General features: G+C 67.0%; 54 protein-coding genes (2 of these 54 running past the window's edge). 26 read left to right on the top strand and 28 right to left on the bottom strand.

Going from position 1 to position 56138, the window contains the following annotated elements:
• The 6 genes from OMP44_RS13160 to pilG form a co-directional block, all read right to left on the bottom strand.
• Positions 1–2032, bottom strand: the beginning of a protein-coding gene (locus tag OMP44_RS13160; protein WP_280308753.1) for a hybrid sensor histidine kinase/response regulator. 5114 nt of this gene lie to the left of the window's left edge; 2032 of the gene's 7146 nt are visible here — the first part of the coding sequence; it begins with the start codon at positions 2030–2032; its stop codon lies off the left edge, out of view.
• An 11-nt stretch (positions 2033–2043) separates the two neighbouring features.
• Positions 2044–2892 (bottom strand): CheR family methyltransferase, encoded by an 849-nt coding sequence (locus OMP44_RS13155; protein ID WP_273860886.1) that lies wholly within the window; start codon positions 2890–2892, stop codon positions 2044–2046.
• Positions 2893–2953: 61 nt separating this feature from the next.
• Positions 2954–4984, bottom strand: coding sequence for a methyl-accepting chemotaxis protein (locus OMP44_RS13150; protein WP_280308746.1), 2031 nt, complete (start codon positions 4982–4984; stop codon positions 2954–2956).
• A 161-nt stretch (positions 4985–5145) separates the two neighbouring features.
• Complete coding sequence (locus OMP44_RS13145) at positions 5146–5682, bottom strand: chemotaxis protein CheW (RefSeq protein WP_273860888.1); 537 nt, start codon at positions 5680–5682, stop codon at positions 5146–5148.
• Between the two features lie 49 nt (positions 5683–5731).
• The gene (gene pilH / locus OMP44_RS13140; RefSeq protein WP_007161680.1) at positions 5732–6097 is read right to left on the bottom strand and encodes a twitching motility response regulator PilH; all 366 of its coding nucleotides are present in this window, start codon (positions 6095–6097) and stop codon (positions 5732–5734) included.
• Between the two features lie 40 nt (positions 6098–6137).
• Complete coding sequence (gene pilG / locus OMP44_RS13135) at positions 6138–6545, bottom strand: twitching motility response regulator PilG (RefSeq protein WP_007161679.1); 408 nt, start codon at positions 6543–6545, stop codon at positions 6138–6140.
• A gap of 220 nt (positions 6546–6765) precedes the next feature.
• Here pilG and gshB point away from each other — a divergent pair, with 220 nt between their 5' ends.
• The 7 genes from gshB to OMP44_RS13100 all read left to right on the top strand — a co-directional run bounded on the left by gshB (position 6766) and on the right by OMP44_RS13100 (position 12572).
• On the top strand, positions 6766–7716 hold the full coding sequence (gshB, locus tag OMP44_RS13130; protein ID WP_133861447.1) for a glutathione synthase: 951 nt from the start codon (positions 6766–6768) through the stop codon (positions 7714–7716).
• A 103-nt stretch (positions 7717–7819) separates the two neighbouring features.
• Entirely contained in the window at positions 7820–8698 is an 879-nt protein-coding gene (locus tag OMP44_RS13125; protein WP_187980360.1) for an energy transducer TonB, read from the top strand.
• A 55-nt stretch (positions 8699–8753) separates the two neighbouring features.
• Positions 8754–9323 carry a YqgE/AlgH family protein gene (locus OMP44_RS13120; protein WP_280308728.1) on the top strand — a complete coding sequence of 190 codons (570 nt, stop codon included), beginning with the start codon at positions 8754–8756 and terminating at the stop codon, positions 9321–9323.
• A complete protein-coding gene (ruvX, locus tag OMP44_RS13115; protein ID WP_280308726.1) occupies positions 9320–9772 on the top strand; it encodes a Holliday junction resolvase RuvX in 453 nt (150 codons plus the stop codon). Before OMP44_RS13120 ends, ruvX begins: the two co-directional genes overlap by 4 nt.
• A 2-nt stretch (positions 9773–9774) precedes the next feature.
• Positions 9775–10284 (top strand): bifunctional pyr operon transcriptional regulator/uracil phosphoribosyltransferase PyrR, encoded by a 510-nt coding sequence (pyrR, locus tag OMP44_RS13110; RefSeq protein ID WP_133861451.1) that lies wholly within the window; start codon positions 9775–9777, stop codon positions 10282–10284.
• A gap of 15 nt (positions 10285–10299) precedes the next feature.
• Positions 10300–11298: an aspartate carbamoyltransferase catalytic subunit gene (locus OMP44_RS13105; RefSeq protein WP_133861452.1), complete on the top strand. Its 999-nt coding sequence runs from the start codon at positions 10300–10302 to the stop codon at positions 11296–11298.
• Positions 11295–12572: a dihydroorotase gene (locus tag OMP44_RS13100; RefSeq protein ID WP_280308724.1), complete on the top strand. Its 1278-nt coding sequence runs from the start codon at positions 11295–11297 to the stop codon at positions 12570–12572. The genes OMP44_RS13105 and OMP44_RS13100 overlap by 4 nt, the downstream gene beginning before the upstream one ends.
• Positions 12573–12622: 50 nt before the next feature.
• Here the strand turns inward: OMP44_RS13100 and OMP44_RS13095 are convergent, their stop codons facing one another.
• On the bottom strand, positions 12623–13027 hold the full coding sequence (locus OMP44_RS13095) for an NINE protein (protein WP_133861454.1): 405 nt from the start codon (positions 13025–13027) through the stop codon (positions 12623–12625).
• A gap of 434 nt (positions 13028–13461) precedes the next feature.
• On the opposite strand from OMP44_RS13095, the gene OMP44_RS13090 reads away from it, so the two are divergent.
• The 3 genes from OMP44_RS13090 to OMP44_RS13080 all read left to right on the top strand — a co-directional run bounded on the left by OMP44_RS13090 (position 13462) and on the right by OMP44_RS13080 (position 16806).
• Entirely contained in the window at positions 13462–14019 is a 558-nt protein-coding gene (locus OMP44_RS13090; RefSeq protein ID WP_133861455.1) for a C40 family peptidase, read from the top strand.
• A 132-nt stretch (positions 14020–14151) separates the two neighbouring features.
• Positions 14152–15363, top strand: coding sequence for a putative DNA modification/repair radical SAM protein (locus OMP44_RS13085; RefSeq protein ID WP_017640984.1), 1212 nt, complete (start codon positions 14152–14154; stop codon positions 15361–15363).
• A complete protein-coding gene (locus OMP44_RS13080) occupies positions 15364–16806 on the top strand; it encodes a UdgX family uracil-DNA binding protein (RefSeq protein WP_280308719.1) in 1443 nt (480 codons plus the stop codon).
• Here OMP44_RS13080 and OMP44_RS13075 read toward each other — a convergent pair.
• Together OMP44_RS13075 and pilT are read right to left on the bottom strand one after the other, a co-directional pair.
• A complete protein-coding gene (locus tag OMP44_RS13075; RefSeq protein WP_133861457.1) occupies positions 16803–17945 on the bottom strand; it encodes a PilT/PilU family type 4a pilus ATPase in 1143 nt (380 codons plus the stop codon). The two genes, OMP44_RS13080 and OMP44_RS13075, sit on opposite strands and share 4 nt — an antisense overlap.
• Entirely contained in the window at positions 17945–18979 is a 1035-nt protein-coding gene (pilT, locus tag OMP44_RS13070; RefSeq protein WP_007161666.1) for a type IV pilus twitching motility protein PilT, read from the bottom strand. Before pilT ends, OMP44_RS13075 begins: the two co-directional genes overlap by 1 nt.
• 126 nt (positions 18980–19105) lie before the next feature.
• Between pilT and OMP44_RS13065 the strand changes: the two genes are divergently transcribed.
• The 9 genes from OMP44_RS13065 to OMP44_RS13025 all read left to right on the top strand — a co-directional run bounded on the left by OMP44_RS13065 (position 19106) and on the right by OMP44_RS13025 (position 27349).
• A complete protein-coding gene (locus OMP44_RS13065; protein WP_187980364.1) occupies positions 19106–19801 on the top strand; it encodes a YggS family pyridoxal phosphate-dependent enzyme in 696 nt (231 codons plus the stop codon).
• 9 nt (positions 19802–19810) lie between these two features.
• On the top strand, positions 19811–20629 hold the full coding sequence (proC, locus tag OMP44_RS13060; RefSeq protein WP_280308714.1) for a pyrroline-5-carboxylate reductase: 819 nt from the start codon (positions 19811–19813) through the stop codon (positions 20627–20629).
• Between the two features lie 9 nt (positions 20630–20638).
• Complete coding sequence (locus tag OMP44_RS13055) at positions 20639–21232, top strand: YggT family protein (protein WP_017640989.1); 594 nt, start codon at positions 20639–20641, stop codon at positions 21230–21232.
• A 118-nt stretch (positions 21233–21350) separates the two neighbouring features.
• The gene (locus tag OMP44_RS13050; RefSeq protein ID WP_133861460.1) at positions 21351–23309 is read left to right on the top strand and encodes a dynamin family protein; all 1959 of its coding nucleotides are present in this window, start codon (positions 21351–21353) and stop codon (positions 23307–23309) included.
• A gap of 108 nt (positions 23310–23417) precedes the next feature.
• Positions 23418–24557 carry a homoserine O-succinyltransferase MetX gene (metX, locus tag OMP44_RS13045; RefSeq protein ID WP_133861461.1) on the top strand — a complete coding sequence of 380 codons (1140 nt, stop codon included), beginning with the start codon at positions 23418–23420 and terminating at the stop codon, positions 24555–24557.
• 5 nt (positions 24558–24562) lie between these two features.
• Positions 24563–25183, top strand: coding sequence for a methionine biosynthesis protein MetW (gene metW / locus OMP44_RS13040; protein WP_133861462.1), 621 nt, complete (start codon positions 24563–24565; stop codon positions 25181–25183).
• A gap of 83 nt (positions 25184–25266) precedes the next feature.
• Positions 25267–25860: an RdgB/HAM1 family non-canonical purine NTP pyrophosphatase gene (gene rdgB, locus OMP44_RS13035; protein ID WP_133861463.1), complete on the top strand. Its 594-nt coding sequence runs from the start codon at positions 25267–25269 to the stop codon at positions 25858–25860.
• Positions 25857–27008 carry a radical SAM family heme chaperone HemW gene (gene hemW / locus OMP44_RS13030; protein WP_280308709.1) on the top strand — a complete coding sequence of 384 codons (1152 nt, stop codon included), beginning with the start codon at positions 25857–25859 and terminating at the stop codon, positions 27006–27008. Before rdgB ends, hemW begins: the two co-directional genes overlap by 4 nt.
• Before the next feature lie 14 nt (positions 27009–27022).
• Positions 27023–27349, top strand: coding sequence for a DUF3392 family protein (locus OMP44_RS13025; RefSeq protein ID WP_133861465.1), 327 nt, complete (start codon positions 27023–27025; stop codon positions 27347–27349).
• Here OMP44_RS13025 and OMP44_RS13020 read toward each other — a convergent pair.
• The 5 genes from OMP44_RS13020 to OMP44_RS13000 all read right to left on the bottom strand — a co-directional run bounded on the left by OMP44_RS13020 (position 27346) and on the right by OMP44_RS13000 (position 31501).
• Positions 27346–29079: a putative bifunctional diguanylate cyclase/phosphodiesterase gene (locus tag OMP44_RS13020; RefSeq protein ID WP_280308705.1), complete on the bottom strand. Its 1734-nt coding sequence runs from the start codon at positions 29077–29079 to the stop codon at positions 27346–27348. The two genes, OMP44_RS13025 and OMP44_RS13020, sit on opposite strands and share 4 nt — an antisense overlap.
• Before the next feature lie 169 nt (positions 29080–29248).
• Complete coding sequence (gene trmB / locus OMP44_RS13015) at positions 29249–29959, bottom strand: tRNA (guanosine(46)-N7)-methyltransferase TrmB (protein WP_133861467.1); 711 nt, start codon at positions 29957–29959, stop codon at positions 29249–29251.
• A 68-nt stretch (positions 29960–30027) separates the two neighbouring features.
• Positions 30028–30810, bottom strand: coding sequence for a thiazole synthase (locus tag OMP44_RS13010; protein ID WP_280308703.1), 783 nt, complete (start codon positions 30808–30810; stop codon positions 30028–30030).
• Positions 30811–30829: 19 nt separating this feature from the next.
• Entirely contained in the window at positions 30830–31030 is a 201-nt protein-coding gene (thiS, locus tag OMP44_RS13005; protein WP_017640999.1) for a sulfur carrier protein ThiS, read from the bottom strand.
• 93 nt (positions 31031–31123) lie between these two features.
• Positions 31124–31501, bottom strand: a complete 378-nt coding sequence (locus OMP44_RS13000) for a DUF423 domain-containing protein (protein ID WP_133861469.1) — start codon at positions 31499–31501, stop codon at positions 31124–31126.
• Between the two features lie 68 nt (positions 31502–31569).
• On the opposite strand from OMP44_RS13000, the gene mtgA reads away from it, so the two are divergent.
• Positions 31570–32271: a monofunctional biosynthetic peptidoglycan transglycosylase gene (gene mtgA, locus OMP44_RS12995; RefSeq protein ID WP_133861470.1), complete on the top strand. Its 702-nt coding sequence runs from the start codon at positions 31570–31572 to the stop codon at positions 32269–32271.
• A 228-nt stretch (positions 32272–32499) separates the two neighbouring features.
• On the opposite strand, the gene rpoH is transcribed toward mtgA, so the two are convergent.
• The 4 genes from rpoH to ftsY form a co-directional block, all read right to left on the bottom strand.
• The gene (rpoH, locus tag OMP44_RS12990; protein ID WP_064309252.1) at positions 32500–33354 is read right to left on the bottom strand and encodes an RNA polymerase sigma factor RpoH; all 855 of its coding nucleotides are present in this window, start codon (positions 33352–33354) and stop codon (positions 32500–32502) included.
• A 161-nt stretch (positions 33355–33515) separates the two neighbouring features.
• Complete coding sequence (ftsX, locus tag OMP44_RS12985; protein ID WP_158893568.1) at positions 33516–34526, bottom strand: permease-like cell division protein FtsX; 1011 nt, start codon at positions 34524–34526, stop codon at positions 33516–33518.
• Positions 34523–35197: a cell division ATP-binding protein FtsE gene (gene ftsE / locus OMP44_RS12980; protein ID WP_133861472.1), complete on the bottom strand. Its 675-nt coding sequence runs from the start codon at positions 35195–35197 to the stop codon at positions 34523–34525. Before ftsE ends, ftsX begins: the two co-directional genes overlap by 4 nt.
• Positions 35194–36648: a signal recognition particle-docking protein FtsY gene (ftsY, locus tag OMP44_RS12975; protein WP_273861865.1), complete on the bottom strand. Its 1455-nt coding sequence runs from the start codon at positions 36646–36648 to the stop codon at positions 35194–35196. The genes ftsE and ftsY overlap by 4 nt, the downstream gene beginning before the upstream one ends.
• A 202-nt stretch (positions 36649–36850) precedes the next feature.
• On the opposite strand from ftsY, the gene OMP44_RS12970 reads away from it, so the two are divergent.
• The 6 genes from OMP44_RS12970 to OMP44_RS12945 all read left to right on the top strand — a co-directional run bounded on the left by OMP44_RS12970 (position 36851) and on the right by OMP44_RS12945 (position 42156).
• Entirely contained in the window at positions 36851–38212 is a 1362-nt protein-coding gene (locus OMP44_RS12970) for a M16 family metallopeptidase (protein WP_280308693.1), read from the top strand.
• A complete protein-coding gene (locus OMP44_RS12965) occupies positions 38209–39648 on the top strand; it encodes a M16 family metallopeptidase (protein WP_280308690.1) in 1440 nt (479 codons plus the stop codon). The genes OMP44_RS12970 and OMP44_RS12965 overlap by 4 nt, the downstream gene beginning before the upstream one ends.
• Position 39649: 1 nt before the next feature.
• Positions 39650–40219, top strand: a complete 570-nt coding sequence (gene rsmD / locus OMP44_RS12960; RefSeq protein ID WP_273861868.1) for a 16S rRNA (guanine(966)-N(2))-methyltransferase RsmD — start codon at positions 39650–39652, stop codon at positions 40217–40219.
• The gene (locus OMP44_RS12955) at positions 40216–41220 is read left to right on the top strand and encodes a hydrolase (RefSeq protein WP_280308687.1); all 1005 of its coding nucleotides are present in this window, start codon (positions 40216–40218) and stop codon (positions 41218–41220) included. The genes rsmD and OMP44_RS12955 overlap by 4 nt, the downstream gene beginning before the upstream one ends.
• A gap of 99 nt (positions 41221–41319) precedes the next feature.
• Positions 41320–41805 carry a pantetheine-phosphate adenylyltransferase gene (gene coaD / locus OMP44_RS12950; RefSeq protein WP_133861478.1) on the top strand — a complete coding sequence of 162 codons (486 nt, stop codon included), beginning with the start codon at positions 41320–41322 and terminating at the stop codon, positions 41803–41805.
• 99 nt (positions 41806–41904) lie between these two features.
• Positions 41905–42156 (top strand): YfhL family 4Fe-4S dicluster ferredoxin, encoded by a 252-nt coding sequence (locus OMP44_RS12945; RefSeq protein WP_007161640.1) that lies wholly within the window; start codon positions 41905–41907, stop codon positions 42154–42156.
• Positions 42157–42179: 23 nt separating this feature from the next.
• Here OMP44_RS12945 and OMP44_RS12940 read toward each other — a convergent pair whose 3' ends face one another.
• The 10 genes from OMP44_RS12940 to gltB form a co-directional block, all read right to left on the bottom strand.
• Positions 42180–42536 carry a multidrug transporter gene (locus tag OMP44_RS12940; protein ID WP_133861480.1) on the bottom strand — a complete coding sequence of 119 codons (357 nt, stop codon included), beginning with the start codon at positions 42534–42536 and terminating at the stop codon, positions 42180–42182.
• 85 nt (positions 42537–42621) lie between these two features.
• Entirely contained in the window at positions 42622–43434 is an 813-nt protein-coding gene (gene lgt / locus OMP44_RS12935) for a prolipoprotein diacylglyceryl transferase (protein WP_280308684.1), read from the bottom strand.
• Between the two features lie 19 nt (positions 43435–43453).
• On the bottom strand, positions 43454–44236 hold the full coding sequence (locus OMP44_RS12930; protein WP_280309019.1) for a sulfite exporter TauE/SafE family protein: 783 nt from the start codon (positions 44234–44236) through the stop codon (positions 43454–43456).
• Positions 44237–44312: 76 nt separating this feature from the next.
• The gene (gene ptsP, locus OMP44_RS12925) at positions 44313–46592 is read right to left on the bottom strand and encodes a phosphoenolpyruvate--protein phosphotransferase (protein WP_133861481.1); all 2280 of its coding nucleotides are present in this window, start codon (positions 46590–46592) and stop codon (positions 44313–44315) included.
• A gap of 111 nt (positions 46593–46703) precedes the next feature.
• Positions 46704–47177, bottom strand: coding sequence for an RNA pyrophosphohydrolase (locus OMP44_RS12920; protein WP_007161635.1), 474 nt, complete (start codon positions 47175–47177; stop codon positions 46704–46706).
• A gap of 191 nt (positions 47178–47368) precedes the next feature.
• Positions 47369–48892 carry an MFS transporter gene (locus OMP44_RS12915; RefSeq protein WP_187980373.1) on the bottom strand — a complete coding sequence of 508 codons (1524 nt, stop codon included), beginning with the start codon at positions 48890–48892 and terminating at the stop codon, positions 47369–47371.
• 110 nt (positions 48893–49002) lie between these two features.
• Complete coding sequence (locus tag OMP44_RS12910; RefSeq protein ID WP_187980374.1) at positions 49003–50016, bottom strand: Ldh family oxidoreductase; 1014 nt, start codon at positions 50014–50016, stop codon at positions 49003–49005.
• A 92-nt stretch (positions 50017–50108) separates the two neighbouring features.
• Positions 50109–51176, bottom strand: coding sequence for a uroporphyrinogen decarboxylase (gene hemE / locus OMP44_RS12905; RefSeq protein WP_273861871.1), 1068 nt, complete (start codon positions 51174–51176; stop codon positions 50109–50111).
• A gap of 421 nt (positions 51177–51597) precedes the next feature.
• The gene (locus OMP44_RS12900; RefSeq protein WP_133861485.1) at positions 51598–53016 is read right to left on the bottom strand and encodes an FAD-dependent oxidoreductase; all 1419 of its coding nucleotides are present in this window, start codon (positions 53014–53016) and stop codon (positions 51598–51600) included.
• A 90-nt stretch (positions 53017–53106) separates the two neighbouring features.
• Positions 53107–56138: the 3' portion of a glutamate synthase large subunit gene (gltB, locus tag OMP44_RS12895; protein WP_273861872.1), read on the bottom strand. The gene runs 1417 nt beyond the window's last position; the window shows 3032 of its 4449 coding nt (coding positions 1418–4449); its start codon lies off the right edge, out of view; the stop codon is at positions 53107–53109.

Raw genomic sequence — 56138 nt, 5'->3', positions numbered from 1 at the left:
TCGCCAGCGACAGGCTGTCCGCCTCGCTGTCGGCCAGCAGCGCCTCGGGTTCGTCATGCGCGGGCGCGGTCTCGCCGAGCGGCTCGTCATCCGCCCCCTCGGCCGCCGCGTCTGCCTCCAGAAGATCGGCGGTCAGCGACGCTTCCGCTGCGGTTGGCTCGAGTTCGGCAGGGGAGGCTTCGCCAGCCGCTGCAGGCTCCTCGACCGGCAGGGCGGTGAGTTCCAGCGCCTCTTCGTCCACTGGTTCCGCAACCAGGGGCTGGTCTTCCGGCAGATCCAGATCCAGAGCCGGCGTCGCGACCTCGCCGGAGGCCAGGGGCGCTGCCGCCGCCTCGCCGTCGCCAGCCGCCCTGGGCGGATAGCCGAGGGCGATGAGACTCTCGTCGGCGATGTCGAGGATCATGTCGTGGGGCGTGGAGGGATCTTCCGCCAGGCGCTCCAGGTAGTACTCGACGCTGGTGATGGCGTCGGCCAGGGTGTCCAGGCTCTGCCAGTCCGGCACGGCCTGCTTGCCCAGCAGCTGCTGGCAGATGTAGTCGTTGGCCGCCTGCACCTGGCCCGCGGCCCGTTCCAGCGGGATCATCGCCAGGCCGCCACGGACCTGGGTCAGCAACAGGGGCACCGACTCCAGGTGGACATGGTTCCACTGGGAGGCGATGAACTCGATGATGGCATCCTTGGATTGCTCCAGGCCATTGCGCGCCTCGCGCACCACCACCCGATGCAGCTGATCGATGTCGGTGGTGGGCAGCCGGCTCTCTTCGGCATCGCCCACCTCGTTGCCGCTGACCATGCCGGCCAGGGTGGCTTCGACATAGAGCAGCGCCCCGGCGATATCCATCAGGGCGGCGTCGCTGGCCTCGCGCACGCCCTCGGCCAGTTCGGCGACGGCTTCGTGCTGTTCGAGCACCACCTTGCGCGGCTGACCGAAGCCCAGCACCGCCAGGGTATCGGCGATCTGCTTGAGCGGGGCCAGCAGACCGCGCAGGCTGGCGGGCTGCTGGCGATCGCTGCGCACGAAGAGGTCCAGGCTGTCCTTGATCTGCACCAGCTCTTCGCACAGCGCGGTCACCACCGAGCGCATGGCTTCGCGATCCGGACCGACGATGCGTGAGCGTTCGAAACCCACCAGCTCGGCATCCGGCAGGGCCTCGTCGAGGCGATAGTGCGCCTTGAGTGCGGCGATGCGCGGACTCTGCACCGGCGCCTTGGCCAGGTAGAACAGCAGATTCTTCAGCAGATCGGCCGGCGCCGGCTGGTTGAGGGTGGTCACCCCATCGCTGATGAGTCGCTTGAGTTCGCGATCCAGTTGCCGCAACAGGCCGCGGATCGAACTGCTGTTGTCCAGCTCGCCGGCCTGCAGCAATTCGGTGAGGCCTGCCGCCACCGGCCAGAGTGCGCCAAAGGGCGAACCGGCGCAGAGCTGGTCCAGGCGCTCGAACACCCGCAGCAGGTAATCCAGGTGCAGCTGGACATCGCGGTCGCGGAACAGCCCGACCTGGGCGCCCTGCAGCGCCTGGCGCAACTTGCGCAAGCGCGGCAGCCAGTCCGGCGCGGCGCGGTCGGCCAGTTCGGCGTCGCTCAGCGACAGCGGCGTGGCGGAGAGATCCGGAGAGAACAGGCTGGTCTCGGAGAGCAGCTTCTCGCCGCGCGCCGAACGCAGGTCGTTGAGGAGTGGCAGGATGGCCAGAGGCAGATCGCGGCGGGCTTCAAGAACCCGATCCAGATAGGGCGGTACCTGCAGGATGGCCTGCATCAGCACTTCCAGCGCCTCGTCGGAGCTGTTCACCCGCTCTTCATGGAGGGCCTGCAGCAACAGCTCCATCTCTTCGGCGAGCAGCGCGGCGCCGTAGAACTCCACCATCTGCAAGGTGCCGTAGACCTGATGCACATAGGTCCGACAAAAACCCAGGCGGCTACGGTCGTGCGGGTTGTCGACGAACGCCTCGAGCGCCTTGCGGGCCTGCTGCAAGGTTTCGGCGATCTCTCCCTTGACCCACTCGAGGGCTACGTAGTCGTGTCGATCGATCATCTCGGCTCCTGTCATGCCGGGTGGTCCAGCTGGCGGGTGAACGCCAGGACTTCGGGATGATCGACGGGTATCAGTTGCGGGTGGCTCCAATTGCTCACCTCACCGACACCCAGGACCAAGAGCCCACCCGGTGCAAGCCGCTGGACCAGCTGGTTGAGCAGGTCTCGACGCAGCCAGCGGCGGAAATAAATCAGCAAGTTCTGACAAAAAATGACGTTGAGCCCCTGCAAGGGGGCCTGGCCCAGTTCCAGCACATTGAGCCGGGCAAAGCACAGTCGCTCCATCAAGCCGGCGGCGACCTCGAAGTTGCCATCGCTGCGCGGACGAAAATACCGCTCGCGCAGGGCGGGCGGCACCCCGGCCAGGCGCTGCAGGCTGTAGGTGCCCTGCCGCGCCTGGCGCAGGGCTTCGCTGCTGATGTCGGTACCGGTCAGGGCGAACGTCAGCGGGCGCGTCTGCCGCGTGAGCACTTCGGCGGTGCTGATGGCCATCGAAAAGGCTTCCTCGCCACTGGCACACCCCAGGCTCCAGAGGGTCAGGCTATCGCCCTCGGCGGTCTTGGCGAACTCGTTCACATAGGTTTCCAGCAGCGCGAAGGACGGCGGATGGCGAAAGAAGCGGGTGGCCTGGATGGTCAGGCGGTCGAGCAGCCGAACCCATTCGATGCGCCCGCCGATGCCGGCGCAGACGACCTGGTAGTAGCTGTCGTAGTCCGCGATCGTCAGTTCGCGCATGCGCGCGGCCAGCTGGATCTGCAGAAAGCTGCGCTGGCGATCGTCCAGCACCATGCCGGCGCGGGTTTCCAGCAACTGTCGCCAACGCTCGAAGTCCGCATCCGGCAGCTCGGGAGCACGGCGCAACGCCCAACTCGACTCCCCCACCCCGTCTCCCCCTCGCCACACCACGATGTGGCCGCTGTGTTCAGCCCAGCGGCTGCTCGTTCGGCAGATTGAAGCCCGAAACCGAACGCCGCATCTCGCTGGCCAGCTTGGCCAGCTCGCCGATGCTGCGCGCGGTGGCGGTGGTACCGGTCGAGGTCTGCGAGGTGATCTCCTGAATCACGTTCATGGTGCTGGAGATGTGGCTGGCGGACGAGGACTGCTGGCGCGCGGCGTTGGAGATGTTCTGAATCAGCCCGGCCAGGCTCTGGGAAACCTTCTCGATCTCTTCCAGGGCCACACCGGCGTCCTGGGCCAGGGCGGCCCCGCGTACCACTTCCGAGGTGGTCTGCTCCATGGAGATGACCGCTTCGTTGGTGTCGGTCTGGATCGCCTTGACCAGGGCCTCGATCTGCTTGGTGGCGCCCGAGGAACGCTCGGCGAGGCGCTGGACCTCGTCGGCGACCACGGCGAAGCCGCGGCCGGCGTCACCGGCCATGGAGGCCTGGATGGCGGCGTTCAGGGCCAGGATGTTGGTCTGGTCGGCGATGTCGTTGATCAGGCCGACGATGTCGCCGATCTCCTGGGACGATTCGCCCAGGCGCTTGATCCGCTTGGCGGTGTCCTGGATCTGCTCGCGAATGCTGTCCATGCCGATGATGGTGTTGTGCACGACCTGGTTGCCCTTGTTGGCAATGGCCACGGAGCGCTCCGCCACCGCGGTGGATTCGGAGGCGTTGGTGGATACCTGGTCGATGGACACGGCCATCTCGTTGATCGCCGCGGAAGCCCCGGCGATTTCCTGGGCCTGGTGTTCCGAGGCCTCGGCCAGCACCGTGGCGGTGTCCTGGGACTCCTGGGCGGCGGCGGCCACCTGGACAGCGGTCTGGTTGATGGTTTCCACCAGTTCGCGCAGCTGGTCGATGGAGTAGTTGATGGAGTCGGCGATGGCGCCGGTGAAGTCTTCGGTCACCGTGGCCTGCACGGTCAGGTCACCGTCGGCCAGGTCGGCGATCTCGTCCAGCAGGCGCAGAATGGCGGTCTGGTTGCGCTGGTTCTTCTCGTCGGTCTCGGCCAGGCGGCGGCGGGTGTCGCGGACCAGGATATAGCCGATGCAGAGGATGGCGCCGAGGGCGATGAACACCAGCAGGTAGCTGCCCACGGTGTTGATCTTGCGGCTCTGGGCCAGGGAGGCATAACTGCCACTGAGGTCGGAGGCGGAACCGAGCAGCGCCTGGGAGCCGCGATAGATCAGGCCCACGGCGGAACGGATCTGCAGCAGCTCGGGTGAGGTGGCGAGAATCTCGTCGACGTTGCCGGAGACGAATTCGAACAGCTTGTTGGCTTCGTTGAGGCGGCCGACCGCCTCGGGGTCGGTGATCTTGGTGATGCCCATGGAGGCATTGCCTTCACGCATGGCCTTGAGCACCCGGCCGAACAGGCTGGCGTCGCGACCAAAGCTGTCGGCAGCCTGCACAGCGGCTTCGTCGCCGGTGAGGATCTTGTTGATGGCGCCGAGGATTCGCTCGGCGAGCAGTGCCTGACGCTGGGCCACCACCACCTGACTGGCGGGCGCGCCGCGCTCGATCAGGATGTCGACGATCTCTTCGTTCTCGACCTGCAATTGGGGAATGGTATCGGCCAGGGCGCCGGACAGCTGGTGCAGGGACAGCACGGTCTGCTCGCTGCCGAGCATGCTGTCGACCTGCTTGCGCTGGTTCTCCCACTGGGACTCCAGGGTATCCAGACGCGGACCGAGGATCGCCGGCGAAGGCGGCAGGCCGGTCTGCGGATCACCGCTGCGCAGGATGTTCAGGCGGCGCTCGAACTCGGCACGCGCCTGACGCAGGTCCTTGAAGGCCTCGGCCTTGCCGGTGGCGGCCTCACTGGCGCTCTTGGCCAGCTGCTGCGAGAGGATGCGCAGCTCGGTGGCCTGGCCCTGGTACTGGTTGTCGTAGTTGGTCTGGGTGCCCAGGTACGCGAAGTTGGCGAACAGCAGCACGATCGCGACGATCAGCACCACGAACATGCCCGCGACCCACGCGTTGAGTTTCCCGGTATTGAGTTTGTTCATCAGCGGCCCCCGCCTGGACCTTGGTTCCTTTAGTTCTATCCTTGTCGGACGCCAGACCGGTTCGCTTGAAGCCGGTGTTCGGCGCCCTACCCCCACCCGTCGGCGACGGCTCCTGCCATCCCGACCCCGATCCGCCTTGCAGCGTCCGGACGTCTGGCGACCTAGGCCGCGACGTCCATGAATTCGGGATGCTCGACCAAGGCGCGCGGGCTGCAGACCAGCCAGGGCACGTCGCGTTGGAAGACACCTTCCAGAAAGAAGTGCAGGCCCGACGGCACGCTGTCGGCGTGCTCGCGATAGGCCTCGATGTCGAAATGCTGCATACCCAGGACTTCGTCAACCGCCAATCCGACGAAGAGGTCGCCATGGTCGACGATCAGGATCCGCCGCTGTTTGCGCAGGGCCTGGATCTTCACGCCGAGGAACTGCCCCAGGTCGGCGATCGGCAGCAGGCGACCGCGCACATTGGCTACGCCCTTGAGCCATGGCTTGACGCCGGGCAGAGCGGTGAAACGCGGCTCCGGCAGAATCTCGCTGACCTCGCCCATGGGAATCACGAAGCGCAATTCACCGAGACGAAAGCCGATGCCACTCCAGCTGCGCTGGTTTTCCTGTTGCGCCGGCAGACCGGCTGCCCGCTCGCGGCAGCGCAGATCGATCAGGCGCAAGAGCTCGTAGGGCGTGGAGGCGTCGCTCATAGGATTCCCTGCCCAGTGGGGCGCTGCCGCGAGAAACGGACGAAAGACCTCAGCCTTGCAGGACACCCGCCAGGGTGCGCAACAGGGTGTCTTCGTCGATGGGCTTGGTGAGGTAGTCCTTGGCGCCCTGGCGCTTGCCCCAGACCTTGTCGGTTTCCTGGTCCTTGGTGGTGACGATGACCACCGGGATATGGCTGGTCTCGGCATCCTTGGTCAGCTGCCGGGTCGCCTGGAAGCCGTTGAGGCCGGGCATGACGATATCCATCAGGACCGCGTCGGGCTTCTCCTGGCGGGCCAGGGCGACGCCGTCGGCGCCGTTCTCGGCCTTGAGCACCTGATGACCATGCTTTTCCAGCATGGCGGTGAGCTTGTACATCTCGGTGGGAGAGTCGTCGACGATCAGAATTCGAGCCATGAAAATTTCCTACTAGATAGAATCGCCCGCCTCAGGACACTCAGGACGCTTGTTCGAGCGGAGTGAAACTGGGGACGTGGGTCTTGATCGCACCGATCAGCTCTTCTTTGCTGAAGGGTTTGGTGAGGTACTGGTCAGAGCCGACGATGCGGCCCTTGGCCTTGTCGAAGAGTCCGTCACGGGAAGAGAGCATGATGACGGGCGTCGCGCGGAAGGCGCTGTTGTTCTTGATCAGCGCGCAGGTCTGATAGCCATCCAGTCGCGGCATCATGATGTCCACGAAGATGATGTGGGGATGACTATCGGCGATCTTGGCGAGCGCATCGAATCCATCGATGGCAGTGATGACTTCGCAGCCAACTTTCTTGAGCAGGGTCTCGGCGGTCCGACGAATCGTCTTCGAGTCGTCGATCACCATGACCTTCAGCCCTTCCGAATACTGTTCCATGTTCAAGCTACCAGCTCATCGTCGATGCAACGTGAATGATGTCGATCCGGGCACTTTGGCGGCGCCTCTTTGTAGCACACAATACCGTGACGTACCACGCAGATCCCCTGGTGGCGGACCACCGGCCCGCCCACCACGACGATCGCGCAAGCATTGGCACTGAAGGGGATCGAAGGGCTATTCTGACGCCTTGCCCACGTAGAACCGAGGTCTAGCGTCAATGAGTATCCGTCTGGGGATCGTCATGGATCCCATCGAACGCATCTCCTATAAGAAGGACAGCTCCATGGCCATGCTGTGGGCGGCCAAGGCGCGCGGCTGGACCCTGCACTATTTCGAGATGCAGGACCTGTACCAGGTCGATGGCGAGGCCCGCGGTCGCGGTCGGCAGCTGGACGTGTTCCAGGATCCGGAGCGCTGGTTCGCCTTTGGCGAAGACGTCGACCTGCCGCTGCGCGAGCTGGACGTGATCCTGATGCGCAAGGATCCGCCCTTCGACAACGAATTCGTCTATGCCACCTACCTGCTGGAGCAGGCCGAGCGTGGCGGCACGCTGGTGGTCAACCGTCCCGCCAGCCTGCGCGACTGCAACGAGAAGTTCTTCGCCACCCTGTTCCCCGAGCTGGCGCCGCCAACCCTGGTCAGCCGCCGCGCCGACATCATCCGCGAATTCGCCCGCACCCACGGCGACGTCATTCTCAAGCCGCTGGACGGCATGGGTGGCAGCTCGGTGTTCCGTCACCGCGAAGGCGACCCGAATCTTTCGGTGATCCTCGAGACCCTGACCGCCCACGGTACCCAGCAGATCATCGCCCAGCGCTATCTGCCCGGTATCAAGGACGGTGACAAGCGCATCCTGATGATCGACGGCGAACCCGTGGACTATTGCCTGGCGCGCATTCCGGCCCAGGGCGAGACCCGCGGCAACCTGGCCGCCGGTGGCCGCGGCGTCGCCCAGCCGCTGTCGGCACGGGACCGCGAGATCGCCGCGACGGTGGGTCCGGAATTGCGCAAGCGCGGCCTGCTCTTCGTCGGTCTGGACGTGATCGGCGAGCACCTGACCGAGATCAACGTCACCAGCCCGACCTGCATCCGCGAGATCGATGCGGCCTACGACACCCGCATCGCCGAACGCCTGATGGACGTGATCGCGCAGCAACGCGCGGGCTGAGGCGCGCGTCCATGCCGCCCGCGGCGGCATGGACAACCGCGGATACAATCCGCAGACTGGCGCCAGCCCTGCCGCGCGTCCTCTGCCCTTGCCGACCCAGTCAATGCCCAGCACCGCCTCCTCCCCCGCCGCCCAGGTTCGTCCCGCCGACCGCCTGGGCTTCACGCTGCTCATCGCGACCCTGCTGCACGTCGTGCTGATTCTCGGCGTCGGCTTTTCGCTGCCCGAGCCTACCCAGATCAGTCGCACCCTGGAGGTGACGCTGGCCAGCTTCAAGAGCGACGAGGCGCCCAAGCAGGCCGACTTCCTGGCCCAGGAAAATCAGCAGGGCAGCGGTACGCTGGACAAGGCGGCGGCGCCGAGCACCCCGGTGCAGGCGCCTTTCCACGACAGCGAGATCCGCCAGGCCGCGCCTCCGGCTCGCCCGCCGGCGGCGGATCGCGCCCAGGCGCCCAAGGCCGCGGTGACCACCCGCGCCGCGCGGCCGACCAAGGCCGAACCCAGTCGCGAGACGCCGGAGCGGGAGCAGCGCGATGCGCCCAGCCCCGAGTCCGACAGCCAGGCCGCCGAACTCGCCAGCCTGGAAGCCCAGCTCGCCGAGGAACGCCAGCAATACGCCAAGCGGCCGAAGATCTGGCGGATCAATGCCGCCTCGACGCAAAAGGACAAGGGCGCCCGTTACAAGGAAGAATGGCGGCGCAAGATCGAACGCATCGGCAATCTCAACTACCCCGAGCAGGCCAAGCGCGACCGCCTCTACGGCAGCCTGCGTCTGCTGGTGGCCATCAACAAGGACGGCTCGCTCTACGAGGTCCAGGTGCTGGAGTCCTCGGGACGCCAGGTGCTGGACCAGGCGGCGCTGCGCATCGTCCGGCTGGCGGCACCCTTCGCTCCCTTCAGCGGCGATCTGGCCGACATCGACCGGCTGGAGATCATCCGCACCTGGCGCTTCGAGCGTGGCGACCGCCTGTCCAGTCAATAGTCCGGGACGCCGTTGGACTTGAAGCCGGACCGCGCAACCGGGAAACTTGCCGGTCATGAAGCCGACCTCCAGCACCACCCTACAGCACCAGCTCCTGATCGCCATGCCGCAGATGGACGATCCCCATTTCGCCGAGACGGTGATCTACCTCGTCGACCACGGCCCGGATGGCGCCATGGGCCTGGTGATCAACCGCCCCAATGGCCTGCACCTGGACGACCTGCTCGAACAGCTGCGCCCTGAGATACCGGTCACCCAGGAAGATGCCCAGGTCGCGCTCTATGCCGGTGGCCCGGTGCAGGCCGATCGGGGCTTCGTCCTGCATGACGCCGGCCCGGTGTTCCAGAACACCCTGGAACTCGAAGAACTGAGCCTGACCACCTCGCCGGACGTGCTCTTCGCCCTCTCCGACGGTACCGGCCCGAGCCGCCACCTGATCACCCTCGGCTACAGCGGCTGGGGCCCCGGCCAGCTGGAAGAGGAACTGGCGGCCAATCTCTGGCTCACCACCCCGGCCACCAGCGCCCTGCTGTTCGAGACGCCGAGCGAGCAGCGCCTCGGCGCGGCCGCCGCCCTGCTGGGGGTCGACCTGCGGCTGCTCTCGCGTCAGGCGGGTCACGCATGAGCGCGCCCAGCGGGCTCTATCTGGGCTTCGACTATGGCAGCCGCCAGATCGGCGTCGCCGTCGGCCAGGCCGTGACCGGCCAGGCCCGTGAACTGCTCACCCTCAAGGCGCAGAACGGCGCACCCGACTGGCAGCAGATCCAGCGCCTGCTGGACGAGTGGCGCCCCACCGCCCTGGTGGTCGGTCTGCCACTGAACATGGACGGTACGCCCAGCGAGATGAGCGAGCGCGCCGAACGTTTCGCCCGCCGCCTGCAGGGACGCTACGGCCTGCCCGTGCATACCCATGACGAGCGCCTCACTACCTATGCCGCCAAGGGCGAGCGCCTGCAGGGCGGTCAGCGCGACGGTTATCGCGAACGCCCGGTGGACGCCCTTGCCGCCGCCCTTCTCCTGGAAGGCTGGCTGACCCAACAACTGGAACGGGCCGCGCGCCCGCAATCGGAGTAGCCATGCACCTGCCCTCTCCCGCCGAGCTCCTGCCGCGGCTGGCCGCCGACCTGCGTCTGTCGCTGAATCGCCGCGGCATCACCGATCCCGGCTTCGTCGGCATCCACACCGGCGGCCTCTGGGTCGCCGAGGCCCTGCTGGCCGAACTCGGCCTGGACACCCCGCTGGGCAGCCTGGACGTCTCCTTCTACCGCGACGACTTCACCCAGAAGGGCCTGCACCCGCAGGTGCGCCCCTCGGCCCTGCCGTTCGAGATCGATGGTCGCCACCTGGTGCTGGTGGACGATGTGCTGATGAGCGGTCGCACCGTGCGCGCGGCGCTCAACGAACTCTTCGACTATGGCCGTCCCGCCAGTGTGACCCTGGTCTGCCTGCTGGACGTCAATGCCCGCGAATTGCCGATCCAGCCCGACGTGGTGGGCGCCACCCTGAGCCTGGCCCCCACCCAGCGCGTCAAGCTGACCGGCCCCTCGCCGCTCGCCCTCGAATACCGCGACGTCCCCGCCGCCTGACCTGGATTCGCTGCCATGACCGACGCTACGCGCTCGCTGCAACTCAACGCCCAGGGCCAATTGCGCCATTTCCTGTCACTCGACGACCTGCCCGCCGAACTCCTCACCGAATTGCTCGATACCGCCGACTCCTTTCTGGAGGTCGGAGCCCGGGCGGTGAAGAAGGTGCCACTGCTGCGCGGCAAGACCGTGTGCAACGTCTTCTTCGAGAATTCGACCCGCACCCGCACCACCTTCGAGCTGGCGGCCAAGCGGCTGTCGGCGGACGTCATCACCCTCAACGTCTCCACCTCTTCCACCAGCAAGGGCGAGACGCTGTTCGACACCCTGCGCAACCTGGAGGCCATGGCCGCCGACATGTTCGTGGTGCGCCACGCCGATTCCGGCGCCGCCCACTTCATCGCCGAGCACGTCTGCCCGGATGTGGCCATCATCAATGGCGGTGACGGGCGCCATGCGCACCCCACCCAGGGCATGCTCGACATGCTGACCATCCGCCGCCACAAGGGCGACTTCGCCAACCTCTCGGTGGCCATCGTCGGCGACATCCTGCACTCCCGGGTCGCCCGCTCCGACATGCTGGCGCTGCGCACCCTGGGCTGCCGCGACATCCGCGTGGTCGCGCCGCGCACCCTGCTGCCGGTCGGCCTCGAAGAGCTCTATGGCGTGCGCACCTGTACCGACCTGGCCGAGGGCCTGGATGGCGTGGACGTAGTGATCATGCTGCGCCTGCAGCGCGAGCGCATGCAGGGCGGCCTGCTGCCCAGCGAAGGAGAGTACTACCGGCTGTTCGGCCTGACCCGCCAGCGCCTGGCCCGCGCCAAGCCCGATGCCATCGTCATGCACCCCGGCCCGATCAACCGCGGCGTGGAGATCGAATCGGCGGTCGCCGATGGCGAGCAGTCGGTCATCCTGAACCAGGTCACCTACGGCATCGCGGTTCGCATGGCGGTACTGTCGATGACCATGAGCGGGCAGACGGCCCAGCGTCAGCTACAGGAGAATGCGCAGTGAGCCTGAGCATCCGCAATGCCCGGCTGATCGACCCGGCCACCGGTCTCGACCAGATCAGCGATGTCCATGTCGACCAGGGTCGCATCCTGGCCCTCGGTGAAGCGCCCCTGGGCTTTCAGGCCGACGAGCAGCTCGACGCCAGCGGCCTGATCCTGGCCCCCGGCCTGGTCGATCTGGATGTCGCCCTGTGCGAACCGGGCCTGACCCGCAAGGGCAATGTCGACAGCGAGACCCGCGCCGCTGCGGCCGGAGGCGTCACCAGCCTGTGCTGCCCGCCCACCACCCGTCCGGTGCTGGACACCACCGCGGTGGCCGAACTCATCCTCGATCGGGCGCGCACCGCCGATCACGCCCGCGTCCATCCCATCGGCGCCCTGACCAAGGGCCTGGCCGGCGAGCAGCTGTCGGAGCTGATGGCCTTGCGCGACGCCGGTTGCGTGGCCTTCACCAACGGCCTGCAGCCGTTCGAGAATCTGCGGGTACAGCGGCGCGCGCTGGAATATGCCGCCACCTTCGACCTCACCGTGGTCTTTACCGCCCTCGACGCCGATCTGGCCCATGGCGGCCTGGCCCATGAAGGCCCCACCGCCAGCTTCCTGGGGCTCACCGGCATTCCGGAGACGGCGGAGACCATCGCCCTGTCCCGCGATCTGCTGCTGGTGGAGCAGAGCGGCGTACGCGCCCACTTCGGGCAGCTGACCAGTGCTCGCGCGGTGGAGATGATCGCCGCCGCCCAGGCCCGTGGCCTGCCGGTGACCGCCGATGTGGCGCTCTACCAGCTGCTGCTCACCGACGAGGCGCTGCAGGGCTTTTCCAGCCTCTACCACGTCAAGCCGCCGCTGCGTACCGCGCGAGATCGCGACGCCCTGAGAGCCGGGGTGCGAGACGGCGTGATCGGTGCCATCTCCAGCCACCACCAGCCCCATGAGGCGGATGCCAAGCTGGCCCCCTTCGCCGCCACCGAGCCGGGCATCAGCAGTGTCGAACTGCTGCTGCCGCTGGCCCTGACGCTGGTGGAAGACGGCCTGCTGGATCTGCCGACCCTGCTGGCCCGCCTGACCCAGGGTCCGGCCCAGGCCCTGCGCCTCGACGCGGGCCGCCTGGCCAAGGACCTGCCGGCCGACCTGGTGCTGTTCGCCCAGCAGCCGACCGCCCAGGCAGCGACGCCCTGGCTGTCCCGCGGCCGCAACTGCCCCTTCCGGGGCCTCACCCTGGCGGGACGCGTCGAGCGCACCCTGGTGGGTGGCCGCACCACCTACCGGCGTGATGCCTGAATAGCAGAAGGGGCTCCGCGGAGCCCCTTCTGCTTGTCGCCCAACCGAACCTAGCGCACCAGCCGCCGGCGGTTCTCCTCGGAGATCTGCGAGTTGAGCGTCCAGAAGTCGTAGAGCACGCCCAGCAGGAAGAAACCCGCCGTAAAGAAATAGAGGATGGCGGTGATCCACTTGCCCAGGTAGAGACGGTGGACGCCGAAGAGGCCGAGAAAGGTCAGCAGGATCCAGCCGAGGCTGTAGTTGAGGGAGCCGGACTGGAAGCGCAGATCCGCCTCGCGATCCATGGCCGGGATCAGGAACAGATCGATCAGCCAGCCGATGCCCAGCAGGCCCAGGGTGCAGAACCAGATCGTGCCGGTGACCGGCTTGCCATAGTAGAAGCGATGGGCGCCGAGAAAACCGAAGATCCACAGCAGATAGCCCATGACCTTGCTGTGAGTGTCCTGATACCGCATGCCTACGACCTCGCGACTTAAGGAAAAGACCCGCCTTACCTACACCCTTACCTTCACCGTGACTTTATGTCGAAAACTGGATGAATGCCCAGGGAGTCTCACTGGTTGGCGCTCAAGGGACCTCACTTTCCGCTAAAAATTACATAATTTCTTGATGAGAGGTGCACAAAATATCCACAGGGTTGGTATAGAATCCCTCGCTTCGATCTTCAGACACCCCTACGACAATGCGTTTATTTCTTCTGACATGGCTCTCCGCCTGTCTTGTACTGCCAGCGGCAGTTCAAGCGAAAGAGAACTCTGCAGCGCGCACTGCCGCTCCGGTCCACAAGGTCGCAGCCCGGCATGTCACCGCCGCCTCAGCTCCCAAGACCGCCGCCCGGCACGCCTCCGCCGCTCCCGCACCCAAGACCGCCGCTCGCCGCGTCGCGAAGGTGGACCCTACCCAGGCCGCCTCCGCCGCCCGCGCCAAGCACGCCGCCCGCGCCACCAGCGCCCTGCACCGTAAGCAGGCCACCGCCCAGGCTGCCACCCGCAACGTCGGTGCCCAGGTCGCGACCCGCGCCATGGACCTGGTCGGTACGCCCTATCGCTTCGGCGGTACCAATCCGCAGAACGGCCTGGATTGCAGCGGCCTGGTGAACTACGTCTATCGCGACGTACACAACGTCAAGCTGCCGCGTACCTCCCGTGAGCTGTCCCAGCTCAAGGGCCCCAAGGTCGCTCGTGGCGATCTCAAGGCCGGCGACCTGGTGTTCTTCAAGACCGGTCAGCGCAGCGGCATCGATCACGTCGCCATCTATCTGGGCAACGATCGTTTCGTCCATGCCCCGCGCAGTGGCGAGAGCGTGCGCGTCGACCACCTGAGCAAGCCCTACTGGACCAAGAGGTTCGCGTCGGCCAAGCGCGTGCTGCAGCAGCCCAATACCCTGGCGGCGGAAACCGATCCCGTCGCGGACAAGCCGCGTACCAAGCGTACCCGCAAGTCCTGATCCCGCCCCTCGCTCCGCCGGGTCGCTACCGCCCGGCGGAGTGTCGCTCCACTCGGCGCCGCCCGGCGCAAAGCCATTGAACGACGCTCCGCTTCCTGGATACTGTATGCAATCACAGTCCAGGAGATCTCGATGGAGCTCGCCGACAAGCTGATCATTCTCGCCGATGCCGCCAAGTACGACGTGTCCTGCGCCAGCAGCGGTGCGCCCAAACGCAGCTCGAAGGGCAAGGACGGCCTGGGCTCGACCGATGGCATGGGCATCTGCCACAGTTTCACCCCCGATGGGCGCTGCGTGGCGCTGCTCAAGGTGCTGCTGACCAACTTCTGCCAGTACGACTGCCAGTACTGCGTCAATCGTCGTAGCAGCAACGTGCCGCGGGCGCGCTTCACGCCCGAGGAAGTGGTGCAGCTGACCCTCGACTTCTACCGGCGCAATGTCATCAGCGGATTGTTCCTCAGCTCCGGCATCATCCGCTCCTCCAACTACACCATGGAGCAGATGACCCGGGTGGCCCAGCTGTTGCGCGAACAGCACCAGTTCCGCGGCTACATCCACCTCAAGACCATTCCCGACGCCGATCCCGAGATCATCGCCCAGGCGGGTCTCTATGCCGATCGCCTGTCGGTCAACATCGAGCTGCCCACCGAGAGCAGCCTGATCAAGCTGGCGCCGGAAAAGAACGGCAGCAGCATCCGCAAGACCATGGGCAACATTCGCCTGGGCCTGGAGGAAGCCGAGGCCGAAGCCAAGGCACCGCGTTTCGCCCCGGCGGGCCAGAGCACCCAGATGATCGTGGGTGCCGATGCCACCGACGACCGCACCATCCTCGACACCGCCCAGACGCTGTATGGCGCCTATCGCCTCAAGCGCGTCTACTACTCGGCCTTCAGCCCCATTCCGGAAAGCCCGGGCACGGTGCCGCTGCAACCGCCACCCCTGCTGCGCGAGCACCGCCTGTACCAGGCCGATTTCCTCATGCGTGGCTATGGCTTCCAGGCGGAGGAGTTGCCTACCGAAGACGGCCAGCTGCCGCTGGACGTTGACCCCAAACTGGCCTGGGCGCTGCACAACCGCGCCATCTTCCCGCTGGATCTCAATCGGGCCGACCAGGCGCTGATCGCCCGGGTGCCCGGCATCGGCGTGCTCTCAGCCAAGCGGCTGGTAGAGCTCAGGCGCGAGCGGCGCATCCGCTACGCCGATCTGATCCGCCTGAAATGCAGCGTGGAGAAGGCACGACCCTTCATCATCACCCAGGACTACCGGCCACAGCCGCGTCTGGCCGAGTCCCTCGACCTGCGCCGGCAACTCGCCGAACCGCCTGCCCAGCTCGCCCTGCTCTAGATGCAGAGAGTCGATTTCGACGGCACCTTCGCCGGCTGGCGCAAGGAAGCGCGCCGGTTGCTCCAGGCGGGTATCGCCCCGGCCCAGGTGAGCTGGCAGGAGAGTCGTGGGCTGGGCGATCTGTTCGACGAACCGGTCGAGGCCACGGCACCGCCGCCGAGTGGCGCCATACGCATTCCGCCGCAACTGGCCGAGGCCCTGAACTACGCCGCCTGCTTTCGCAGCGATGATCGCTGGGCTCTGCTCTACCAGGTGCTCTGGCGGGTCGCGCGGGGGGAACGGGCGGCGATGCTGGCCGGTGACGAGGATGGCAGCGAATTGCAGCGCCGGGTCAAGGCGATCCGCCGCGAGATCCACCATGTGCATGCCTTCCTGCGCTTTCGGCCGCGGGCGGAAAGCGCCGGTCCGCCGGCCTGGGTGGCCTGGCACCAGCCGGCCCACGACGTCCTGGCCCTGGCGGCGCCGCATTTCTGCGACCGCATGGGCAACAGCAGCTGGCTGATCGCGACCCCCGAGGCGGCCGCGCTCTGGGACGGCCAGGCGCTGCAACTGGTGGAGCCCTGCCCCGCCGAGCTGCAGCAGCTGGCGCGGCAGACCCCGGAAGACGATGACCGCAACGCCGGCGATGAACTCTGGCGCGCCTATTACCGGAGCACCTTCAATCCGGCGCGGGCCAATCCGCGCACCCTGAGGGGCAACATGCCGGCGCGCTTCTGGAAGGATTTGCCGGAAGGGTCGCTGATCCCGGCGCTGCTCAGCGAAGCCCGCGCTGGCGCCCAGCGCCTGGCCCAGGCCGAGGCCGTGGGTCGCCAGAGCGGTCGCGAGGTATTGATCGCCGCGGAACGTGCGCAGCCGGAGCGACCGCTGCCCACCACCCTCGATGACTGCCGCCGCTGCGAGCTGTGGGAAAAGGCCACCCAGCCGGTGGCCGGCGAAGGCCCGCGTACCGCGCGCATCCTGCTGCTGGGCGAACAGCCCGGTGATCAGGAAGACCTGGCGGGTCGGCCCTTCGTCGGCCCGGCCGGGCAGGTGCTGATGGCGGCGCTGGCCGAGGCCGGCCTCGAGCGCAGCGAGGTATTCCTGACCAATGCGGTCAAGCACTTCAAGTGGATTCCCCAGGGGCGCAGACGCAAGCACGTCACCCCGGGACCGGAGATCGCCCCCTGCCGCTACTGGCTGGAGCAGGAATTGCGCGACATCCAGCCGACGGTGGTGGTGGCCCTGGGCTCGACCGCTCTGGAAGCCCTGCTCAAGCGCAAGCCCCGGGGCCTGGCGCAGTTCATGGGACGACCGCTGCGGCTGGACGAGCGCTGGATCATCGCCACCTATCACCCTTCCTACATCCTGCGCACCCCGGACGCCGAGCAACAGGAGCAGGCGCGCCAGGCCCTGGTGGCGGCCCTGCGCGAGGCCAAGACCCTGGCAGCCGAAGGCGAAGGCTAGCGGAAGCGCTTGGGCGGATCGTCGCCCATGTCCACCGAGAGATTGCGGGTGGTCTGATTGAGGTGATCGGCATCCGTCTCCGACCCCAGCTTGATCATCAGCCGCAGGTCATTGGCGGAATCGGCGTGGGCCAGGGCCGCTTCGTAGCTGATCTCACCGTCACGATAGAGGCTGTAGAGCGACTGGTCGAAGGTCTGCATGCCCAGTTCGCCGGACTTCTTCATCAGCGCCTTGAGTTCATGCACCTCGCCCTTGCGGATCAGGTCGGCGACCAGCGGGGTATTGAGCAGCACCTCGATCACCGCGCGCCGCCCCTGGCCGTCGGTGGTGGGCACCAGCTGCTGAGCGACGATGCCCTTGAGGTTGAGCGACAGGTCCATCCAGGTCTGGCCGTGCCGATCGGCCGGGAAGAAGTGGATGATGCGATCCAGCGCCTGGTTGGCGTTGTTGGCGTGCAGGGTGGCCAGGCACAGGTGACCGGTCTCGGCGAAGGCCAGGGCGTGCTCCATGGTGTCGCGACTGCGGATCTCGCCGATCATGATGACGTCCGGTGCCTGGCGCAGGGTGTTCTTCAGCGCCACCTCGAAGGACTCGGTGTCGATGCCCACCTCGCGCTGGGTGACGATGCAGCCCTGGTGCTGGTGGATGTATTCGATGGGGTCCTCGATGGAGATGATGTGCCCCGCCGAGTTCTTGTTGCGGTGGCCGATCATGGCCGCCAGCGAAGTGGACTTGCCGGTGCCGGTGGCGCCGACGAAGATCACCAGGCCACGCTTGGTCATGGCCAGCTTCTTGATGATCTCCGGCAGGCGCAGCTGCTCGACCGTGGGGATGTTGACCTCGATGCGGCGCAGCACCATGCCCACCAGGTTGCGCTGATAGAAGGCGCTGACCCGGAAGCGGCCGATGCCCCGGGCGCTGATGGCGAAGTTGCACTCGCGCTTCTGCTGGAATTCCTGGCGCTGCTCGTCGTTCATCACCCCCAGCACGATGGCTCGGCACTGATCCGGCGTGAGCGAATCCTTGGTGACCGGCGTCATGCGCCCGTTGATCTTCATCGAGGGGGGCACGCCGGTGGTGATGAAGAGGTCGGACGCCCCCTTGTCCACCATCAGCTGCAGGAACCTGTCGAAATCCATCAGAAGTTCTCCGGCGTCTTGGCCTTCTCGCGGGCCGCGTCGCGGCTGATCAGTCCCTTGGCCAGCAGCGCCTTGAGGCACATGTCCAGGGTCTGCATGCCCAGGCCGCCACCGGTCTGGATCGAGGAATACATCTGCGCCACCTTGTCCTCGCGGATCAGGTTACGGATGGCCGGGGTGCCGATCATGATCTCGTGGGCCGCCACCCGGCCGCCGCCGACCTTCTTCAGCAGGGTCTGGGAGACCACTGCCTGCAGGGATTCGGACAGCATGGAGCGCACCATGGACTTTTCTTCCGCCGGAAAGACGTCCACCACCCGGTCGATGGTCTTGGCCGCCGAGGTGGTGTGCAGGGTGCCGAACACCAGGTGCCCGGTCTCGGCCGCGGTCAGCGCCAGGCGGATGGTCTCCAGGTCGCGCAGCTCGCCGACCAGGATGATGTCCGGGTCTTCGCGCAGCGCCGAGCGCAGGGCCTCGGAGAAGCCCAGGGTGTCGCGGTGCACCTCGCGCTGGTTGACCAGGCACTTCTTGGATTCGTGGACGAATTCGATGGGGTCCTCGATGGTGAGGATGTGGTGGTACTTGGTGTTGTTGAGATAGTCGAGCATGGCCGCCAGGGTGGTGGACTTGCCCGAACCGGTGGGCCCGGTCACCAGCACCAGGCCGCGCGGAACGTCGGTGATCTTCTTGAACACCTCGCCCATGCCCAGCTCTTCCATGCTCAGCACCTTGGAAGGGATGGTCCGGAACACCGCGCCGGCGCCACGATTCTGGTTGAAGGCATTGACCCGGAAGCGCGCCACGCCCGGCACCTCGAAGGAGAAGTCGGTCTCCAGGAATTCCTCGAAGTCCTTGCGCTGCTTGTCGTTCATGATGTCGTAGATCAGCGCGTGCACCTGCTTGTGCTCGAAGGCCGGCAGGTTGATGCGGCGCACGTCGCCGTCGACGCGGATCATCGGCGGCAGGCCGGCGGACAGGTGCAGGTCGGAGGCGCCTTGCCGCGCGGAAAAGGCCAGCAATTCGGTGATATCCATGGGACTCCCAGATGTCGAGCAAGCAGGTAGAATGCCGCGCAGCACTGGCGGTCTGACCTGGTCACCGCCACTCACTCATCCGGTACGCCGAGGCCTGCCGGATGCGCCGACGCAAGCAGGGGCTGAATGTCCACGATAGCCGAGAATAGCGCAACCGTACTCGAACGCATCGCCGCCGCCAGCCGGACGGCAGGCCGCGATCCCGCGACTGTCGGCCTGCTGGCGGTGAGCAAGACCAAGCCCGCCGCCGCCTTGCGCGAGGCCGCCGCCGCGGGCCTGCGCGACTTCGGCGAGAACTACCTGCAGGAGGCGCTGGACAAGCAGCCGGCGCTGGCCGACCTGCCACTGGTGTGGCATTTCATCGGCCCCATCCAGTCCAACAAGACCCGCGCCATCGCCTGCCACTTCGACTGGGTGCATTCGGTGGATCGCCTGAAGATCGCCCAGCGCCTCGCCGAACAGCGCCCGCCCGAGCGCGGGCCGCTGAACATCTGCCTGCAGGTCAACGTCAGTGGCGAGGCCAGCAAGTCCGGCTGCCACCCCGACGACCTGCCAGCCCTGGCCGCCGCGGTCAGCCAGTTGCCCAACCTGCGCCTGCGTGGCCTGATGGCCATCCCCGAACCCACCGAGGACCCGGCCAGCCAGCGCGCCGCCTTCGCCCGACTGCGCACCTTGAGCGAAGCCCTGAACCTGGGCCTGGACACCCTGTCCATGGGCATGAGCCAGGATCTGGAAGCCGCCATCGCCGAAGGGGCCACCTGGGTCCGCGTCGGTACCGCCCTCTTTGGCGCCCGTGACTACGGCGCCACCCCTTCAACCTAGGAAGTCTCGATGAAAGACACCCGCATCGCCTTCATCGGCGCCGGCAACATGGCCGGCGCCATCATCGGCGGGCTGCTCGCCCAGGGCGTACCGGCCCGGCAGCTCAGCGCCAGCAATCGCAATCCGGCCAAGCGCGAAGCCCTGGCCCGAAACCATGGCATCCGCGTCGAGGCCAGCAACAGCGCCGTGCTCGCGGATGCCGACGTGGTGGTGCTGGGGGTGAAGCCCCAGGTGATGAGCGAGGTCTGCCAGGAGCTGGCGCCCCATCTGCGCCCGGACCAGCTGATCGTCTCGGTCGCCGCCGGCATCACCTGCGCCAGCCTGACACTCTGGCTGGGCCAGCGCGCCCTGGTACGCTGCATGCCCAACGTGCCTTCGCAGCTGCGCCTGGGTGCCAGCGGCCTGTTCGCCAATGACCAGGTCACTGCCGAACAGCGCGCCCGTGCCCAGGAGATCCTCGCCGCGGTCGGCCTGGCCCTCTGGGTCGAGGAAGAACAGCAGCTGGACGCGGTCACCGCCGTCTCCGGCAGCGGTCCGGCCTATTTCTTCCTGCTGATGGAAGCCATGACCGAGGCCGGCACCAAGCTCGGCCTGCCGGCCGAGGTCGCCCAGCAGCTGACCCTGCACACCGCCCGCGGCGCCGCCGCCATGGCCTGTCAGGGCGACCGCAGCCCCGAACAATTGCGCCGCTCGGTGATGTCCCCCAAGGGCACCACCGAACGCGCCATCGAAACCTTCCAAGCCGGGGCCTTCGCGGACCTGGTGGAAGAAGCCCTCACCGCCGCGGCCGACCGGGCTGCGGAACTGGCCCAGTTGCCGGATCGATAAGGAGTATCCATGTCCGCTTTCGCCCAAGCTCTCGTCTACGTCATCCAGACCCTCGGCAGCCTTTATCTGCTGATCATCCTGCTGCGCTTCATCCTGCAGCTGGTGCGGGCCGACTTCTACAATCCGCTGTCGCAATTCACCGTGCGCGCCACCCAGCCGCTGCTCAAGCCGGTACGGCGCATCATTCCCGGCTTCGGCGGCGTCGATCTGGCGGCCCTGGTGCTGGCGATCCTGGTCCAGCTGGCGCTGATGATGGTCGTGGTGGTGCTGCTCGGCGCCAGCATCGGCGGCCTGTTCCCTGCCCTGCTGATCTGGGCGCTGCTGGGCGTGGCGTCGCTGTTCCTCAAGGTGTTCTTCTTCGCCCTGATCGTCAGCGTCATCCTCTCCTGGGTCGCGCCCCAGACCCACAACCCGGCGGCCGAGCTGGTCAACCAGATCTGTGAGCCGTTGCTGGCGCCTTTCCGCCGCATCCTCCCGAGCCTGGGTGGCCTGGATCTGTCGCCGATCTTCGCCTTCATCGTGATCAATCTGCTGGACCGCTTCGTCATCGGCCAGCTGGCCGCGGCCACCGGCATGCCGCAGATTCTCGCCCCCTTCCTCTGACGCACCACTCGCGCACCCGCCACGACCGCCTGCCGCGTCGTGGCGGAGGCGGCATTGACGTCCCGCTGGACGCTGGGGCACCGTCCAGCCTTTGCTGTTCAGGTCAAGGAAGTCCCCTATGGAACGCCTGTTCCGCCACGTCGATGCCTATGCCACGTGGAAAGCCGAACTCGATACCCAATTGGGCCGCTACCGCGACTGGTTGCAGCGTAATCGTCTCGCCTCCCCCGCGCTGGACGCCGCCCTGGCGACCTGCCAGAGCGAACTGCAGGCCGACGGCATCACCCTCGCCTTCGCCGGCGAGTTCTCGCGCGGCAAGACCGAGCTGATCAACGCCCTCTTTTTCGCCGACTACGGCCAGCGCATGCTGCCGTCCCAGGCCGGGCGCACCACCATGTGCCCCACCGAGATCTTCTATGACGCCGCGGCCGACGGTCCCTATCTGCAGCTGCTGCCCATCGACAGCCGCCTGGACGAGCGCAGCCTGACCGCCTGGCGCAAGGCGCCCGAGGCCTGGCAGCGCTTCGCCCTGGACGACCGTCACCCGGACGCCATGGCCGCCCTGCTGGCCAAGGTCACCGAGACCCGCGAGGTGGAAACCGCCGCCGCCGTGCAGCTGGGCTTCGATCCCGAGCAGCTGGAACAACTCGACAGCGACGGCCTGGTCAGCATCCCGGCCTGGCGCCACGCGCTGATCAGCATCGACCATCCGCTGCTGCGCCAGGGCCTGCGCATCCTCGACACCCCCGGCCTCAACGCCCTGGGCGCCGAGCCGGAACTGACCCTGTCGCTGCTGCCCCACGCCCAGGCCGTGCTCTTTCTGATCGGTGCCGACACCGGCGTGACCGCCTCGGATCTCGCGCTCTGGGAGCAGTGCGTCAAGCCCTCGCTGGGAGATGCCCCGGAGCGGCTGTTCGCGGTAATGAACAAGATCGACAGCCTCTGGGACGACCTCGGCGGGGTCGCCCATGTCGCCCAGTCCCTGGAAAACGTCCGCCAGGCCAGCGCCCGGCAACTGGCGCTGCCGGCCGAACACATCCTGCCGCTGTCGGCCAAGCAGGCGCTGCTGGGCAAGGTCCGCGGCGATCTGGAACTGCTCGCGCGCAGCCAGCTGGACAGCCTCGAACAGCTGCTCGCCGAACGCATCGTCGGCGCCCGCGAGCGTCTGTTGCAGCAGCGCATCGTGCAGCAGGCCAGTGGTCTGCTCGGCGCCAGCCGGACGCTTATCGAACAGCGCCTGGAGGCCATTCGCGCCCAGTACGCGCAACTGGCCGACGAGGAACTGCCCGGTGCCGGCCTGGAGTTGCAGACCGCTCGCACGCGCCAGGAGTACGACCTCTACCACCGCCGCCTGCTGGATCTGCGCACCACCCAGAACATGCTGGCCGGGCAGCGCAAGCTGCTGACCGACCTGGTCGCGCCGGAGCGCCTGGACGCCCACCTGGACACCGCCCGCCGGGAATTTCGCACCAGCCTGACCACCGTCGGCATCAACCAGTCCATCACCCGTTTCTTCCGCGTGGTCGAGCATGACCTGCTGGCCCTGGACAACGAGGCGGATCGGGCCAACAAGGTGCTCGGCGCGGTCTACCAGCGGCACAATGTGGAGAATCCGCTGCATCCCCTGGAAGCGCCGCGACTGCGCATCCGCCCCTATGTCCGCGAGCTGCGCCAGCTGCAACTCAAGACCGAGGAGGTGCAGCGCCAGGTCAAGACCCTGCTCACCGAGCAGAGCGCCCTGGGCCGCCGCTTCTTCGCCACCGTCGCCCAGGAGGTCCAGGCGCTGCAGGAAGGCGCCCACGCCCAGGTGCTGCGCTGGAACGACGGCGCCCTGACCCCGCTGGTGCAGCACACCCGCGAGCAGAAGCAGTTGCTGGAAACCAGCATGCTGGCGCTCAAGCAGCTCACCCAGCAGAACCTCAACAGCCAGGAGCAGGTGCGTCGGCTGCAGGTGCACGAGGACGTCCTGCACGGGCAGCTCAGCGAGGTCAGCGACATGCTCAAGCAGATCAACCGGCCGGCACCGTCCCAACGCCACGACAACGTGGTCGCCCTGCCGCTGGCGCGGGTCGGCTAGCCCCACCCGCCACGCGCGGCGCGATCCCTGGCCGCCGCGCCACGCCTGCCCTTGCCGCTCCCGGCGGTGCTCTTTAGACTGGCGAGCCCCGCCCCGGACGAGCCGTCAATGCCCAGCGTCATTCCCGAAGATTCCGTCGGCCTGGTCACCCCCGAGCTGCTGCACTTCAACGAGCCCCTGGCCCTGGCCTGTGGTCGCACCCTGCCGGCCTACGACCTGATGGTCGAGACCTATGGCGAACTCAACGCCAGTCGCAGCAACGCCGTGCTGATCTGCCACGCGCTCTCGGGCCATCACCACGCGGCCGGCTACCACAGCATGGACGACCGCAAGCCGGGCTGGTGGGATAGCTGCATAGGTCCCGGCAAGCCCATCGACACCCGCAAGTTCTTTGTCGTCGCCCTCAACAACCTGGGCGGCTGCAACGGCTCCACCGGCCCCAGCAGTCCGAACCCCGAGACCGGTCGGGCCTATGGCGCGGACTTCCCGGTGCTGACCGTGGAGGACTGGGTCAACAGCCAGGCCCGGCTGGCCGATCGCCTGGGTATCGGGCAGTGGGCGGCGGTGATCGGCGGCAGCCTGGGCGGCATGCAGGCGCTGCAGTGGACCATAAGCTATCCCGAGCGCATCCGCCACTGCCTGGCCATCGCCTCGGCACCCAAGCTGTCGGCGGAAAATATCGCCTTCAACGAGGTGGCGCGCCAGGCCATCCTTTCGGACCCGGATTTCCACGCCGGCCACTTCCAGGAAAAGGGCGTGATCCCCAAGCGCGGCCTGATGCTGGCGCGCATGGTCGGCCACATCACCTACCTGTCCGACGAGGCCATGGGCGAGAAATTCGGTCGCGAACTCAAGACCGACCAGCTCAACTACGACTTCCACAGTGTCGAATTCCAGGTGGAGAGCTACCTGCGCTACCAGGGCGAGGAATTCTCCGGCCGCTTCGACGCCAACACCTACCTGCTGATGACCAAGGCGCTGGACTATTTCGATCCGGCCCATGCCCAGGGCGGCGACCTGGCCAAGACCCTGGCCGGAGTGCAGGCGCGTTTCCTGATCGTCTCCTTCACCACCGACTGGCGCTTTTCGCCGGCGCGCTCCAAGGAGATCGTCAACGCCCTGATGGCCGCGCGCAAGGACGTCAGCTACCTGGAGGTGGACGCCCCCCAGGGGCATGACGCCTTCCTCATCCCCATCCCGCGCTATCTGCAGGCCTTCTCCCACTACATGACCCGCATCGAGGTATAGCTGCCGTGCGCGCCGATCTGGACATCATTCAGGAATGGATCCCCGCCGGCAGCCGGGTCCTCGACCTCGGTTGCGGCACCGGCGAGTTGCTCGCCTGGCTGCGCGATCACAAGCAGGTCACCGGCTACGGCTTGGAGATCGACCCGGACAAGATCGCCGAATGCCTGCTCAAGGACGTCAACGTCATCGAGCAGGATCTCGACGGCGGCCTGGCCAACTTCGCCAGCGACAGCTTCGACGTGGTGGTCATGACTCAGTCGCTGCAGGCCATGCAGTACCCGGATCGCATCCTCCAGGAGATGCTCAGGGTCGGTCGCCAGTGCATCATCACCTTTCCCAATTTCGGTCACTGGCGTTGCCGGCTGTACCTGGGCGGCCGGGGGCGGATGCCGGTCTCGGACTTCCTGCCCTACACCTGGTACAACACACCGAACATCCACTTCTGCACCTTCGAGGACTTCGAACGCCTCTGCCGCGAACAGCGTGCCCAGGTGCTGGATCGTCTCGCCGTGGACCGCCTGCATCGTCATGGCTGGGCCAGCAAGCTGTGGCCAAACCTGCTCGGCGAGATCGGTATCTACCGGGTCAGCGCGCCGCACCTGCACGACCTGCGCGTCGCGATATGACGTAAGGCACGGGCGGCGCAGCCAGCCTGGGCACGGCTTCGCGTACAATACGCCGCCCTTCTCAACGCGACGCGGTGTCTCCCATGTCCGACCTTACCGAACTGGTTCTCGCCAGCCACAACGCCGGCAAGCTCAAGGAACTCCAGGCCATGCTCGGCGACCGGGTGCGGGTGCGCTCGGTGGGCGAATTCAGCCAGGTGGAACCCGAGGAAACCGGGCTGTCCTTTGTCGAGAACGCCATCCTCAAGGCGCGCAACGCGGCGCGGCTGTCCGGTCTGCCGGCCCTGGCCGACGATTCGGGCCTGGCGGTGGATGCCCTCGGCGGTGCTCCCGGCATCTATTCCGCCCGCTACGCCGACGGTAAGGGCGATGCCGCCAACAACGCCAAGCTGCTCGACGTGCTGCGTGACGTCCCCGACGCCGAGCGTACCGGCCAGTTCGTCTGCGTGCTGGCCCTGGTGCGCCACGCCGACGATCCCTTGCCGATCCTCTGCGAGGGCCTCTGGCCCGGGCGCATCCTCCATGCCGCCCAGGGCGAGCATGGCTTCGGCTACGATCCGCTGTTCCAGCCCGATGGCGAAGCGGTCTCCGCGGCCGAACTGGCGCCGGCGGAAAAGAACCAGCGCAGCCATCGCGCCCGCGCCATGGCCCAGCTCAAGCAACGGCTCGGCCTGTGACCCAGGTGTTCGCCCTGCCGCCACTGGCGCTCTACATCCATATCCCCTGGTGCGTGCGCAAGTGCCCCTATTGCGACTTCAACTCCCATGCGGCCGGCCCGACCCTGCCGGAGGCCGAGTATGTCGATGCCCTGCTGGCGGATCTGGACAACGACCTGGCGCACGTCCATGGCCGCCCGCTGACCTCGATCTTCTTCGGCGGCGGCACGCCCAGTCTGTTTTCCGCCGCGGCCCTGGGCCGTCTGCTGGATGGCGTGGCCCGGCGGCTGAGCTTCGCGCCGGATATCGAGATCACCCTGGAGGCCAATCCCGGCACCTTCGAGCAGGCCAAGTTCGTCGCCTACCGCGGGCTGGGCATCAATCGGCTGTCGATCGGCATCCAGAGCTTCCAGGACGCCAAGCTCAAGGCCCTGGGGCGCATCCACGGCCGCGATGAAGCCATTCGCGCCGCCGACCGGGCGCGCGCCGCCGGCTTCGACAATTTCAACCTGGACCTGATGCACGGCCTGCCCGAGCAGAGCGTGGCCGATGCCCTCGGCGATCTGGAGCAGGCCATCGCGCTCGCGCCCACCCACCTGTCCTGGTACCAGCTGACCATGGAGCCCAACACGGTGTTCTGGAGCCAGCCACCGGAGCTGCCCGAAGACGACACCCTCTGGGACATCCAGGAAGCCGGCCAGGCGCGGCTGGCGGCCGCCGGTTACCACCAGTACGAGACCTCTGCCTATGCCCAGCCCGGGCGCCAGGCGCGGCACAATCTCAACTACTGGGGCTTCGGCGACTTCCTCGGCATCGGCGCCGGCGCCCACGCCAAGCTCAGCGCCCCGGACGGCACCCTGCAGCGCACCTGGAAGACCCGCCTGCCCAAGGACTATCTGGACCCGGCCAAGACCTTCCAGGCCGGCGCGAAACCCCTGGCGCCAGCCGACCTGCCCTTCGACTTCATGATGAACGCCCTGCGCCTGGTGGACGGGGTGCCCGCCGCCTGGTATCCGCAGCGGACCGGTCAGTCCCTGGACAGCCTGGCGCCCGCACTGGCCGCGGCGCGCCGCGCCGGCCTGCTGGCCGAGGATGAACAGCGGCTGCGCCCCACCGCCCGCGGCCAGCTGTTCCTGAACGACCTCTTGCAATCCTTTCTGCCTGACTGACGAGGAGCTCTGCCTTGGACTTCGTACTCGACCATATCGCCGACCTCTCCCGCTGGAGCCGCAGCCACCTGGACGAGGTGGCCCTGGCGGTCACCGCCACTCTGCTGGTGCTGTTCGGCAGCCAGGTCAACGCCTTCATCCAGGCGCGGCTGGGCAGCCTGCCGACCGCCGTTCGGATACCGGCCTTCGCCCTGGCCTGCCTGGCCATCTATGGCGCCGCCATGACCTTCCTGACCCCCTGGGTGGTCAAGGGCCTGGCGCAGTTCAACAACTATGCCCTGGCCCCGGTGCTGCTGATCGGCGTCTGCCTGCTGGGCGTGCTGGCCGAACGCCGTAGCTAGCGGCAGCGGGCGGGGATACCGTCCAGCAGGCACTCCAGGGATTGCGGGCGACCCAGCAGGAAGCCCTGGAAGGTGTCCACGCCCAGGTCCTTGAGCAATTCGAACTGGGCCTGGGTTTCCACCCCTTCGGCGACGATCTGCATGTCCAGAGCGCGGCACAGGCTGACGATGCCGGCCAGCAACTGCCGGGATCGGTCGTCGGCGTCCACCGCCAGCAGAAAGCTGCGGTCGATCTTGATGGTGTCGAAGGGCAGGCGGTGCAGATAGCCCAGCGACGAATAGCCGGTGCCGAAATCGTCCATCGCCACCCGAAAGCCCTGCTCGCGCAAGGCGGCCAGGCGCCGCTCCGGCGTGCCCTGCTGCAGGAATACCGATTCGGTCACCTCCAGCTCCAGCGCACTGGGCTCGATGCCGAATTCGGCGCAGGCGGCCGCGAGAACCTCGGCCAGTTCATCATCGGCCACCTGCAGCGGCGAGATGTTGACTGCCACCGGGATCTGCAGACCGGCGTCCTGCAGGGCCCGGGCGCAAGCGGCCGCGCGGCGGATCGCCAGCCGCCCGAGGGCCGAGGCCATGCCGTTCTGCTCGGCCAGGGCGACGAAGACGTTGGGCGGCACCGCCCCGACGCCCGGACAGTTCCAGCGCGCCAGCAACTCGGCGCTGACCATGCGCTGGCGGGCATCGAACTTGGGCTGCAGGACGAAGGTGATGAGCTCCGCCTCGATGGCGCCGTGCAGATGGGCCAGCAGGGTCACCTTGCTGCGCGCCTCGCAGGTCAGCTGCGGATCGTAGCAGCGCACCCGGCTCTTGCCGGCCGCCTTGGCCGCGTACATGGCGGCATCGGCATTGCGCAGCAGGGTCTCCACATCCAGTCCCTCTTCGGGCGCCAGACTCAGACCGATGCTGGCCGATACGCGGATATCGTGGCCGGCGATGCACTGCTGCCGGCCCACCGCCTGCACCAGTTGCTCGGCGACCTGACGGGCCTGATCGCGATCGCTCACGTCCAGCAGGGCGACGAACTCATCGCCGCCCCAGCGCGCCAGCACCTCACCGGCCCCCAGCACCTGGCGCAACTCGCGCACCAGGGCGCAGAGCAGTTCGTCACCGGCAGCATGGCCCAGGGAGTCGTTGACCTCCTTGAAGCCGTCCACATCGATGAACAGCACCGCGAGGTTGCCGGTCTCTTCGAGGTCCTGCAGGCGCGTCTCGAAGTCCTGGTAGAAGGAGGTGCGATTGGGCAACTGGGTCAGGGCGTCGCTGAGCGCCATGCGCTCCAGCGCCTGTTCGGTGCGCTTGCGCTCGGTGATGTCCCTTAGACTGGCGACCACGTAGCCTTCGCGATCCGCCTCGCCGGCGAAGCGACTCAGACTGATCTCCACCGGCGTGATCCGCTTGGCGGAGACGTGGAACTGGGCTTCGCACAGGGCATAGCCGTCGCGCTCGAAGGTACGGATGGCCGCCTCGGGCAACTTGATGTAGTGCGACAGGTACTGGCCGCTGACACTGCGCTCCGCACTGAGCATCAGGGCGCGCAGGGCGTCATTGGCTTCGATGATCTGCCCGCTTTCGGTCAGCACGGCCATGGCGTCGCGGCAGAGGGCGAAGGCTGAAGCGATGAGGTGCAGCGAGCGCTCGGTGCGCTGGCGAGCGCTACGCTCGACTTCGAGCCAGCGGCGTACGGCGTGCAACTCGGCCGTCGGCGAATCGGGACGGACCAGATCCCTCATGGAATCCGCCGCTCACAAAGGGCGGCACGGGACCGGTTGGCGTTCTTGAAGAGGACTGACATCCAGGTGTCTCTGTGAATTCGACTGCAACCGCCATCACAGCAGGGCAATTGGCCATCATGCCAATTGCCCGTCGGCAGCTCAAGATCGATTCGTCAGAGATACACGGTCAGCTCTGGCGTTCGAACTTGAGATCCCAGACGCCATGCCCCAGGCGCTCGCCACGGCGTTCGAACTTGGTGATGGGTCTTTCCTCGGGGCGCGGCACATAGCCCGAGGCGTCGCCGAGATTACGGTAACCCGGAGCGGCGTTCATGATCTCGAGCATGTGTTCGGCATAGGCCTGCCAGTCGGTGGCCATGTGCAGCACCCCGCCGACCCTGAGCTTCTGCCGGACCAGTTCGGCGAAGGCCGGCTGGACGATACGGCGCTTGTGGTGACGGCTCTTGTGCCAGGGATCGGGAAAGAACAGCAGCACCCGGTCCAGACTGGCATCGGCCACGCACTGCCGCAGCACCTCGAGGGCATCGCAGCTGTAGACCCGCAGATTGGTCAGGCCCTGGGTCATGGCGCCATTGAGCAGCGCGCCCACGCCCGGGCGATGCACCTCGACGCCGATGAAATCCTGCTCGGGCGCGGCGGCGGCCATTTCCAGGGTGGAATGGCCCATGCCGAAACCGATCTCGAAGGTGCGCGGCGCCTGGCGGCCGAACGCCTGGTCGAAATCCTGCAGGCCGTCGGTCAGCTCCAGACCGAAGCGTGGCCAACCCTGGTCGAGACCGCGTTGCTGGCCTTCGGTCATGCGGCCGGCGCGCATCACGAAGCTCTTGATGGTGCGCCGGGGGCGGTCGGGGGTCTGGTCGTCTTGATGATCGGTCATGGCGTTATCGATAGTGGGAAAAAGAGACGCCCGGCAGAGGCCGGGCGCGTGATGGAGGGCGCCAGGTCCTAGTTGACCAGGCCGTCCAGCGGCGAGGAGGCCGTGGCATAGAGCTTGCGCGGCATGCGCCCGGCCAGATAGGCCAGGCGACCGGCGACGATGGCGTGCTTCATGGCTTCGGCCATCAGCACCGGCTCGCGGGCATGGGCGATGGCGCTGTTCATCAGCACCGCTTCGCAACCCAGCTCCATGGCGATGGTGGCGTCGGAGGCGGTACCCACCCCGGCATCCACCAGCACCGGCACCTTGGCCTCTTCGAGGATGATGCGCACGTTGTAGGGATTGCAGATGCCCAGGCCCGAGCCGATCAGACCGGCCAGTGGCATGACGGCGATACAGCCGATGGCCTCCAGCTGGCGGGCGACGATGGGATCGTCACTGGTGTAGACCATGACGTCGAAGCCGTCGGCGACCAGCGTCTCGGCGGCCTTGAGGGTCTCGATGACGTTGGGGAACAGGGTCTTCTGGTCGGCCAGGACTTCCAGCTTGACCAGGTTGTGACCGTCGAGCAGCTCGCGCGCCAGGCGGCAGGTGCGCACCGCTTCCACCGCGTCATAGCAGCCGGCGGTGTTCGGCAGGATGGTGTAGCGCTCGGGTGAGATCACGTCGAGCAGATTGGGCTCGCCGGGCGTCTGGCCGATGTTGGTGCGACGCACCGCCACGGTGACGATCTCGGCACCGGAGGCCTCGATGGCCACGCGGGTCTCTTCGAGATCGCGGTACTTGCCGGTCCCGACCAGCAGACGCGACTCATAGGTGCGCCCGGCCAGGGTAAAGGGAGTGTCTTTCATCTGGATTCCTCTTGCGCGGCTAGCCGCCGCCGATGGCGTGGACCACTTCCAGCCGGTCGCCGTCCACCAGGGCGGTGGTGGCGTGCTGGCTGCGCGGCACGATGTCGAGGTTGCGTTCCACCGCTACCCGCCGCCCGGTCAGGTCGAGACGCACGAGCAGGTCGGCGACGGTGGCGCCGTCCGGCAATTCAAGGGATTCGCCGTTCAACAGAATCTGCATGGCAAAGGCATCGTCACGGGGTGAGCCGGCATTCTACGCCGGTCGGGCGTGCATTGCAGCGGCGCTGGGCCGGGAACGACGGCCAGTGCGCGGTCAGAGACTGCTCAGGCGCCAGGCGAGGATGGCCAGGCAGGCCCAGCCGGCGAGAAAGCACAGCCCGCCGAAGGGGGTGATGATGCCCAGCCGCGCGATGCCGGTCAGCGTCAGCAGATAGAGGCTGCCGGAAAACAGCAGGATGCCGGCGATGAAAAAGCCACCGGCCCAGGCCACCAGGCGCCCCTGGAAGTGCAGCGACAAGAGGGCGACGCCAAACAGCGCCAGGGCATGGATGAGCTGATAGAGGACGCCGGTCTGGAACACGGCCAGGTAGTCGGCGGTCAGTCGGCCCTTGAGTCCATGGGCGGCGAAGGCGCCGAGTCCGACACCGGTGAAGCCGGCCAGGGCCGCGAACAGCAGGAAGAGACGCAACATGGGTTTTACCGGGCGATGGAAGAGAAGCGCTGGTTATAATGGCCCGCTAACCGCCAAAGACCAAGCCGATGCTGCTCACCCTCCTCCGCCGTCTCCTGCGTATCGCCCTCTGGTTCGCCGTCCTCAGCGCCGCTCTGGTGCTGATCCTGCGCTGGGTGCCGCCGCCGGGCAGCATGCTGATGGTGGAGCGCAAGGTCGAGTCCTGGATCGACGGCAAGCCCATCGATCTGCAGCGCGACTGGCGACCCTGGAAGGAGCTGCCGGACGATCTCAAGATGGCGGTGATCGCCGGTGAAGACCAGCACTTCGCCGAGCACTGGGGCTTCGACATGGCGGCGATCCGCCAGGCCTTCAGCCACAACGAAGCCGGTGGTTCCCTGCGCGGCGCCAGCACCATCAGCCAGCAGACCGCCAAGAACCTCTTTCTATGGAGCGGCCGCAGCTATCTGCGCAAGGCCTTCGAAGCCTGGTTCACCGTGCTGCTGGAAACCTTCTGGTCCAAGCAGCGCATCCTCGAGGTCTATCTCAACAGCGTGGAATGGGACGACGGCGTGTTCGGCGCCGAGGCAGCGGCCCGTCACCATTTCGGCATAGGCGCTCCCTACCTCTCCGACCGCCAGGCCAGCCTGCTGGCCGCCGTGCTGCCCAATCCCCGCGAATGGAGCCCGAGTCGCCCCAGCGCCTACGTCGCCGAACGCGCCGCCTGGATCCGCCAGCAGGAACGACAGCTGGGCGGTAGCGACTATCTCAGGCAGATGACCGGGCGGTAGCCAGGCAACTGGAAAACGCTGCGCGGTTTTCCACTCTACCGACTCAAGTTGATTGATGCGGTCGTGCCTTGATGCTCCATCGCGGCCATGGGCCGCTCCTACAGAAGCATCACACCCTGTAGGAGCGGCCCATGGCCGCGATACGCTGGGTCCCGTCCACAACAGGGTAAGGATTTTCGGACATGAAAAAACCGCACCCGGAAGTGCGGTTTTTGGTCAGCGACCGGATCAGGCGGCGATATTGCCCTTGAGCTTGTTCATCGCGTTCTTTTCCAGCTGACGGATACGCTCCGCCGAGACGTTGTACTTGGCCGCCAGCTCGTGCAGCGTCGCCTTTTCCTCGGCCAGCCAACGCTGGTAGAGGATGTCGCGGCTGCGGTCATCCAGATGCTCCAGGGCCTCGTGCAGATTGGCCGTGGAACTGTCGGTCCAGTCGGCTTCCTCCAGCTGACGCGCCGGATCGTAACGGCTGTCTTCCAGATACTGGGCCGGCGACTGATAGGCCGCATCGTCATCGGCATCGCTGGCCGGGTCGAAGGCCATGTCATGCCCGGTCAGACGACTTTCCATCTCACGCACTTCCCTTGGTTCGACACCCAGGGTTTCGGCCACGCGATGGACCTCGTCGTTGTTCAGCCAGGCCAGTCGTTTCTTCTGACTGCGCAGGTTGAAGAACAACTTGCGCTGCGCCTTGGTGGTGGCGACCTTGACGATGCGCCAGTTGCGCAGGATGAATTCGTGGATTTCGGCCTTGATCCAGTGCACGGCAAAGGACACCAGGCGTACGCCCATTTCGGGATTGAAGCGCTTCACGGCCTTCATCAGGCCGACATTGCCTTCCTGGACCAGGTCGGCCTGGGCCAGACCATAGCCGGAATAGCTCTTGGCGATATGCACCACGAAACGCAGATGCGCGAGCACCAACTGCCGGGCGGCCTCGACGTCTTCCTTGTAGAAGAGGCGCTCGGCCAGTTCACGCTCCCGCTCCGGCGTGAGCAGCGGAATGCTGTTCACCGAATGCACATAGGCTTCCAGGCTGGCGCCGGGAACCAATGTAGGAACAGGTTGCAACGAAGTGGTCATGCGAATCCTCCGATTCACTAAGCACTGGGCAGTCTAACACTGATTTTTTGGACAGCGCCAGACTAGCCGAGGTTCCCTTAACCCCAGCTGAAAACCACCGTGAAATGCTTGTGCCATCAGGGGTTTAGACCGTTTCCGCAGGTTTCGGAAACGGCCGTTCGTCAGCGCGGAGCGAGTTCGCGCAGATGGCGGGCAACCGCCAGCCAGGCGCCGATGTAGCCGAGCAGCACGGCGCCGATCAGCAGCTGCAGCCCGTCCTCGACGGCGACGCTGCCCAGGGCGAAATCACTGCCGTAGAGGCCGGCCAGATCCAGCACTGCGGCGTTGAGCCAGCTCAGGCCGAACACCAGCAGGGCCCAGGCGGCGATGCCGGCGCCCAGGCCGAACAGCGCGCCCATGTAGAGGAAGGGCCGGCGCACATAGCCGTCGGTGCCACCCACCAGCTTGACCACCTCGATCTCGGTACGGCGATTCTCGATGGCCAGGCGGATGGTATTGCCGATCACCAGCAGCAGGGCGATCACCAGCACCACGGTCAGGCCGAAGACGAAGCGCTCGCCGAGCTTGAGGATGGCGGTGAGCCGCTCGACCCACTGCATGTCCAGCTGCACCTGCTGCACGCCGTTCATCTCGGCCAGCTGACTGCGCAGCATGTCGAGACGACTCTTGTCGATTTCCCTGGGCGTCACGGCGATGACGCCGGGCAGCGGATTCTGCGGCAATTCGCGCAGCGCCTCACCCAGGCCGGCATCCTGCTGCAACTCCTTCAGGGCATCGTCCGGACTGATCCAGCGCGCCTCGGCCACATCGGGCAGGACCTTGATCTGGCTCATCAGCACCTCGGCCTGGTCCTGACCGGTGCGCAGGTCGAGAAACACCGAGATCTGCGCCGCGCGCTGCCAGGACCCGCCGAGTCGCTCGACGTTCTTCAGCAGCAGCGACACGCCCATGGGCAGCGCCAGGGCAATGCCCATCACCAGGCAGGTAAGGAAGGTGCCTATGGGCTGCTGCACCATGCGCCTGAGGCTGTCCCTCAGGCCGGTGCGGTGGGCTTCGAGGTAGGCATGCAGCGGACTGCGCCAGTCGCTCTTGGGTTTCTGCGGGGCCTGGCGCTGCGGACGCTGGGGTTTGCCGCCCTGTTCCTGGCCACGGGGCAGTTCGTTGCCACTCATGACTGGCTCTCCTCTTCGTCACCGATCAGGCGACCGCGCTGCAGGGTCAGCATGCGATGGTGCAGGCGGGCGATGAGCGCATGGTCGTGGCTGGCGATCAGCACCGTGGTGCCGAGACTGTTGATGTCCTCGAAGACGCCCATGATCTCCGAGGCCAGGCGCGGATCGAGGTTGCCGGTGGGTTCGTCGGCGAGCAGCAGGGCTGGCCGATGCACCACGGCGCGGGCGATGCCGACCCGCTGTTGCTGGCCGGTGGACAGCTCGGCCGGATAGTCGTCGAGCTTGTCCTTGAGGCTGACCCGCTCCAGCGCAGAGGCGACGCGCTTGGCGATCTCGGGCTTGGACAGGCCGAGGATCTGCAGCGGCAGGGCGACGTTGTCGAACACGGTGCGGTCATGGAGCAGCTGATGGTTCTGGAAGACCACGCCGATCTGCCGGCGCAGAAAGGGAATCTGCGCATTGGTGATGCGCGAGATGTCCTGGCCGGCCAGGGTCAGCTTGCCGCCGGTGGGCCTTTCCATGGCCAGGATCAGCCGCATCAGGGTGCTCTTGCCGGCGCCGGAATGACCAGTGACGAAGAGAATCTCGCCGCGTTCGGCACGGAAGCTCAGTTCCTGCAGGCCGACGTGACCATTGGGATAGCGCTTGGAGACGCGGTCGAACTGGATCATGAGACGCCCCGCTCCGCGAACAGGGCCTGGACGAAGGGCCGCGCCTCGAAGGGCCGCAGGTCGTCGATGCCTTCGCCGACGCCGACATAGCGGATCGGCAGGGCGCTCTGCTTGGCCAGGGCGAAGATCACCCCACCCTTGGCGGTACCATCGAGCTTGGTCAGCGCCAGGCCGGTCAGGGGCACCGCATTGTGGAACTGCTTGGCCTGGTTGAGGGCGTTCTGGCCGGTACCGGCGTCCAGCACCAGCAGGGTCTCGTGGGGCGCCGCCGCGTCCAGCTTGCCGATCACCCGGCGCACCTTGCGCAGCTCTTCCATGAGGTTGTCCTTGGTGTGCAGGCGGCCGGCGGTGTCGGCGATCAGCACGTCGATGCCGCGGGCCTTGGCGGCCTGGACGGCATCGAAGATCACCGAGGCGGAATCGGCGCCGGTGTGCTGGGCGATCACCGGGATGCGGTTGCGCTCGCCCCAGACCTGCAACTGCTCGACCGCCGCGGCGCGGAAGGTATCGCCGGCCGCCAGCATGACCTTCTTGCCGTCGCTCTGCAGCCGCTTGGCCAGCTTGCCGATGGTGGTGGTCTTGCCGGCGCCGTTCACGCCGACCACCAGGATGACGTAGGGCTTGTGCGAGGTATCGATCACCAGCGGCTGTTCCACCGGCAGCAGCATCTCGGTGAGCTCCTGCTGCAGCGCCTGGTAGAGCGCCTCGCTGTCGGCCAGCTGCTTGCGTGCCACCTTCTGGGTCAGGTTGCGCATGATGACGCCGGTGGCCTCGACGCCGACGTCGGCGGTCAGCAGGCGGGTCTCCAGCTCTTCGAGCAGGTCGTCGTCGATGACCTTCTTGCCGAGGAACAGGCTGGCCATGCCCTCGCCGAGACTGGCGCTGGTCTTGGACAGGCCCTGGCGCAGGCGGGCGAAGAAGCCCAGCTTGGCGGGTTCGGTCGGCGTGGCGGCGACGGCTGGCGGAGCAGGTTCGGGCTCGGGCGCCACCACCGCGGGCTCGGAACGGACCGGAGCAAGGGGCGCTACCGGTACGACCGGGGCGGGAGCAGGCTCAGGAGCGGGCGCCGGCACAACCGGAGGTAGCGGTGTGACCGGCACGGCCACCGGGTCGGGCTCCACCTCGGGCGCCATCACCGGCTCGACCTCGACCGGCGGCACGATGGGATCGGTCACCAGCGGCTCGACCAGCGCCGTGAGCGCCACCGGCGACGGCGCCTCCTCTTCGGCGACCGGGACCGGGGTCAGCGAGGGGATCGCCTCCGGCGGCTCGGGCACCGGCTCCGGGTGCTGCACCGGCTCGCTGGCCAGCGGCGCGGGCAGGCGCTCCTCGGCGTCGGGCGCGGGGGTTTCGGCAGGCGTCTCTACGGGTTCGGCAGTCTTCTTGCGGAACCAGCCGAACAGGCCTTTCTTCTCCGTGGGGGGAGACTTCTTGTCGTCGGATCCAAACATGCGGGGCTCTGTATCGAACGGACGAGCCGGCTGCGGGAGCTCCGCCAGGCGGGGCTCGACCGTCAGGCATGGCCGTCGGGAAAAGGGATGCGTATCCTAGCAGCCTGCCGGGCGGAAGACCTCCCCGTCGGCGAAAAACGCGCGACCGTCCCCAGGACGCAGCCGCTTCGTCCCCTACCGCGCTACAAGGCATGCTCTCGCGATGTCCGCCTCCCGCTCCCGTCGGACCGCCCTGGTCGTCCTGCTCAGCCTGCTCCCCACCCTCGCCCTGGCCGATGCCAGCCGGCAGAACACCGAGGAATTCACCCTCGACAACGGCCTCAAGCTGGTGGTCCGTGAAGATCACCGGGCGCCGGTCGCCGTGGTGCAACTCTGGTACCGCGTGGGTTCGAGCCTGGAGGCACCCGGTGCGACCGGCTTGTCCCATGCCCTGGAACACCTGATGTTCAAGGGTAGCCGCAAGCTTGACGCCGGCGAGGCCTCGCACCTGCTGCGCGACCTGGGCGCCGAGGAAAATGCCTTCACCACCGACGACTACACCGTCTATTACCAACTGCTCGCCCGTGATCGCCTGCCGGTGGCCCTGGAGCTGGAAGCCGATCGCATGCAGCATCTGCGGCTGGCGCCCGACGAAGTCAGTCGCGAGCTGGAGGTGATCAAGGAGGAACGCCGGCTGCGCACCGACGACCGCCCCGAGGCACTGTCCTTCGAACGCTTCAAGGCCGCCGCCTACCCGGCCAGCGGCTATCGCAATCCCACCATCGGCTGGCCCCAGGACCTGCAGCGCCTCGGCGTGGACGACCTGCGCCGCTGGTACCAGACCTGGTACGCGCCCAACAACGCCACCCTGGTGGTGGTGGGCGACGTCGAGCCCCAGGCGATCCGCGCCGAGGTGCAGCGCTGGTTCGGCACCCTCCCGCGCAGCGACCTGCCCGCGCCGCGCCGCCCGCTGGAACTGCCGGCGCCGGGCGAGCGCCGCCTGGACCTGCAAGCCCGCGAACTGCCCAGCCTGCTAATGGGCTTCAACGTGCCCAGCCTGGCCACCGCCGCCCAGCCGCGCGATGCCTACGCGCTGCAACTGCTGGCCGCCCTGCTCGGCGGCGGTTCGGGGGCGCGCCTGCCCAGCCGTCTCGAACGCGGCGCGGAAGTGGCCAGCAGCGTGCGCGCCGCCTATGGTGCCTACACCCGTGGCGACAGCCTCTTCCTGCTCAGTGGCACCCCCAACACCCAGCGCGGCAAGACCCTCGACCAGCTGGAAGCGGCCTTCTGGGCGCAACTGGACCTGCTCAAGCGCGAGCCGCCCAGCACCGAGGAGCTGGCCCGGGTCCGCGCCCTGCTGGTGGCCGGGCTGGTCTATGGCCGCGACTCCATCACCGCCCAGGCCAGCAGCATCGGTCAGCTGGAAAGCGTCGGCCTCGGCTGGCGTCAGGGCGATCGGCTGCTTGACGAACTGGGCCGGGTCACCCCCGACGACCTGCGCCGGGTGGCGCGCACCTACTTCACCCGCGAGCGCCTGACCCTGGCCCAGCTCAAGCCCGCAGTCACCGCGGAGAATCGTCCATGAAGCCGCTGTTCTGGCTGTCGCTGTGCCTGCTCGCCGGTTGCCAGTCCCCTACCCCGGTCGGCGACCTGGCGCGCGCCTATCCCGCCGTGGACAGCCTCAGGACGCTCAAGGACGCACCGCCCCTGGGTCGCCAGCTGGATATCCAGCGCTGGCGCACCGCCGAGGGCGCCCAGGTGCTGTTCGTGCCGGCGCCGGAATTGCCGATGTTCGACGTGCGCCTGATCTTCGCCGCCGGCAGCAGCCAGGACGGCGCCACCCCGGGCCTGGCCATGCTGACCAACGGCCTGCTCAACGAAGGCACCCCGGGACGCGATGCCGGCGCCATCGCCGACGGCTTCGAGCGCCTGGGCGCCGATTTCAGCAATGGCGCCTATCGTGATCAGGCGGTGGTCGGACTGCGCACCCTCGCCGATCCGGCCCATAGCGAACCGGCCCTGGCGCTGCTGGCCGAGGTGGTCGGTCGCCCGGCCTTTCCCACCGAAGCCATCCAGCGCATCCGTGACCAGTTGCTGACGCTGATCGCCGCCAGCCGCCGCGAACCGGCCAGCCTGGCCGGCGAAGCGCTGCAGGAGCGCCTCTACGGCAATCATCCCTATGCCCATTCGCCACGGGGCACCGCAGCCGGAGTGACCCCTCTCGATGCGGCCAGCCTCAGGGCCTTCCATGCCCGTGCCTATGCCGCCGGCAATGCGGTGATCGCCCTCACTGGCGACCTGGATCGAACGCGCGCCGAACAGATCGCCGCCCGGCTGTCGCGCGCCCTGCCCCGCGGTCCGGCCCTGCCGCCACTGCCGGTGCCAGCGCCTGCCGCACCGGCAGTGGTGCAGCTGGAGGTCCCGGCCCAGCAGACGCGTCTGCTGCTCGGCCAACTCGGCATCACCCGCCGCGATCCCGACTACGCCGCCCTCTTCGTCGGCAACCAGATCCTCGGTGGCGGCGGCTTCGGCAGTCGGCTGATGACCGAGTTGCGCGAACGCCGTGGTCTCGCCTACGGCGTCAGCTCGGGCTTCACCCCCATGCGTCAGCCCGGTCCCTTCACCATCGGCCTGCAGACCCGCGCCGAACTGGGCGATGCCACCCTGGCGCTGGTCCGCGAACTGCTGCGCGACTACCTGGCCCAGGGCCCCACCCAGGCCGAACTGGACCGCGCCAAGCGGCAGATCGAAGGCAGCTTCCCGCTGGCCAACGCCAGCAACGGCGCCATCGTCGCGCAATTGGGCAACATCGGCTTCTACGACCTGCCCAGCAGCTACCTGGACGACTTCCTCCAGCAGGTCTGCCGCCTCACGGTGGAACAGGTGCATGCCGCCCTGCAGCGCCATCTGGACCCGGAAAGGTTCGTCGTGGTCAGCGCCGGTCCACGGGTCGCCCAGCAGCCGCTGCCGCCACCCCGCCCTCTTCCCAACCTGCCGCCCAGCGGCGTTCCGGAGCACTAGCATGGCCCAGAAGACCGCCAACCAACTGCGCATCATCGGTGGCGACTGGCGCAGCCGGCGCTTCGTCTTTCCCGATGCCCTGGGCCTGAGACCCACCCCGGACCGGGTCCGCGAGACCCTGTTCAACTGGCTGGCCGCCGTCACCCCGGGCGCACGGGTGCTGGATCCCTTCGCCGGCAGCGGCGCCCTGCTGCTGGAAGCCCTGTCCCGCGGCGCCGGCCCGGCGCTGGCCTTCGACCTCAATGCCCAGGCCGCCAATGCCCTGCGCGGCCATCTGCAGGCCCTCGGCTGCGCCCACGCCGAGGTGCGCCAGACCGACGCCCTGCAGGCGCTGGCCAAGCCAGCGGCGACGCTCTTCGACCTGGTGTTTCTCGATCCGCCCTTTGCCAAGGACCTGCTGGAGCCGGCCTGCGCGGCTCTGGAAACCCAGGGCTGGCTGGCCGCGGACGCCTGGATCTACACCGAGAGCGAGACCCAGCCCTCGCGCCTGGCCCTGCCCGCGACCTGGCAGCTGCACCGCGAGAAGAAGACCGGCAACGTCCACTACGCCCTCTGGCGCCGCCAGGTGTGAACAGCGCACTCTTTCGCCCGGCGCGCTGGCTGCCCGGCCCGCACCTGCAGACCCTCTGGGGCTCGCTGTGGCGCCGCCTGCCACCCATCACCCGGCCGCGGGAGCGGCTGTGGCTGGAGGATGGCGACTTCCTCGATCTGGACTGGTACCACGCCGAGGATCCGCGTGCGCCGCTGGTGCTGATCGCCCACGGCCTGACCGGCAGCTCCGGCTCCCACTACGTACTCGGCCTGCAATTCGCCCTCGCCGCCCGCGGCTGGGCCAGCGTCGGCCTCAACTGGCGCGGCTGCTCCGGCGAACCCAACCGCCTGCCGCGCGGCTATCACTCCGGCGTCAGCGAAGACCTGGCGGCAGTGGTGCGCCATCTGCAGGCCAGTCGTCCGCACGCGCCGCTGTATGCGGTGGGCTTTTCCCTGGGTGGCAATGTGCTGCTCAAGTATCTCGGTGAGCGCGGCGCGGACAGTGGTCTCACCGCCGCAGCCGCGGTCTCGGTGCCCTTTCGTCTGGACCTTTGCGCCGATCGCATCGGCCTCGGCTTCTCGCGCATCTACCAGCGGCACTTCATCCGTGAACTGGCGCGCTACGTGCGCGACAAGCAGGCGCTGTTCGACCGCGAGCGCCACCCCGAGCAGCACGAGATCCTCGCACGCCTGGGGCCGCCCGAGGGGCTCAAGACCTTCTGGGACTTCGACGACCGCTACACCGCGCCCCTGCACGGCTTTCGCGATGCCCGGGACTATTACCGCCAGGCCTCCAGTCGCTACTACCTGGGGGGAATCCGCATCCCCACCCTGCTGATCCAGGCCGAGGACGATCCCTTCATCGGCACCGACGCCCTGCCCGCCCGCGCCGAACTGGCGCCCGATACCCTGTTCGAGCGCCTGCCCCACGGCGGCCACGTGGGTTTCGTCGGCGGCGCCTTCCGCGATCCGGACTACTATCTGGAAAGACGCATCCCCGACTGGCTGGTCAGCCAGCGGGCAGCGCCATCCGGCCGATAAACGCCCACGGGTCGGCGATCCCGGCGGCTGTCGCCTTGGCCTCACTCCGCCCCTGAGCTACCATCCAAGCCCCAACAGCTTCGCCCCCAGGACAGCGTCATGAACCGAGTGCTATACCCCGGCACCTTCGACCCCATCACCAAGGGCCATGGCGATCTGGTGGAGCGCGCCTCGCGGCTGTTCGACGAAGTCGTGGTGGCGGTGGCGGCCAGCCCCAAGAAGAATCCGCTGTTTCCGCTGGAGCGCCGGGTCGAGCTGGCCAAGGCGGTGACCGCGCACCTGCCCAACGTCGAGGTGATCGGCTTCAGCTGCCTGCTGGCCACCCTGGTGGAGCAGCAGCAGGCGACCATCATCCTGCGCGGCCTGCGCGCCGTGTCGGATTTCGAATTCGAATTCCAGCTGGCCAACATGAACCGGGTGCTCGCGCCCCAGGCGGAAAGCATGTTCCTGACCCCGTCGGAGCACTATTCCTACCTGTCCTCCACCCTGGTGCGGGAGATCGCGGCGCTCGGTGGCGACGTGACCAAGTTCGTCCATCCCACCGTGCATCAGGCGCTGCTGGAGCGTTTTGCCCCGGGCAGCTGATTAACCCCAAGGACTGTCGGGTGCAGCCGGCGCGCGGATGGGGCAAAATGCGCGCCTGACTTTTGGATCGCTGCGCGTTCGCGCGGCGTGGAGCCGACGATGTCCCTCATCATTACCGACGATTGCATCAACTGCGACGTGTGCGAGCCCGAGTGCCCGAACGGCGCCATCTCCCAGGGTGCGGAGATCTATGTGATCGATCCGAACCTGTGCACCGAGTGCGTAGGCCACTACGACGAACCCCAGTGCCAGCAGGTCTGCCCGGTGGACTGCATCCCCCTCGACGAGAACCATGTCGAGACCAAGGAGCAGCTGCACGACAAGTATCTGAAGATCAGCGGCCAGGCCTAAGCGACCTGGCCTGGCGCCAGGGCCTATTCGGTACGCCCGTATCCGCTCTGGGTGCAGCCCAGGCAGCGCACGAAGGCCGCCTTGCCCGGCTCGACCACCAGCGCCTTGCCGGCCTTGCCGATGTTACCGCCGGCGGCGGTGAACGGCAGACTGACCACGAAGGCGCCCGCGCCGATCACGGTGGCGGCGATCAGCAGCGGTCGCGCGATCAGCAGATCGCCGATCATCGAAAAGGCGGCGGGAGCCTGGGCTTCACCGAACGCCTGGTCGGCGGTCTGATATTCGGTGACGTCACCCTGGGCCTGCTGTGCCTGAGCCGGCAGGACCTGCATCGTCAGGGCCAGCGCCAGCACGGCGGCCAGGCTACGGAACGGATTCATACGGCTGATCCCTTGCGCGGTTGTAATGGTGGTCCCTGAACTATAACAGGCCGCCCGCACTTGTCATGCGGGCGGCCCCCAGACGTCATTCGGCGCGGACGACCGGCTGCGGCGCACGGCGGTAGGCATAGACCATCAGCGCGACACCGCCGAGCACCATGGGTACGCAGAGTACCTGCCCCATGGTCAGCCAGCCCCAGGCCAGATAGCCGAGCTGGGCGTCGGGCACCCGGACGAATTCGACGATGAAGCGGAAGATGCCGTAGCAGAGCACGAACAGGCCGGACACGGCCATGGTCGGCCGCGGCTTGCGCGAGTACAGCCAGAGAATGACGAACAGCGCCACGCCTTCCAGGGCGAACTGATAGAGCTGCGACGGATGGCGCGGCAGCTGGGCCGGATCGCTGTAGGGCGGGAAGATCATCGCCCAAGGGACATCGGTGGGCTTGCCCCAGAGCTCGGCGTTGATGAAGTTGCCGATGCGACCGGCACCGAGGCCGATGGGTACCAGCGGCGCGATGAAGTCCATCAGCTCGAAGAAGCCCTTGTTGTGGCGCTTGCCGAACCACCAGACCGCCAGGATCACGCCGAGCAGGCCGCCGTGGAAGGACATGCCGCCCTTCCAGACCTCGAAGATCAGCGTCGGATTGGCGATGTACTCCGCCAGGTTGTAGAACAGCACGTAGCCGAGTCGCCCCCCAGCGATGACCCCCAGCGCCACCCAGAACACCAGATCCGACAGCGTCTCGCTGGTCCAGCGCGGATCGAAGCGATTGAGCCGACGCTTGGCCAGCCACCAGGCGCCGCCGATCCCCACCAGGTACATTAGGCCGTACCAGTGGATCTTCAGCGGCCCCAGCGACAGGGCCACCGGGTCTATTTGCGGATACGGCAGCATGGTGCCTCCTTGAAAGGGATCAGAGTAGGAAGTTGAGACCGACGCCGAACAGCAGCAGGGCGAACAGGCGCTTGAGCAGCCGGGGCGAGAGGCGATGGGCCAGTCGCGCACCGAAACGGGCCGAGAACATGCTGGCCAGGGCGATGCCCAGCAAGGCCGGCAGATAGACATAGCCCAGACTCCAGGCGGGCAGACCCGGCTGCTGCCAGCCGACCAGGATGAAGGACAGCGCCCCGGACAGGGCGATGGGCAGGCCACAGGCCGCCGAGGTGGCCACCGCCTGCTGCATCGACAGGCTACGCCAGACCAGAAAGGGCACGGTAAGCGAGCCGCCGCCGATGCCGAAGATCGCCGAGGCCCAGCCGATCACCGCCCCCGCCACCGTCAGCGTCGGCTTGCCGGGCTCGCCGGCCTGGCGCCTGGGGCGCAGGTCCAGCGCCAGCTGGAGGGCAATGAGAATGGCGAAGGTGCCGATGATCTTCTGCAGCAGCGGGCCATGGATGGCAGCGGCGGTCAGGGCGCCCAGGGCGCTGCCGAAGACGATGCCCAGGGCCATCCAGGCGAACAGCCGCCAGCGCACGGCGCCGAGTCGATGGTGGGCCCAGACGGAATTCAGCGAGGTGAAGACAATGGTGGCCAGCGAGGTGCCCACCGCCAAGTGGGTAAGGATGTCCGGATCGAGGCCCTTGGCGGTAAAGCTGTAGACCAGCACCGGCACGATGATCAGGCCACCGCCAACCCCGAACAGACCGGCCAGCAGCCCGGCGCAGGCGCCGAGCACCAGGAAGAGCAAGAGATCCATCATCACCTCGGGCGCAAGAGGCGGCATGGTACGCCGCTACCTGTCAGGCGGGAAGCAGCCTTCCCGCCTGACACGCTCAGCTCTGGACGCTGGCTGCCGGGTTGATCACCCGGCCCAGTCCGAGATTGCGCAAGGCCAGGTGCAGGGCGCTGTGGATGACCTGGGGATTGTCGATCTGGCGCATCTGCTGCACCAGCTCGCGGGCCTTTTCCAGGGTGACCTGGCGCAGCAGCCACTTCACCTTGGGCAGGTTGGTGGCGTTCATCGACAGGGTATCGAAGCCCATGCCCATGAGCAGCACCGCCGCCGCCGGATCGCCGGCCATCTCGCCGCAGATGCTGACCGGCACCCCTTCGGCATGGGCGCCATCGACCACCTGTTGCAGCGCCTGCAGCACCGCCGGGTGGAAGTAGTCGTAGAGGTCAGCCACCCGCGGGTTGTTGCGATCCACCGCCAGCAGGTACTGGGTCAGGTCGTTGGAACCCACCGAGATGAAGTCCACCTGGCGCGCCAGATCACGAGCCTGGTAGACCGCCGAGGGGACCTCGACCATGACACCCACAGGCGGCATAGGGATATCGACGCCTTCGTCACGCACCTCGCACCAGGCACGGTGCAGCAGATGCTGGGACTCCTCCACCTCGTGCACACCGGAAATCATCGGCAGCATGATGCGCAGGTTGTTCAGGCCTTCGCTGGCCTTGAGCATGGCGCGGGTCTGCACCAGGAAGATTTCCGGATGGTCCAGGGTGACGCGGATCCCGCGCCAGCCGAGGAAGGGATTGTCTTCCTTGATCGGGAAATAGGACAGCGCCTTGTCGCCGCCGACGTCCAGGGTACGCATGGTCACCGGCGCCGGATGGAAGGCGGCCAGTTGCTCGCGATAGATGGAGAGCTGTTCCTTCTCGCTGGGAAAGCGCTCGTTGACCATGAAGGGTACTTCGGTGCGATACAGCCCGACCCCTTCGGCGCCGCGCTGCTGGGCACGGGCCACGTCGGCCATCAGGCCGGTGTTGACCCACAGCGGCATGCGGTGACCGTCGAGGGTCTCGCAGGGCAGGCTGCGCAGGGCGTCGAGGCCCTGGGTCAGCTGGCGCTCCTCTTCCACCACGTCGCCATACTGCTTGATCAGCGTCGGCGAAGGATTGGTGAAGATCTCGCCGTGGTAGCCATCGACGATGAGGTCGATGCCGTCCACCTTGGAATACGGCAGATCCACCGCGCCCATGACGGTGGGCACGCCCATGGCACGCGCCAGGATGGCCACGTGGGAATTGCCCGAGCCAAGCACCGAGATCAGGCCGACCAGGCGCCCTTCGGGCACCTCGCCGAGCATGGCCGGCGAGAGTTCCTCGCTGACCAGGATGGTGTTTTCCGGATAGATCAGGCAGGCCTGGTGGGCCTGCTGCAGATAGGCCAGCAACCGGCGACCGAGGTCGCGCACGTCGGCGGCGCGTTCGCGCAGATAGGCGTCGTCCATCAGTTCGAAGCGCTGGACGTGCTCCATCACCACCTGGCGCAAGGCACCCTGGGCCCACTGGCCGCTCTTGATGATGGTGGTCACCTCGTTACCGAGGGCGGCGTCGTCGAGCATCATCAGATAGACGTCGAACAGCGCCTGCTCTTCCTTGCGCAACTGGGTGGACAGGCGCTTGGACAACGCCTTCATGTCCGCCCGTACGCCTTCGATGGCGGTGCGGAACAGCTGCAACTCGGCGTCGATGTCGGTCACGGTCTTGTCCGGGACCACTTCCAGGTCGGCCGGTGGCAGGACCACCACCGCCTTGCCGACGCCGACCCCGGGCGAACCGGGGATGCCGACGAAACGGGCCTCCTGGATACCCCGGCCCTGCCGGTCCAGCCCGCGGATGGTCCCGGTAGCCTCGGCATGGGCGATCACCCCGGCGAGCTGGGCGCTCATGGTCACCAGGAAGGCCTCCTCACCCTCGTCGAACTGGCGACGCTCCTTCTGCTGCACCACCAGCACGCCCATGACGCGCCGGTGGTGGATGATGGGCGCGCCGAGAAAGGAGGCATAGCGTTCTTCGCCGGTCTCGGCAAAGTAGCGAAAGCGCGGGTGACTGGCGGCGTCTTCGAGATTGAGCGGCTCTTCGCGGGTCCCGACCAGACCGACCAGGCCCTCGTTGGGGGCCATGCTGACGCGACCGATGGACTTCTTGTTGAGGCCTTCGGTGGCCATCAGCACGAAACGGTTGGTGTCCGGATCCAGCAGATAGACGGAGCAGACCTGCGACTGCATGGCCGCGCGGACGCGCTGCACGATGATGGACAGTGCCGACCCCAGATCCTTGGCGGCATTGACCTCCTGGACGATCTTGCGCAGAACTGCAAGCATCTAGCGCCTCCGCAGCCGACGCCCGGCGGAGCCGCCGGCGTGCATCACGTGTCGTTCATCCTGCATGACCACAGCTTCTCCTCACCTCTTTCGCACCGGCCGTACCGGTAATCAGGCCAGCAAGCGGGGTGCCAACTCCTTGAGCGCCCGCCGATAGACCTCTCGCTTGAAGGTCACCACCTGGCCCAGTGGGTACCAGTAGCTTACCCAGCGCCAGCCATCGAATTCCGGCTTGCCCGTCACATCCATCCGCACCCGCTGCTCTTCCGCGGTCAGCCGCAGCAGAAACCACTTCTGCTTCTGGCCGATGCACAGCGGACGGCTGTGGGTGCGCACCATGCGCTGCGGCAGACGATAGCGCAACCAGCCCCGGGTACAGGCCAGGATGCGGACGTCATCGGGGCTCAGCCCCACCTCTTCGTTCAGCTCCCGGTACAGCGCCTCTTCGGGCGTTTCCCGATCATCTATCCCACCCTGGGGGAACTGCCAGGCATCCTGATTGATGCGGCGGGCCCACAGTACTTGGCCGGCATCGTTGGCGAGAATGATGCCGACATTGGGGCGAAAACCATCAGCGTCGATCACGGCTGCCACCCTTGAAAAATGTCGTTGCCCGCATTGTTCCACAAAGCCCGACAGCCCAGCAATGCAAGCTCCGGACCGACTGGGGCGCGGCCGACCGGCGCAGGCGCCCGACAGCTGCCGCGACCTGCAAAAGCCCGCATTATGGTGGTCGCTAGCTGAACGTCGGCTTAAGGGCCGGCAAACGTCGCGCCTCAGCGAAAATGCCGTTGCACGGCCATGTAGAGGGCCAGTGCCAGACCGATCCAGCCGACCAGCCAGAAATAGTCGAGATAGCCCAGCACCTGGCTCTGGCGGGTGACCAGACTGGAGATCTGCGCCAGGGCGTTGTCGGCGCCGGTGGCTTGCCGATAGCGTTCGCCATAGGCCTGGTAGTTCTGCGCATAGGGATTGACCGCGGCGCTGAGCACCGCGGCGTGAAAGGCGTCGCGCCACTGCAGGAAGACGTTGGAGAGCACGATGCCCATGGGCATGACCAGTTGCTGGGTCATGTTCTTGATCTGGTAGGCCTGGCTGAAATAGGCCGGCTCGACGCGCATGAAGGTGTACATGATGATCACCGCGAAGGTGCCGATCAGGTAGGTGCCATGCATCATCAGCCCCGGGACCAGCTGCTGGTAGAGGGGCACGTCGGCGTGCTGGCGCACCATCCAGAAGCCGTAGCCGGCCAGCAGCAGATAGCCCGCCACCAGGTACTTGCGAAAGCCGCCCCAGGGAAAGCGCTCGCGCAGCCGCACCGAGGTGATCATCAGCAGCGGTGCCAGACCGCACAGCCAGCCCAGCGCCATGACGCCCCCGGCGGTATAGACCGGCAGTTGCAGGCCGTTGACCACGTACTGGGGGATGATGAAGTTGTAGGCGCCGAGCAGGAAGTAGTTGAGCATCATGAACAGCATGCCGGCGAGAAAGCCCGGGGTGATGGCGTGCTTGAAGTCCAGCGTCGGCCGCGCCAGGCCGCGCTCGTAGTAGACATAGAGTCCGAGGATGGCCGTTCCCAGCAGCAGCTCCAGGGCCAGCCACAGCCCGTCGCTGAAGAAGTCGAAGGCCAGGCGCTGGGTGGTGGTGGTCAGCAGCAGGCTGCCCACCGCCAGCAACACCATGGACAGCAGCGAAGGCGCTCCGGAATTCTGCAGCGGATGGGAGCGTCGCGGCAGCGACAGCCAGACGCACACCGCCACCAGCGCGCAGGCCAGCGCCGGCACCATGAAGATGGCGCGCCACTGATGACCTTCCAGCAATTCCGCGGTGGTGAAGGACGCGAGCGCACCACCCAGGGGCACGCCGGAGGCGAAGGCGCGGATCCCGGTCGGCAACTGCGGACCGGAGAAATACATCTGCACCAGTACCCGCGCCCCGGCAAAGAAGGTGGCGGCACCGGCGCCCATCAGTACTCGCCCGACGATGAAGGTCGGTAGATCGGTGGCCACCAGGCAGCACACCTGGCCGACCAGGTGGATGCCGACGGCGGTGAAGATCAGGTTGCGATAGCCCAGGCGCTGGGCGAACCACTGGTGCGGGGCGCTGGTGACGATGACCGCGGCGCTGTAGCAGGCCGTGGCCAGGGTGTAGCTGCGCGGGTCGATACCCAGGCCGCCGTAGACATAGCGGTTGGCCAGGGCGATTGACAGGTTGTCGAGAAAGTACACCAGCACCATCAGGGTGATGCTCAGCAGCAACAGGCCGCGGTGGTGAGGGCGATCGGTGTCGTCGGCGTACATGAAGACCCATGCTGGCACTAAGGGGGCCAGTCGTGGACCCTGCGTCCGGGGCGGGGTTCAGAGACCGCGTTGTCGCAGCCTCCTTCAGGTGATACGGATCGCGTCCCGACTCAGCCGGGCAGCAGGGCCCGGACGTCGGCCAGGAGTTCGTCCGGCACCTCCACCCAGCCACGGGTGGTGTTACGAGTCCGTGCCTGATAGCGGCGCTGCGACGGCAGGCGGGCGCCCTGGGCCTCGATGCCGGCGAACAGCTGCTCGGCGCGCTGCTGATAGTCGGCTACCGCGGCGCCGAGAAAGCGCTGGGGATCGAAGGCCAGGATGAGTTCGCCGTGATAGGGCAACCCGCCCGCGCCGGCGTCGACCACGGAGGACTCCGGACTGGTGAGATCGCCGATCAGGGGACCGGCGAGCAATTCGATCATGGCCGACAGCGCCGAGCCCTTGTGGCCACCAAAGGTGAGCATGGCGCCCTCCTCCAGCACGGTGCGGGCATCGCTGCTGGGAGCACCCTCGGCATCCACCCCCCAGCCCTCGGGCAGGGCCTTGCCGGCGCGTCGATGCAATTCGATTTCGCCGCGGGCAACGGCGCTGGTGGCGAAGTCGAAGACGAAGGGCTGCCCTTCCGGCCGTGGCCAGCCGAAGGCGATGGGATTGGTACCGAACAGGGGACGACGCCCACCGGCCGGGGCGACATAGGCCTGGGTCGGATTGCAGGCCAAGGCCACCAGGCCCCTGGCGGTGAGGGCTTCCATCTCCACCCAGAGCGCCGAGAAGTGCACGCAGTTGTTGATCGCCAGGGCTGCCAGACCGCACTTGCGCGCCTTGGCTTCCAGCAGCGGCAGACCCGTATGAAAGGCCAGCGGCGAGAAGCCGCCCCCGGCATCGACCCGGACAATGGCCGGTGCCACCTCTTCGACGCGAGGCTCGGCATCTGCCACCACCTTGCCGGCCTTGAGCGTCTTGACGATGCCCAGGAGCCGATAGATGCCATGGGAGGCGCAGTCGTCACGCTGGCCGGCCACCATCATGGCGGCGATGGCCGCGCCCTGCGGCTGACTGAAGCCATGGGCCGCGAGCACCTCTTCGGCCAGGTGCTGCAGTTCTTCCGGGGTCATCTGGGCCATGGCGGCGCTCCGTCGGGAAAACCCCGACTATGCCGTAACCGGCCACGCCCCGCTCGCTCGACTTGGGACCGGTCGTGCCGATCCCGGCACAGTCAGCCTTGGTGGTAGCGCCCCGACAACTCGTGGACGGCTTCGATGAAGGCACCGGCATGGGCCGGATCCACCTCGGGGGTGATGCCATGGCCCAGGTTGAAGACGTGGCCGCTGCCCTGGCCGTAGCTTTCCAGGATGCGCCCAACCTCGGCGCGGATGGCCGACGGCTTGGCGTAGAGCACGCTGGGGTCCATGTTGCCTTGCAGGGCAACCTTGGCACCCACACGGCGGCGCGCTTCGCCGATGTCGCAGGTCCAGTCCAGGCCCAGGGCCTCGGCCCCGCTGTCGGCCAGGCTTTCCAGCCAGAGACCGCCATTCTTGGTGAAGAGGATCACCGGTACCTGGCGCCCTTCATGCTCGCGGATTAGCCCGGCGACGATCTTGCGCATGTAGGCCAGGGAAAATTCCTGGTAGGCCGCGGCGGACAGGTTGCCGCCCCAGGTATCGAAGATCTGCACCGCCTGGGCGCCGGCGCGGATCTGGCCGTTGAGGTAGGCGGTGACCGCCTGGGCCAGCTTGTCCAGCAGCAGGTGCAGGGCCTCGGGGGTGTCGTAGAGCATGGCCTTGGCCTTGCGGAAATCCTTGCTGGAGCCGCCTTCGATCATGTAGGTGGCGAGGGTCCAGGGGCTGCCGGAAAAGCCGATCAGGGGTACCCGGCCGTCCAGCGCCGTGCGGATGGTGCGCACGGCGTCCATCACATAGCCCAGGTCGGATTCGGCATCGGGGATCGGCAGCGCCTCGATGTCGGCAGGCGTGTCGATCACCTTGCGAAAGCGCGGCCCCTCGCCGGTCTCGAAATAGAGGCCCTGACCCATGGCGTCGGGGATGGTGAGGATGTCGGAAAAGAGGATGGCGGCATCCAGCGGATAGCGCTCCAGCGGCTGCAGGGTCACCTCGCAGGCGAATTGTGGGTTCTTGCACAGACTCATGAAGTCCCCGGCGCGGGCCCGGCTGGCGCGGTACTCGGGCAGATAGCGCCCGGCCTGGCGCATCATCCACACCGGGGTGACGTCCACCGGCTGCTTGAGCAGGGCACGCAGGAAACGGTCGTTCTTCAGGGCAGTCATGGCGACATCCGGCAGCAAAAGTGCCGGCATTGTCGCAAAGCGGCTGGCAAAAGGCACGGCAGCGGGTCGTGCCTTTTGTCTATCGGGGCGATGGGGTGGCGGTTGTGACTGGCAAGGGATAGCCGCGTGGAAAACGCTGTGCGGTTTTCCACCCTACGCATCGGTGGCGGCGTGAAGCCGTAGGGTGGGTAACGGCGCGGCCTTACCCACCGTCGAGCCCAGCACATTACAGCCACCCTCGAGAGGACGGATTCAACGAGCTAATCGCGGCCATGCCGGTGCGCCGTAGCGACCGCTCCTACAAGAGCGTCATGCCAGGCAGGAGCGGTCGCATCGGCGAACCGCCATGGCCTCGATAATCTTTCAGCAACAAAAAAGCCGACCGGCTTCCACCGGTCGGCTCCTGTCCAGCGGCCTGGGCTCAGACGCCCAGGTAGTCGAGGATGCCCTCGGCGGCGTTGCGGCCTTCGAAGATGGCGGTCACCACCAGGTCGGAGCCACGCACCATGTCGCCACCGGCAAAGATCTTCGGATTGCTGGTCTGGTGCTTGAATTCGTGCAGCCCTGGCGCGACCACGCGCCCCTGGCTGTCGAGATCGATGCCGAACTGCTCGAACCAGGGCGCGGGACTCGGGCGGAAACCAAAGGCGATGACCACCGCATCGGCCGGCAGGATTTCCTCGGAACCGGGAATCGGCTCGGGACTGCGGCGACCACGGGCATCGGGCTCGCCCAGACGGGTCTCCACCACCTTGACGCCTTCCACCTTGTCTTCGCCGATGATGGCGATGGGCTGGCGGTTGAAGAGGAACTTCACGCCCTCTTCCTTGGCGTTCTTCACTTCCTTGCGCGAGCCCGGCATGTTGGCGGCGTCGCGGCGGTAGGCGCAGGTCACGCTCTTGGCGCCCTGGCGGATGGAGGTGCGGTTGCAGTCCATGGCGGTGTCACCACCGCCCAGGACCACCACGCGCTTGCCCTTCATGTCGACGAAGTCGGCCGCATCCTTTTCGAAACCCAGGTTGCGATTGACGTTGGCCACCAGGAAATCCAGGGCGTCGTGCACGCCGGGCAGATCTTCGCCGGGGAAGCCGCCCTTCATGTAGGTGTAGGTGCCCATGCCCAGGAAGACCGCATCGAATTCCTCGAGCAACTGGTCCATGGTCACGTCCTTGCCCACCTCGGTGTTGAGGCGGAATTCCACACCCATCCCGCCGAAGACCTCGCGGCGGCGGCTGAGCACGGTCTTTTCCAGCTTGAATTCGGGGATGCCGAAGGTCAGCAGGCCACCGATCTCGGGATGCTTGTCGAACACCACCGGGGTCACGCCGTTGCGTACCAGGATGTCGGCACAGCCCAGGCCGGCCGGACCGGCACCGATCACGGCGACGCGCTTGCCGGTCGGCTTGACCTTGGACATGTCCGGGCGCCAGCCCATGGCGAAGGCGGTGTCGGTGATGTATTTCTCCACCGAACCGATGGTCACCGCGCCGAAACCGTCATTGAGGGTACAGGCGCCCTCGCAGAGCCGATCCTGCGGGCAGACCCGGCCACAGACCTCGGGCAGGGTGTTGGTCTGGTGCGCCAGCTCCGCCGCCGCCAGGATGTTGCCTTCGGAGACCAGCTTGAGCCAGTTGGGAATGAAGTTGTGCACCGGGCACTTCCATTCGCAATAGGGGTTGCCGCAACCCAGGCAGCGGTGCGCCTGCTCGGCGGCCTGCTGGGGCTTGAAGGGATCGTGGATCTCGACGAATTCCTTCTTGCGCTGGCGCAGCAGCTTCTTCTTCGGATCCTTGCGACCGACCTCGATGAACTGGAAGTCGTTGTTCAGACGTTCAGCCATTTCCAAACCTCTTGAAGCGGCGCCCCTTCAGCAGGGCGCCACGAGCTATCACGGTGAAACCGGCGCCTTGCGGCGCCGGCATCGAAGTCGTTATTCCGGACGGGCGCGGGTGCTGACCAGCAGCGACGCCAGGCTGGCCGCCTTGGGCTTCACCAGCCAGAACTTGCGCAGGTAGTCGTCCAGATTCTCATGGAGATGGCTGCCCCAGGCACTGCCGGTCTCGCGCACGTATTCGGCCAGCACCCCTTCCAGGTGGCTGCGATAGGCTTCCATGGCCTCGCTGTTGATGCGCTGGATCTCCACCAGTTCGTGGTTGACCCGGTCATAGAAACCGTTGTCCAAGTCCAGCACATAGGCGAAGCCGCCGGTCATGCCCGAGCCGAAGTTGTAGCCGGTCTTGCCCAGCACGCAGACGAAGCCGCCGGTCATGTACTCGCAGCAGTGGTCGCCGGTGCCTTCCACCACCGTGTGGGCCCCGGAGTTGCGCACCCCGAAGCGCTCACCGGCGGTGCCGGCGGCGAACAGCTTGCCACCGGTGGCGCCATAGAGGCAGGTGTTGCCGATGATGGCCGATTCCTGGCTCTTGAAGCCCGCGCCCTGGGGCGGGGTGATGACCAGCTTGCCGCCGGTCATGCCCTTGCCCACATAGTCGTTGGCATCGCCTTCCAGATACATATGCAGGCCGCCGGCGTTCCAGACGCCGAAGCTCTGGCCAGCAGTGCCCTTGAAGCGGAAGGTCAGCGGCGCCTTGACCATGCCCTGGTTGCCGTGACGCCGGGCGATTTCACCGGAGACACGGGCACCGATGGAGCGGTCGCAGTTGCCGATGCTCAGGCTGAAGTCACCGCCTTCGAGCTTTTCGATCCCGGGCAGCGACAGGCGTACCATTTCCTCGGCCAGCAGGCCCTGGTCGAACGGCGGGTTCTTTTCCACCTGACAGTACTGCGGCTTCTCGGCCGGAATATGATCGCTACCCAACAGCGGGGTGAGATCCAGGTGCTGTTGCTTGGCGGTCTCGCCCGGCAGGATTTCCAGCAGATCGGTACGACCGATCAGCTCGCCCAGGCTGCGCACGCCCAGCCTGGCCAGCCACTCGCGGGTTTCCTCGGCGATAAAGGTGAAGAAATTCATCACCATCTCTACCGTACCGATGAAGTGTTCCTTGCGCAGGCGGTCGTTCTGGGTGGCGACGCCGGTGGCGCAGTTGTTCAGGTGGCAGATGCGCAGGTACTTGCAGCCCAGGGCGATCATCGGCGCAGTACCGAAGCCGAAGCTCTCGGCGCCGAGGATGGCCGCCTTGATCACGTCCAGGCCGGTCTTCAGACCGCCGTCGGTCTGCACCCGCACCTTGCCGCGCAGGTCGTTACCGCGCAGGGTCTGGTGCGCCTCGGCCAGGCCCAGTTCCCAGGGCGAACCGGCGTACTTGATGGAGGTCACCGGCGAAGCACCGGTGCCGCCGTCGTAGCCGGAGATGGTGATGAGGTCGGCATAGGCCTTGGCCACACCAGCCGCTACCGTCCCCACGCCGGGCTCGGACACCAGCTTGACCGATACCAGCGCCTTGGGGTTGACCTGCTTGAGGTCAAAGATCAGCTGCGACAGGTCTTCGATGGAATAGATGTCGTGGTGCGGCGGCGGCGAGATCAGGGTCACGCCGGGTACCGCATAGCGCAGCTTGGCGATCAGGCCGTTGACCTTGCCACCGGGCAGCTGGCCGCCCTCGCCCGGCTTGGCGCCCTGGGCCACCTTGATCTGCAGGACCTCGGCATTGACCAGGTACTCGGGGGTGACGCCAAAGCGGCCGGTGGCCACCTGCTTGATCTTGGAGCTCTTGATGGTGCCGTAGCGCGCCGGGTCCTCGCCGCCCTCACCGGAGTTGGAGCGCCCACCCAGGCGGTTCATGGCCTCGGCCAGGGCCTCGTGGGCCTCCGGCGAGAGAGCGCCCAGGGAGATGCCGGCCGCGTCGAAGCGGGTGAAGATGTTGGCCAGCGGCTCGATCTCGTCCAGCGCCAGGGGCTGGTCGCTGGTCTTGACCTTGAGCAGGTCGCGGATCATGGCCACCGGACGCTGGTCCACCAGCGCGGTGTATTCGCGGAACTTGGCGTAGTCGCCCTGTTGCACGGCGGCCTGCAGCAGATTGACCACGTCCGGGTTGTAGGCGTGGTACTCGCCGCCATAGACGAACTTGAGCAGGCCACCCGGCTGGATCGGCTTGCGGTTGTTCCAGGCCTCGCCGGCCAGCAGCTTCTGCTCGGCTTCCAGGTCGACGAAGCGCGCACCCTTGATGCGGCTGGTGACCCCGGGGAAGCAGAGGTTGGTGACCTCGTCCGCCAGGCCCACGGCCTCGAACAGCTGGGCGCCGCGATAGGAGGCGACGGTGGAGATGCCCATCTTGGAGATCACCTTGAGCAGGCCCTTGGTGATGCCCTTGCGGTAGTACTTGAACACCTCGTAGAGGTCGCCCAGCACCTCGCCGGTGCGGATCAGATCGCCCAGCACCTCGTAGGCCAGGAACGGATAGACCGCGGTGGCGCCGAAGCCCAGCAGCACGGCGAAGTGGTGCGGATCACGGGCGGTGGCGGTCTCCACCAGGATATTGCTGCTGGTGCGCAGCCCCAGGTTGACCAGGTGATGGTGCACGGCGCCGGTGGCCAGCACCGCGTGTACCGGCAGCTTGCCCGGCTCGATGTGGCGGTCGGTCAGCACCAGCAGCACCTTGCCGGCGCGCACGGCCTCCTCGGCCTGCTCGACGATGTTGCGCAAGGCCGCCTCGAGGCCCATGGACTCGGGGTAGTTGAGGTCGATCTTGACATGCTCGAAGCCGGGCTTGGGCATGTTGAGAATGGTCCGCCACTTGGCCGGCGAGACCACCGGACTGCTCAGGATGGCGCGATCGGCGTGCTCGGCGGTTTCCTCGAAGACATTGCGCTCGGCGCCCAGGCAGGTCTCCAGGGACATGACGATGGACTCGCGCAGCGGGTCGATCGGCGGGTTGGTGACCTGGGCGAATTGCTGGCGGAAATAGTCGTAGGGGGAACGGATGCGCCGCGACAGCACCGCCATCGGGGTGTCGTCACCCATGGAGCCCACGGCTTCCTGGCCCTGCTCGCCCAGCGGGCGCA

The sequence above is a fragment of the Pseudomonas flavocrustae genome (assembly GCF_029872515.1).
Taxonomy (GTDB): Bacteria; Pseudomonadota; Gammaproteobacteria; order Pseudomonadales; family Pseudomonadaceae; genus Chryseomonas; species Chryseomonas aestiva.
The sequence above is the reverse complement of the archived record's forward strand: the minus strand, read 5'-3'. Positions and strand labels throughout refer to the sequence as shown.

Coding starts and splice junctions, on each gene's coding strand:
- OMP44_RS13150 (WP_280308746.1), bottom strand. CDS start 4,984: ATGAACAAACTCAATACCGGGAAACTCAACGCGTGGGTCGCGGGCATG.
- OMP44_RS13145 (WP_273860888.1), bottom strand. CDS start 5,682: ATGAGCGACGCCTCCACGCCCTACGAGCTCTTGCGCCTGATCGATCTG.
- pilH (WP_007161680.1), bottom strand. CDS start 6,097: ATGGCTCGAATTCTGATCGTCGACGACTCTCCCACCGAGATGTACAAG.
- pilG (WP_007161679.1), bottom strand. CDS start 6,545: ATGGAACAGTATTCGGAAGGGCTGAAGGTCATGGTGATCGACGACTCG.
- gshB (WP_133861447.1), top strand. CDS start 6,766: ATGAGTATCCGTCTGGGGATCGTCATGGATCCCATCGAACGCATCTCC.
- OMP44_RS13125 (WP_187980360.1), top strand. CDS start 7,820: ATGCCCAGCACCGCCTCCTCCCCCGCCGCCCAGGTTCGTCCCGCCGAC.
- OMP44_RS13120 (WP_280308728.1), top strand. CDS start 8,754: ATGAAGCCGACCTCCAGCACCACCCTACAGCACCAGCTCCTGATCGCC.
- ruvX (WP_280308726.1), top strand. CDS start 9,320: ATGAGCGCGCCCAGCGGGCTCTATCTGGGCTTCGACTATGGCAGCCGC.
- pyrR (WP_133861451.1), top strand. CDS start 9,775: ATGCACCTGCCCTCTCCCGCCGAGCTCCTGCCGCGGCTGGCCGCCGAC.
- OMP44_RS13105 (WP_133861452.1), top strand. CDS start 10,300: ATGACCGACGCTACGCGCTCGCTGCAACTCAACGCCCAGGGCCAATTG.
- OMP44_RS13095 (WP_133861454.1), bottom strand. CDS start 13,027: ATGCGGTATCAGGACACTCACAGCAAGGTCATGGGCTATCTGCTGTGG.
- OMP44_RS13085 (WP_017640984.1), top strand. CDS start 14,152: ATGGAGCTCGCCGACAAGCTGATCATTCTCGCCGATGCCGCCAAGTAC.
- OMP44_RS13080 (WP_280308719.1), top strand. CDS start 15,364: ATGCAGAGAGTCGATTTCGACGGCACCTTCGCCGGCTGGCGCAAGGAA.
- OMP44_RS13075 (WP_133861457.1), bottom strand. CDS start 17,945: ATGGATTTCGACAGGTTCCTGCAGCTGATGGTGGACAAGGGGGCGTCC.
- pilT (WP_007161666.1), bottom strand. CDS start 18,979: ATGGATATCACCGAATTGCTGGCCTTTTCCGCGCGGCAAGGCGCCTCC.
- OMP44_RS13065 (WP_187980364.1), top strand. CDS start 19,106: ATGTCCACGATAGCCGAGAATAGCGCAACCGTACTCGAACGCATCGCC.
- proC (WP_280308714.1), top strand. CDS start 19,811: ATGAAAGACACCCGCATCGCCTTCATCGGCGCCGGCAACATGGCCGGC.
- OMP44_RS13055 (WP_017640989.1), top strand. CDS start 20,639: ATGTCCGCTTTCGCCCAAGCTCTCGTCTACGTCATCCAGACCCTCGGC.
- OMP44_RS13050 (WP_133861460.1), top strand. CDS start 21,351: ATGGAACGCCTGTTCCGCCACGTCGATGCCTATGCCACGTGGAAAGCC.
- metX (WP_133861461.1), top strand. CDS start 23,418: ATGCCCAGCGTCATTCCCGAAGATTCCGTCGGCCTGGTCACCCCCGAG.
- rdgB (WP_133861463.1), top strand. CDS start 25,267: ATGTCCGACCTTACCGAACTGGTTCTCGCCAGCCACAACGCCGGCAAG.
- OMP44_RS13020 (WP_280308705.1), bottom strand. CDS start 29,079: ATGAGGGATCTGGTCCGTCCCGATTCGCCGACGGCCGAGTTGCACGCC.
- trmB (WP_133861467.1), bottom strand. CDS start 29,959: ATGACCGATCATCAAGACGACCAGACCCCCGACCGCCCCCGGCGCACC.
- OMP44_RS13010 (WP_280308703.1), bottom strand. CDS start 30,810: ATGAAAGACACTCCCTTTACCCTGGCCGGGCGCACCTATGAGTCGCGT.
- thiS (WP_017640999.1), bottom strand. CDS start 31,030: ATGCAGATTCTGTTGAACGGCGAATCCCTTGAATTGCCGGACGGCGCC.
- OMP44_RS13000 (WP_133861469.1), bottom strand. CDS start 31,501: ATGTTGCGTCTCTTCCTGCTGTTCGCGGCCCTGGCCGGCTTCACCGGT.
- mtgA (WP_133861470.1), top strand. CDS start 31,570: ATGCTGCTCACCCTCCTCCGCCGTCTCCTGCGTATCGCCCTCTGGTTC.
- rpoH (WP_064309252.1), bottom strand. CDS start 33,354: ATGACCACTTCGTTGCAACCTGTTCCTACATTGGTTCCCGGCGCCAGC.
- ftsX (WP_158893568.1), bottom strand. CDS start 34,526: ATGAGTGGCAACGAACTGCCCCGTGGCCAGGAACAGGGCGGCAAACCC.
- ftsE (WP_133861472.1), bottom strand. CDS start 35,197: ATGATCCAGTTCGACCGCGTCTCCAAGCGCTATCCCAATGGTCACGTC.
- ftsY (WP_273861865.1), bottom strand. CDS start 36,648: ATGTTTGGATCCGACGACAAGAAGTCTCCCCCCACGGAGAAGAAAGGC.
- OMP44_RS12970 (WP_280308693.1), top strand. CDS start 36,851: ATGTCCGCCTCCCGCTCCCGTCGGACCGCCCTGGTCGTCCTGCTCAGC.
- OMP44_RS12965 (WP_280308690.1), top strand. CDS start 38,209: ATGAAGCCGCTGTTCTGGCTGTCGCTGTGCCTGCTCGCCGGTTGCCAG.
- rsmD (WP_273861868.1), top strand. CDS start 39,650: ATGGCCCAGAAGACCGCCAACCAACTGCGCATCATCGGTGGCGACTGG.
- coaD (WP_133861478.1), top strand. CDS start 41,320: ATGAACCGAGTGCTATACCCCGGCACCTTCGACCCCATCACCAAGGGC.
- OMP44_RS12945 (WP_007161640.1), top strand. CDS start 41,905: ATGTCCCTCATCATTACCGACGATTGCATCAACTGCGACGTGTGCGAG.
- OMP44_RS12940 (WP_133861480.1), bottom strand. CDS start 42,536: ATGAATCCGTTCCGTAGCCTGGCCGCCGTGCTGGCGCTGGCCCTGACG.
- lgt (WP_280308684.1), bottom strand. CDS start 43,434: ATGCTGCCGTATCCGCAAATAGACCCGGTGGCCCTGTCGCTGGGGCCG.
- OMP44_RS12930 (WP_280309019.1), bottom strand. CDS start 44,236: ATGGATCTCTTGCTCTTCCTGGTGCTCGGCGCCTGCGCCGGGCTGCTG.
- ptsP (WP_133861481.1), bottom strand. CDS start 46,592: ATGCTTGCAGTTCTGCGCAAGATCGTCCAGGAGGTCAATGCCGCCAAG.
- OMP44_RS12915 (WP_187980373.1), bottom strand. CDS start 48,892: ATGTACGCCGACGACACCGATCGCCCTCACCACCGCGGCCTGTTGCTG.
- OMP44_RS12910 (WP_187980374.1), bottom strand. CDS start 50,016: ATGGCCCAGATGACCCCGGAAGAACTGCAGCACCTGGCCGAAGAGGTG.
- hemE (WP_273861871.1), bottom strand. CDS start 51,176: ATGACTGCCCTGAAGAACGACCGTTTCCTGCGTGCCCTGCTCAAGCAG.
- OMP44_RS12900 (WP_133861485.1), bottom strand. CDS start 53,016: ATGGCTGAACGTCTGAACAACGACTTCCAGTTCATCGAGGTCGGTCGC.